General features: G+C 68.5%; 58 protein-coding genes (1 of these 58 cut by a window edge). 31 read left to right on the forward strand and 27 right to left on the reverse strand.

The genetic code is table 11. From position 1 onward, the window contains the following. Positions 1-667, reverse strand: the 5' portion of a protein-coding gene (locus tag VGB75_16110; protein HEY0168569.1) for a beta-ketoacyl-[acyl-carrier-protein] synthase family protein. It extends 506 nt beyond the left edge of the window; the window shows 667 of its 1,173 coding nt (coding positions 1-667); it begins with the start codon at positions 665-667; its stop codon lies beyond the left edge, outside the window. Positions 668-811: 144 nt separating this feature from the next. Here VGB75_16110 and VGB75_16115 point away from each other — a divergent pair, with 144 nt between their 5' ends. Further along, positions 812-2,020 carry a cytochrome P450 gene (locus VGB75_16115; protein ID HEY0168570.1) on the forward strand — a complete coding sequence of 403 codons (1,209 nt, stop codon included), beginning with the start codon at positions 812-814 and terminating at the stop codon, positions 2,018-2,020. Positions 2,021-2,081: 61 nt separating this feature from the next. Here the strand turns inward: VGB75_16115 and VGB75_16120 are convergent, their stop codons facing one another. The 5 genes from VGB75_16120 to VGB75_16140 form a co-directional block, all read right to left on the reverse strand. After that, positions 2,082-2,345 (reverse strand): acyl carrier protein, encoded by a 264-nt coding sequence (locus VGB75_16120; GenBank protein ID HEY0168571.1) that lies wholly within the window; start codon positions 2,343-2,345, stop codon positions 2,082-2,084. Between the two features lie 100 nt (positions 2,346-2,445). Further along, positions 2,446-2,823, reverse strand: coding sequence for a hypothetical protein (locus tag VGB75_16125; protein ID HEY0168572.1), 378 nt, complete (start codon positions 2,821-2,823; stop codon positions 2,446-2,448). Between the two features lies 1 nt (position 2,824). Next, a complete protein-coding gene (locus tag VGB75_16130; protein HEY0168573.1) occupies positions 2,825-3,220 on the reverse strand; it encodes a hypothetical protein in 396 nt (131 codons plus the stop codon). Beyond that, positions 3,220-3,534: a DsrE family protein gene (locus VGB75_16135; protein HEY0168574.1), complete on the reverse strand. Its 315-nt coding sequence runs from the start codon at positions 3,532-3,534 to the stop codon at positions 3,220-3,222. Before VGB75_16135 ends, VGB75_16130 begins: the two co-directional genes overlap by 1 nt. Continuing rightward, on the reverse strand, positions 3,531-4,484 hold the full coding sequence (locus VGB75_16140; GenBank protein ID HEY0168575.1) for an alpha/beta fold hydrolase: 954 nt from the start codon (positions 4,482-4,484) through the stop codon (positions 3,531-3,533). Before VGB75_16140 ends, VGB75_16135 begins: the two co-directional genes overlap by 4 nt. 113 nt (positions 4,485-4,597) lie before the next feature. On the opposite strand from VGB75_16140, the gene VGB75_16145 reads away from it, so the two are divergent. From VGB75_16145 to VGB75_16160, 4 genes are all read left to right on the forward strand, one after another. Further along, positions 4,598-5,548 carry a hypothetical protein gene (locus VGB75_16145; protein ID HEY0168576.1) on the forward strand — a complete coding sequence of 317 codons (951 nt, stop codon included), beginning with the start codon at positions 4,598-4,600 and terminating at the stop codon, positions 5,546-5,548. Between the two features lie 20 nt (positions 5,549-5,568). Beyond that, a complete protein-coding gene (fabG, locus tag VGB75_16150; GenBank protein HEY0168577.1) occupies positions 5,569-6,318 on the forward strand; it encodes a 3-oxoacyl-ACP reductase FabG in 750 nt (249 codons plus the stop codon). After that, complete coding sequence (locus VGB75_16155; GenBank protein ID HEY0168578.1) at positions 6,315-7,067, forward strand: DsbA family protein; 753 nt, start codon at positions 6,315-6,317, stop codon at positions 7,065-7,067. Before fabG ends, VGB75_16155 begins: the two co-directional genes overlap by 4 nt. A gap of 147 nt (positions 7,068-7,214) precedes the next feature. Beyond that, positions 7,215-8,261, forward strand: coding sequence for a DUF4192 domain-containing protein (locus tag VGB75_16160; protein HEY0168579.1), 1,047 nt, complete (start codon positions 7,215-7,217; stop codon positions 8,259-8,261). Positions 8,262-8,278: 17 nt separating this feature from the next. Here VGB75_16160 and VGB75_16165 read toward each other — a convergent pair whose 3' ends face one another. Then, positions 8,279-8,977 carry a metal-dependent transcriptional regulator gene (locus VGB75_16165; GenBank protein HEY0168580.1) on the reverse strand — a complete coding sequence of 233 codons (699 nt, stop codon included), beginning with the start codon at positions 8,975-8,977 and terminating at the stop codon, positions 8,279-8,281. Positions 8,978-9,067: 90 nt separating this feature from the next. Here VGB75_16165 and VGB75_16170 point away from each other — a divergent pair, with 90 nt between their 5' ends. Further along, positions 9,068-9,910, forward strand: a complete 843-nt coding sequence (locus VGB75_16170; protein ID HEY0168581.1) for a sulfurtransferase — start codon at positions 9,068-9,070, stop codon at positions 9,908-9,910. Positions 9,911-9,947: 37 nt separating this feature from the next. On the opposite strand, the gene VGB75_16175 is transcribed toward VGB75_16170, so the two are convergent. The 5 genes from VGB75_16175 to VGB75_16195 all read right to left on the reverse strand — a co-directional run bounded on the left by VGB75_16175 (position 9,948) and on the right by VGB75_16195 (position 14,685). Further along, on the reverse strand, positions 9,948-10,964 hold the full coding sequence (locus VGB75_16175) for a PHP domain-containing protein (GenBank protein HEY0168582.1): 1,017 nt from the start codon (positions 10,962-10,964) through the stop codon (positions 9,948-9,950). A gap of 240 nt (positions 10,965-11,204) precedes the next feature. Next, positions 11,205-12,353: an RNA polymerase sigma factor SigB gene (sigB, locus tag VGB75_16180; GenBank protein ID HEY0168583.1), complete on the reverse strand. Its 1,149-nt coding sequence runs from the start codon at positions 12,351-12,353 to the stop codon at positions 11,205-11,207. Between the two features lie 192 nt (positions 12,354-12,545). Then, positions 12,546-12,992 (reverse strand): D-aminoacyl-tRNA deacylase, encoded by a 447-nt coding sequence (dtd, locus tag VGB75_16185; protein HEY0168584.1) that lies wholly within the window; start codon positions 12,990-12,992, stop codon positions 12,546-12,548. Next, a complete protein-coding gene (locus VGB75_16190; protein HEY0168585.1) occupies positions 12,989-14,530 on the reverse strand; it encodes a class I SAM-dependent methyltransferase in 1,542 nt (513 codons plus the stop codon). The genes dtd and VGB75_16190 overlap by 4 nt, the downstream gene beginning before the upstream one ends. Continuing rightward, positions 14,527-14,685, reverse strand: a complete 159-nt coding sequence (locus VGB75_16195; protein ID HEY0168586.1) for a hypothetical protein — start codon at positions 14,683-14,685, stop codon at positions 14,527-14,529. Before VGB75_16195 ends, VGB75_16190 begins: the two co-directional genes overlap by 4 nt. Between VGB75_16195 and VGB75_16200 the strand changes: the two genes are divergently transcribed. Both VGB75_16200 and VGB75_16205 read left to right on the forward strand, forming a co-directional pair. Beyond that, positions 14,678-15,127, forward strand: a complete 450-nt coding sequence (locus tag VGB75_16200) for a DUF3099 domain-containing protein (GenBank protein HEY0168587.1) — start codon at positions 14,678-14,680, stop codon at positions 15,125-15,127. The genes VGB75_16195 and VGB75_16200 overlap by 8 nt on opposite strands. A 35-nt stretch (positions 15,128-15,162) precedes the next feature. Continuing rightward, the gene (locus VGB75_16205; protein ID HEY0168588.1) at positions 15,163-15,393 is read left to right on the forward strand and encodes a DUF3039 domain-containing protein; all 231 of its coding nucleotides are present in this window, start codon (positions 15,163-15,165) and stop codon (positions 15,391-15,393) included. Here VGB75_16205 and VGB75_16210 read toward each other — a convergent pair. Continuing rightward, on the reverse strand, positions 15,360-16,520 hold the full coding sequence (locus VGB75_16210) for a YihY/virulence factor BrkB family protein (protein ID HEY0168589.1): 1,161 nt from the start codon (positions 16,518-16,520) through the stop codon (positions 15,360-15,362). The two genes, VGB75_16205 and VGB75_16210, sit on opposite strands and share 34 nt — an antisense overlap. A 266-nt stretch (positions 16,521-16,786) precedes the next feature. Here VGB75_16210 and VGB75_16215 point away from each other — a divergent pair, with 266 nt between their 5' ends. The 3 genes from VGB75_16215 to VGB75_16225 all read left to right on the forward strand — a co-directional run bounded on the left by VGB75_16215 (position 16,787) and on the right by VGB75_16225 (position 19,603). Continuing rightward, entirely contained in the window at positions 16,787-18,523 is a 1,737-nt protein-coding gene (locus VGB75_16215) for a DEAD/DEAH box helicase family protein (GenBank protein ID HEY0168590.1), read from the forward strand. 214 nt (positions 18,524-18,737) lie between these two features. Further along, positions 18,738-18,974 carry a hypothetical protein gene (locus VGB75_16220; protein ID HEY0168591.1) on the forward strand — a complete coding sequence of 79 codons (237 nt, stop codon included), beginning with the start codon at positions 18,738-18,740 and terminating at the stop codon, positions 18,972-18,974. Between the two features lie 110 nt (positions 18,975-19,084). Further along, entirely contained in the window at positions 19,085-19,603 is a 519-nt protein-coding gene (locus VGB75_16225) for a 2'-5' RNA ligase family protein (protein ID HEY0168592.1), read from the forward strand. On the opposite strand, the gene VGB75_16230 is transcribed toward VGB75_16225, so the two are convergent. Next, positions 19,574-19,927: a hypothetical protein gene (locus tag VGB75_16230; protein ID HEY0168593.1), complete on the reverse strand. Its 354-nt coding sequence runs from the start codon at positions 19,925-19,927 to the stop codon at positions 19,574-19,576. The genes VGB75_16225 and VGB75_16230 overlap by 30 nt on opposite strands. 630 nt (positions 19,928-20,557) lie before the next feature. Here VGB75_16230 and VGB75_16235 point away from each other — a divergent pair. Then, positions 20,558-21,625 (forward strand): S16 family serine protease, encoded by a 1,068-nt coding sequence (locus VGB75_16235; GenBank protein ID HEY0168594.1) that lies wholly within the window; start codon positions 20,558-20,560, stop codon positions 21,623-21,625. Positions 21,626-21,668: 43 nt separating this feature from the next. Here the strand turns inward: VGB75_16235 and VGB75_16240 are convergent, their stop codons facing one another. The 3 genes from VGB75_16240 to VGB75_16250 all read right to left on the reverse strand — a co-directional run bounded on the left by VGB75_16240 (position 21,669) and on the right by VGB75_16250 (position 22,357). Further along, entirely contained in the window at positions 21,669-21,797 is a 129-nt protein-coding gene (locus VGB75_16240; GenBank protein HEY0168595.1) for a hypothetical protein, read from the reverse strand. A gap of 134 nt (positions 21,798-21,931) precedes the next feature. After that, entirely contained in the window at positions 21,932-22,240 is a 309-nt protein-coding gene (locus VGB75_16245; protein HEY0168596.1) for a DUF1810 family protein, read from the reverse strand. 9 nt (positions 22,241-22,249) lie between these two features. Then, positions 22,250-22,357, reverse strand: coding sequence for a DUF1810 family protein (locus VGB75_16250; protein HEY0168597.1), 108 nt, complete (start codon positions 22,355-22,357; stop codon positions 22,250-22,252). 342 nt (positions 22,358-22,699) lie between these two features. Between VGB75_16250 and VGB75_16255 the strand changes: the two genes are divergently transcribed. The 4 genes from VGB75_16255 (at position 22,700) to VGB75_16270 (ending at position 27,544) form a co-directional block, all read left to right on the forward strand. Next, the gene (locus VGB75_16255) at positions 22,700-24,886 is read left to right on the forward strand and encodes a DNRLRE domain-containing protein (GenBank protein ID HEY0168598.1); all 2,187 of its coding nucleotides are present in this window, start codon (positions 22,700-22,702) and stop codon (positions 24,884-24,886) included. Between the two features lie 244 nt (positions 24,887-25,130). Continuing rightward, positions 25,131-25,562, forward strand: coding sequence for a hypothetical protein (locus tag VGB75_16260; protein HEY0168599.1), 432 nt, complete (start codon positions 25,131-25,133; stop codon positions 25,560-25,562). Between the two features lie 28 nt (positions 25,563-25,590). Beyond that, positions 25,591-26,148, forward strand: coding sequence for a DUF998 domain-containing protein (locus VGB75_16265; protein ID HEY0168600.1), 558 nt, complete (start codon positions 25,591-25,593; stop codon positions 26,146-26,148). Positions 26,149-26,317: 169 nt separating this feature from the next. Continuing rightward, positions 26,318-27,544 (forward strand): MFS transporter, encoded by a 1,227-nt coding sequence (locus VGB75_16270; protein ID HEY0168601.1) that lies wholly within the window; start codon positions 26,318-26,320, stop codon positions 27,542-27,544. Between the two features lie 215 nt (positions 27,545-27,759). Here VGB75_16270 and VGB75_16275 read toward each other — a convergent pair whose 3' ends face one another. The 6 genes from VGB75_16275 to VGB75_16300 all read right to left on the reverse strand — a co-directional run bounded on the left by VGB75_16275 (position 27,760) and on the right by VGB75_16300 (position 35,991). Further along, entirely contained in the window at positions 27,760-29,373 is a 1,614-nt protein-coding gene (locus tag VGB75_16275) for a M28 family peptidase (protein HEY0168602.1), read from the reverse strand. A gap of 204 nt (positions 29,374-29,577) precedes the next feature. Then, on the reverse strand, positions 29,578-31,107 hold the full coding sequence (locus VGB75_16280) for a M28 family peptidase (GenBank protein HEY0168603.1): 1,530 nt from the start codon (positions 31,105-31,107) through the stop codon (positions 29,578-29,580). Between the two features lie 418 nt (positions 31,108-31,525). Continuing rightward, positions 31,526-33,052, reverse strand: a complete 1,527-nt coding sequence (locus tag VGB75_16285) for a M20/M25/M40 family metallo-hydrolase (protein HEY0168604.1) — start codon at positions 33,050-33,052, stop codon at positions 31,526-31,528. Positions 33,053-33,300: 248 nt separating this feature from the next. Next, complete coding sequence (locus tag VGB75_16290) at positions 33,301-34,791, reverse strand: MFS transporter (GenBank protein HEY0168605.1); 1,491 nt, start codon at positions 34,789-34,791, stop codon at positions 33,301-33,303. A gap of 49 nt (positions 34,792-34,840) precedes the next feature. Continuing rightward, entirely contained in the window at positions 34,841-35,569 is a 729-nt protein-coding gene (locus tag VGB75_16295) for a glucose 1-dehydrogenase (protein HEY0168606.1), read from the reverse strand. Next, positions 35,566-35,991, reverse strand: coding sequence for a nuclear transport factor 2 family protein (locus tag VGB75_16300; GenBank protein HEY0168607.1), 426 nt, complete (start codon positions 35,989-35,991; stop codon positions 35,566-35,568). The genes VGB75_16295 and VGB75_16300 overlap by 4 nt, the downstream gene beginning before the upstream one ends. A 179-nt stretch (positions 35,992-36,170) precedes the next feature. Between VGB75_16300 and VGB75_16305 the strand changes: the two genes are divergently transcribed. The 8 genes from VGB75_16305 (at position 36,171) to VGB75_16340 (ending at position 43,090) form a co-directional block, all read left to right on the forward strand. Beyond that, positions 36,171-36,908, forward strand: a complete 738-nt coding sequence (locus VGB75_16305; GenBank protein ID HEY0168608.1) for an SDR family NAD(P)-dependent oxidoreductase — start codon at positions 36,171-36,173, stop codon at positions 36,906-36,908. After that, positions 36,889-37,332 carry a nuclear transport factor 2 family protein gene (locus VGB75_16310; GenBank protein HEY0168609.1) on the forward strand — a complete coding sequence of 148 codons (444 nt, stop codon included), beginning with the start codon at positions 36,889-36,891 and terminating at the stop codon, positions 37,330-37,332. Before VGB75_16305 ends, VGB75_16310 begins: the two co-directional genes overlap by 20 nt. Positions 37,333-37,444: 112 nt before the next feature. Then, entirely contained in the window at positions 37,445-38,503 is a 1,059-nt protein-coding gene (locus VGB75_16315; protein HEY0168610.1) for an LLM class flavin-dependent oxidoreductase, read from the forward strand. 50 nt (positions 38,504-38,553) lie between these two features. Beyond that, positions 38,554-39,075: a hypothetical protein gene (locus VGB75_16320; protein HEY0168611.1), complete on the forward strand. Its 522-nt coding sequence runs from the start codon at positions 38,554-38,556 to the stop codon at positions 39,073-39,075. Between the two features lie 40 nt (positions 39,076-39,115). Next, complete coding sequence (locus VGB75_16325) at positions 39,116-40,759, forward strand: multicopper oxidase domain-containing protein (protein HEY0168612.1); 1,644 nt, start codon at positions 39,116-39,118, stop codon at positions 40,757-40,759. 34 nt (positions 40,760-40,793) lie between these two features. After that, positions 40,794-41,576 carry an SDR family NAD(P)-dependent oxidoreductase gene (locus tag VGB75_16330; protein ID HEY0168613.1) on the forward strand — a complete coding sequence of 261 codons (783 nt, stop codon included), beginning with the start codon at positions 40,794-40,796 and terminating at the stop codon, positions 41,574-41,576. Positions 41,577-41,615: 39 nt separating this feature from the next. Further along, entirely contained in the window at positions 41,616-42,602 is a 987-nt protein-coding gene (locus tag VGB75_16335; protein ID HEY0168614.1) for an aromatase/cyclase, read from the forward strand. Further along, entirely contained in the window at positions 42,599-43,090 is a 492-nt protein-coding gene (locus VGB75_16340) for a nuclear transport factor 2 family protein (GenBank protein ID HEY0168615.1), read from the forward strand. Before VGB75_16335 ends, VGB75_16340 begins: the two co-directional genes overlap by 4 nt. Here VGB75_16340 and VGB75_16345 read toward each other — a convergent pair. Further along, a complete protein-coding gene (locus VGB75_16345; GenBank protein HEY0168616.1) occupies positions 43,070-43,984 on the reverse strand; it encodes an MBL fold metallo-hydrolase in 915 nt (304 codons plus the stop codon). The genes VGB75_16340 and VGB75_16345 overlap by 21 nt on opposite strands. A gap of 329 nt (positions 43,985-44,313) precedes the next feature. Between VGB75_16345 and VGB75_16350 the strand changes: the two genes are divergently transcribed. The 4 genes from VGB75_16350 (at position 44,314) to VGB75_16365 (ending at position 49,935) form a co-directional block, all read left to right on the forward strand. Beyond that, a complete protein-coding gene (locus tag VGB75_16350; protein ID HEY0168617.1) occupies positions 44,314-45,480 on the forward strand; it encodes an acyl-CoA dehydrogenase family protein in 1,167 nt (388 codons plus the stop codon). 208 nt (positions 45,481-45,688) lie between these two features. Continuing rightward, on the forward strand, positions 45,689-46,975 hold the full coding sequence (locus VGB75_16355) for a beta-ketoacyl-[acyl-carrier-protein] synthase family protein (protein ID HEY0168618.1): 1,287 nt from the start codon (positions 45,689-45,691) through the stop codon (positions 46,973-46,975). Continuing rightward, positions 46,972-48,252 (forward strand): ketosynthase chain-length factor, encoded by a 1,281-nt coding sequence (locus tag VGB75_16360; protein HEY0168619.1) that lies wholly within the window; start codon positions 46,972-46,974, stop codon positions 48,250-48,252. The genes VGB75_16355 and VGB75_16360 overlap by 4 nt, the downstream gene beginning before the upstream one ends. Positions 48,253-48,291: 39 nt before the next feature. Then, positions 48,292-49,935 (forward strand): acyl-CoA carboxylase subunit beta, encoded by a 1,644-nt coding sequence (locus VGB75_16365; protein ID HEY0168620.1) that lies wholly within the window; start codon positions 48,292-48,294, stop codon positions 49,933-49,935. A gap of 264 nt (positions 49,936-50,199) precedes the next feature. Here VGB75_16365 and VGB75_16370 read toward each other — a convergent pair whose 3' ends face one another. Continuing rightward, on the reverse strand, positions 50,200-50,466 hold the full coding sequence (locus VGB75_16370; GenBank protein HEY0168621.1) for an acyl carrier protein: 267 nt from the start codon (positions 50,464-50,466) through the stop codon (positions 50,200-50,202). Positions 50,467-50,987: 521 nt separating this feature from the next. Here VGB75_16370 and VGB75_16375 point away from each other — a divergent pair. After that, positions 50,988-51,791, forward strand: a complete 804-nt coding sequence (locus VGB75_16375; protein ID HEY0168622.1) for an AfsR/SARP family transcriptional regulator — start codon at positions 50,988-50,990, stop codon at positions 51,789-51,791. On the opposite strand, the gene VGB75_16380 is transcribed toward VGB75_16375, so the two are convergent. Beyond that, entirely contained in the window at positions 51,788-52,540 is a 753-nt protein-coding gene (locus tag VGB75_16380) for a TetR family transcriptional regulator (GenBank protein HEY0168623.1), read from the reverse strand. The two genes, VGB75_16375 and VGB75_16380, sit on opposite strands and share 4 nt — an antisense overlap. Before the next feature lie 109 nt (positions 52,541-52,649). Here VGB75_16380 and VGB75_16385 point away from each other — a divergent pair, with 109 nt between their 5' ends. Beyond that, positions 52,650-53,624 (forward strand): zinc-binding dehydrogenase, encoded by a 975-nt coding sequence (locus tag VGB75_16385; GenBank protein HEY0168624.1) that lies wholly within the window; start codon positions 52,650-52,652, stop codon positions 53,622-53,624. A gap of 34 nt (positions 53,625-53,658) precedes the next feature. Further along, the gene (locus tag VGB75_16390; GenBank protein HEY0168625.1) at positions 53,659-55,125 is read left to right on the forward strand and encodes an MFS transporter; all 1,467 of its coding nucleotides are present in this window, start codon (positions 53,659-53,661) and stop codon (positions 55,123-55,125) included. 487 nt (positions 55,126-55,612) lie between these two features. On the opposite strand, the gene VGB75_16395 is transcribed toward VGB75_16390, so the two are convergent. Continuing rightward, the coding region (locus tag VGB75_16395; GenBank protein HEY0168626.1) for a sigma-70 domain-containing protein at positions 55,613-56,137 on the reverse strand (525 nt) is incomplete at its 5' end.

A 56,137-nucleotide genomic window follows, 5' to 3' on the forward strand; every position in this document is an offset into this window, starting at 1 on the left:
ACTCCGACTCCAGCACCAGGAACGCCGCGCCCTCGCCGAAGATCGTGCCGACCCGGTCGGCGTCGAAGGGCCGGCAGCGCTCAGGGTCCAGCGCGCCCAGCCGGTTGAAGCAGGCCACCCCGACCCGGGTGTAGCCGTCGGCGCCACCGGCCAGCACCACGTCCGCGGCGCCGGTCGCGATCGCCTCCACCGCCAGGCTCACCCCGTAGGCCGAGGCGGAGCATGCCGTGCTCACGCTGATCATCGGGCCGGCGAGCCCGTACCGGGCAGCCAGCATCGAGCCGACCTTGAACGTGTACGCGTCCAGGCCCTGCGGCGTGCTGTCGGCCAGCCGGGCCTGCTCAGGCAGGCTGCAGTCGCCTACCCCGGTGCCCACCGCGACCCCGACCCGGGACGGGTCCGGCAGGTCGGCAAGGCCGGCGTCGGCCAGCGCCGCGCCGCCCGCGTGCACCGCGAAGGCAGACGTCCGGCCGGGCGAGCCGGCGCCGTCCGTGGGCGGCTCGGGAACCGGGCCGATCCCGTAGAGCAACCGGTTGCGCATCCGCGCGCCAGGGTCATCGACTGGTCGCGGGGTGCTGGTCGCGCTCAGCAGCCCGGACCAGTAGCTGTCCAGATCCATACCCAGGCAGGAGGCGACTCCTAGGCCGGTGACCAGCACCCGTTCCACACGCGGCTCCTTGCCGGAGGATCGGTTGAGATCCTCCAGATCCTGACGCTATAAGGCCAAAGTCTATCGGTAAAACCTCTATCGTCTGGTGCATACGGTTACAACCGCAAGCTCCCGGACACCGGCACATGAGCAGGAGTGGGCATGACTTCCACAGCCCCCGTCTATGACCCCCGAACCCCCGGCTTCGTCGCCGACCCCTATCCGCACTACGCCCAGTTGCGGGCGGAGAACCCGGTGCATCGCACCCGGTTCGGCTTCGTCCTGCTCACCCGGCACAGCGACCTGCGGGCGGCCTACGACAGTCCGACGCTGTCGCGCAACACCCGGCTGTGGGACGGTTTCTCCGGTTGGCGGCGGGGCAGCGAGGACGGCCCGCTGGAGCGGATGATGCAGAGCTGGCTGGTCATGATCGACCCGCCCCGGCACACCCCGCTGCGGGCGATCCATGAGGCGGCCTTCAGCCGGGACCGGATCGCCGCCATGCAGGCCGACGTGGAGAAGATCGTCGGTGACCTGCTCGACGACGCCACGGCCGCCGGCGGGATGGACGCCGTGGCCGACTTCGCCGACCGGATCCCGGTCTATGTCATCAACCATATGCTGGGCATTCCACGGCAGGATTGGGATCGGTTCGTCGGATGGTCGCGGGCGATCGCGCAGACCTCGGAGGCGTTCCTCACCCGAGCCGTGCTGGCCGAAGGCAAGCAGGCGCTGCAGGCCATGCACGACTACTTCCAGCCGCTGGTCCAGGACCGACGGCGGTACCCGGGCCAAGACGTGCTCACCGCGCTGGCCACCGAGGAGTCCGACGGCGTGCGGCTGACCGAGGACCTGTTGCTGGACAGCCTGATTTTCCTTTACCAGGCTGGCCATCCGACCGGCGGCCAGCTGCTCGCGCTCGCCCTGCACTCGTTGCTGCGACACCCGGACCAGCTGCAGCTACTGCGGGCCGACCGATCCTTGCTGCCCGGCGCTGTCGAGGAGCTGCAGCGCTTTGACGGGCCGGTGCAGATGAACGACCGGGTGGCGGTCACCGACCAGGAGTTCGCCGGACTGGAGCTGCGCGCCGGTGAGCTGGTCCGGCTGTGCATCGCGGCGGCCAACCGTGACCCGCAGCGGTATCCCGATCCGGACACACTGGATCTGGGCCGCGACGCCGATGGCCAGCTCGGCTACGGCCGCGGGCTGCACTACTGCATCGGCGAGCAGCTCGGCCGGCTTCAGACCCGGGTGGCGATCGACGCGCTGCTGGAGCGGGCACCCGGCCTGCGGCTGGCCGACGGCGAAGAGGTGACCTTCCTGCCCTCGGTCAGCAACCGCGGTCTGGCGCGGATGGCGGTCCGCTTCTGAAGCCGAGGCCCCCGGCTGGGCAGCGGGCCTGTCGACCCAGGCTCGCTGCCCCGCCTCGGTGTCAGCTGGCGGCGACCTTGGAGGAGACGAGTTCTCGGACCTGGGCGAAGGAGGAGATGTTCTTCAGCTCCTCCTCGTCGAGTTCGATCTTGTACTTCTTCTCGAGGGCCACCATTACTTCCAGCGCCATGAGGGAATCGACATTCAAGTCCTTAACGAAATCGGCGTCGTCGGTGACTGCGCTCGAATCGACGTCTAGGACTCCCGCGACCAGATCGCGAAGCTCCTCCGTGTTGACAGTCTCGGTCGGGCTTACGGACATCATTCGCCCCCTGAATGGGTTGTGTGTGGGAACAGGACTTTCAAGAGCAAGGCGGAGTCTAACCTGCGAACGCCCTTGTAGACAGGGTTTGCCAGGGTCTGCGCTAGAGGTACCACAAACGGTCATAGCCGGCGCAAATATGGCCTAATTCGGCGTCATTAACTAATTCGACCGAGGGCAGCAGCTTTCGCCCTGCCAGGCCGAGGGCGGCCAGCGAGGAGCCAGACACCAGCACCCGCGCGCCCGCGGCGGCCAGCCGGCCGATCGCCGCTGAGTAGTCAGGCGTGTGCTCGAGGACCGCGCCGCCGAGCCGCAGGGGCGGCGCCGCTGGCGCGTCCACCGCGTACCCCGCGGCGGCGCCGCGCATCAGCACGTCCGTCGGGTGCTGCTGGGTGAGCCCCTCGACCAGCCAGAGCGCGTGCGCGTACTGCTGCTCCACCCGGCCCCGGTGGGCCCGCTCCAGGATCACCAGCACCGACACCTCACTTCACCCCGAAGACCAGGCTCGTGTCGGCGGCGACCGCCCGCCGCATGAACTCATAGGGCGGGCGGACCCGGACCCCCGGCATCTGGTCGAGGGTGCCGCGCTCCTCGGCGCAGTAGCGGCAGACCAGCCAGTCCAGCGAGTCGCCGGCCCAGTCCAGCAGCCCGCTCGCCAGCGCGGCGGTCGAGGGGTACCGCACATCCCAGTCGTTGGCGTTTCGCGGCCGGGTGGGGCCCAGGGCGGCGGTGGTCAGCGCGGTGGCGTAGCCGCAGGTCCACACCGTGACCCGGTGCTGCTGCCGGACCGCCTCGTCGGCGATGCGCAGCGCGGTGGTCAGCTGGTCGGACTCGTACGGAGCGCCGATCAGCCCCAGGAACAGTGAGCGAGCGGCCATCAGTGCCAGACCGGGACCACGTCCGGCGCCATCAGCAGCCTGACCATGTCCGGCGCCCCGCCCAGGCGCACCTCGCCGGCCGGCTCGGGCAGGCCGCGGACGGCCAGCGAGTGGTCATCGGCCCAGACCTGCACCCCGGCCTCGTGCAGCGCGTCCAGAGCCGCGGTCCGGCCCACCATGGTCACCGCGTTCTGCACCAGGAAGACCGCCACCGGGTGGCCCTCGCCGCGCAGCTGGCCGGCCAGCGCCAGGGCAGCCGGCACGTCCGGGCTGTCCAGGTCCGAACGGCTCTCCAGGAACAGGTAGGACCTCACGCGCCGACCGCTTCGACCGGTGGCGGCCCGAATGCCTTCTCCAGCAGCCCCAGCACGCGCCGCCCGTACTCCTCCGAGGCCACCACCAGCGCGGTGACGTGGTTGGCCCGCGGCACCATCCAGAGCTCCGCTTTGGGATACCAGCGCAGTTGGTCGCGCACGTCGTCGGGCCGGACCACGGGGTCCTCGGCGCCGGCGATGAACAGCAGCTCGATCGAGTGGTCGGCGAACTCCTGCGGCCATGCCTCCGGCCGCAGGAACGCCAGCGAGGCCAGGGTGAAGGCCTGTCTGCCGATCCGGAACAGGATCGGGCCGCGGTGCTCGACCGGCAGCCGAGACCGGCCGGCCGCGTACATCCGCCGGATGGTGGCCTTGATGTCGAGAGTCGGGCCGCTGTCGCAGACCACCGCGCGCACGGTCTCCGGCTCCAGGTTGGCGACCGCCAGGGCCGTCCAGGCGCCCATCGAGAACCCGACGCAGGCGATCTTGGCCCCGGCCAGCTCGGGCCGCTGCATCAGATGCCGCACCACGTGGTGGAAGTCGATCGCGTAGCGCGGCGACTGCCCGCGCCACCAGTCGCCGTCCCCGCTCTCTCCGTGGTTGCGCATGTCGAAGGTGGCCACGTGATAGCCGGCCTCGTGCAGCACCTTGACCAGCGGCATCACCATCCCGCTGTCGCGGGCCATGCCGTGACCGAGGACCACCACGTTCCGGGCGCCGGCCCGCGGCACGAACCAGCAGGCCAGCCGGACGCCGTCGGCGCCGTGGACCCAGACCCGCTCTGCCGAGAGCCCCAAGGAGGCGGGCGTGTGCCGCGGTGGCCGCCGTTTCGGGTGGTAGATCCGCCAGGCGCCGACCACCGCTTGGCTGATGACCTGGGCCACCGGCACGATCCGGACGACCTCGCGGAGATCGCCGAACCGACCTGGGCCGGACCGCTGCGTAGTCACTTGCCCACCACCTGTCCTTCCGACGGTGGGTAAGTTACCAGGCGGTCTGAAAGTGCCGCAGATTTTCAGTTTGGGTCCTAGGATGGCCGGAATCCGGAGTGGAAGGAGCGCACGTGAGCTCACCGGTCTGGCCCCGGGCGACCCCGCTCGCCGCGCCGGTCGTGGTCGAGTGCCAGGCTGCCGGCCGCGCGGACTCCGTCTTTCTGCTGGACCCCGCTGAGCCGCTGCTGGCCGGGCACTATCCCGGCTTTCCGATCCTGCCGGGTGTCTGCCTGGTGGAGTGCGCGCACCGGACCGCGCTGGCCGCGGTCGGGGACCCCACCGCCGAGCTGCGTGAGATCGAGTCGACCCGCTTCATCGGCCCGGTGCTGCCCGGTGACACCGTGCGCACCGAGGTCCTCGCGGAGGCCGTCGAGGGCGGCTGGCGGTGCCGGGCGCAGGTGTTCGCCGAGCGCCCCGGCGTCTCCGGCCGGCAGAAGGCCGCCGTGGTCCGGCTGCGGTACGGCAGCGCCGCCGACGCCGACGCCGGCGGCTCCGACGCCGGCCTTGGCGGGCCCGCGCTTCCCGCGCCCGGCCGTGGAGCGTTGGACACCGCCGGAGTCAAGCGCCTGCTGCCGCACCGGTTCCCGATGCTGCTGGTCGACTCGGTGCTGACGGCGGTCCTCGGTGAGTCGGTGGTCGCGCTCAAGACGGTCACCGTCAACGAGCCGTGCTACGCCGGCCTGGGAGAGGACAGCGCCGACCACGGTTACCCGCCGACTCTGCTGGTTGAGTCCTGGTGCCAGGCCGCTGCCCTGCTCGTCTGCCTGGACGCGCCCAACCCCGACGTGTTGACCGGGCAGGTGGCGTTGTTCGGCGGCATCAGCGGCTTGCGGTTCGGCGCGCCCGTGCGCCCCGGCTCGCAGCTGGTGCACCGGGCCTGGCCGGTGAAGCTGTTGGACAACGCGGCCGTGCTGAGCGGCGCCGCCGAGGTCGCCGGCCGGACGGTGCTCGAGGTCGACGCCGTCACCATCGCCTTCCGCGAGGCAGGCGCGCTGCGCGCCGCCGCCGCGACCGGGTCCTGAGGTCAGGGAGAGGAGTACGAGTGGAGGACAACGGCAGCCGCCCCGTCGCGCTGGTCACCGGGGGTTCCAGAGGCATCGGCCGGGCCGTGGTCCTCCGACTGGCCCAGGACGGCTACGACGTCGCGTTCACCTACCACCAGCGGCCCGACGCCGCCGAGGAGGTCGCCAAGGAGGCGGCCCTGGCCGGCGCGCGCACGCTGTCCCTGCAGGTCGACGTGCGCGAGGCCGACGCGGTCGGGCGCGCGGTGAAGCAGACCGAGCGGGAGCTGGGACCGATCGCGACGGCGGTCGCCTGCGCCGGCATCATCCGCGACACCCCGCTGGTGCTGGCCTCGGCCGAGGACTGGACCGAGGTGCGCTCCACCAACCTCGACGGCACGTACCACCTCTGCCGGGCGGTGATCTTTCCGATGATGAAGCGGCGCGCAGGCTCGATCGTCACGCTGTCCTCGGTCATCGGCCTGTCCGGCAACGCGACTCAGGTCAACTACGCCGCCGCCAAGGCCGGCATCATCGGGATGACCCGCTCGATCGCCCGAGAAGTCGGCCGGCACGGGATCCGCGCCAACGTGGTGGCCCCCGGCTTCATCGAGACGGACATGACCGCGGGGCTGCCGGAGAAGGTCCGGGCCCGCAACCTCGAGCAGATCCCGCTGGGCCGGATGGGCACCGCCGCGGAGGTCGCCGAGTTGGTCGGTTTCCTGGTCTCGCCGAAGGCCGGCTACGTGACCGGGCAGGTGTTCTGCGTCGACGGCGGGATCATCATATGAGCCGAGCCCCCCGTGAGCCGGTCTTCTACTTCTCGCTGCGCAGCCCGTACTCCTGGCTGGCCTACCGCGACCTGCTGGCCCGCTATCCCGACGTCGCCGAGCGGGCCCGCTGGGAGCCGTTCTGGGAGCCCGACGAAAGCTGGCGGCGGACTCTGACCGAGGCCGGCGGTCGTTTCCACTACGTGGACATGTCCCGCGCCAAGGCGATGTACATCCTGCAGGACGTCCGGCGGCTGGCCCAGGAGCGGGGGCTGGCGATCAGCTGGCCGATCGACCGGGCGCCCCGGTGGGAGGTCGCGCACCTGGCCTTCCTGCGGGCCCGCCGGTGCGGCGCCGGCCGGCCGTTCGTCGACGCGGCGTACCGGGCGCGTTGGGAGCAGGGCCGCGACATCAGCGATCCGGCCACGATGGGGGAGATCGCCGCCGAGCTGGGCCTTGACCCCCAGGCGCACGCCTGCGCGGCCGATGACCCCGAACTGCGCCAGGAGGCGCTGGAGGCGCTGCTCGCGCTGGACCGCGACGGGGTGTTCGGAGTCCCGTTCTTCACCCTCGGCCGGGACCGGTTCTGGGGCTTGGACCGGCTGGCGAACTTCGCGGCGGCGGTGCGCGCCACCCCCGCGGCCGTCGAGTCGCCGGCCAGCGTCGAAGCGGCGCCGGTCGAGCAGGAGGACCGCGTGGAGGCCGCGAGGGAGCCCGACGAGCTGGTCAGGCCGGGCGGGGACGCCGGGCACGCGGGCGGCTGCGGCTGACCTGCCGGCGCGCAGAGCCCCGCCCAGAAGGCGCCGCTCAAGCCGGCCGGCTTTCCGCCAGGGGGCTGTGGACGGCCCTGGCCGGGGTTGTCCACAACCTCGCGTTCCGAGCTGGTCAGGCCGGAGATGAGCGGCAGGCTCGCGGGTATGACCTCCTGCGCCCTTCCCCGTATCCGAGTCGGTGACCCCGGCGAGTTGATCGAGACGATTCCTTACCTCCTGGGTTTCCATCCGCGCGAGAGCCTGGTGTTGATCGGTCTGGCCGACGCCGCTGACGGCTCCGAGCCGCAGCAGGTCCAGGTGACTGTCCGGCTCGACCTGCCCGAGCCGCCGACTGCCGGCCTGGACGTCGGGGCCCTGCGGCCGTTGAGCGATGTGCTGCGACGCGCGGACTCCCAGGCGATGGCCGCCGTGCTGGTGACCGACTCGGTGCGGGGCGACCCACGGGAGTCCGGCGAGCTGCTGGCCTGTCGCGACCTGTTGTCGCTGGCGATGGCAGAGGCAGGCATCGACGTCCTCGACGTGCTGGTGGCCACCGAGCGTCGCTGGTGGTCGCTGTGTTGCCAGCAGCTCGACTGCTGCCCCGGCGCCGGGCGAGAGCGGAGGCTCGGCAGCTCGGCAGCCGCTGCCCAGGCGACCTTCGCCGGGCTGGTGGCGCTGCCCGACCGGCAGGCTATGGCCGCCACCCTGGCCGGTCGCGACGCCGAGCAGCGATCGAGGTTGCGGCCGCTGCTGGCCGAAGCCGAACGCAGCCAGGCCCGGCGGAGCCAAGCCGACGCCACGCCCGAGCCGGCAGCCGACCGGCGTTGGGCTCAGGTGAGCGCGCTGCTGGCGGCCATGGCCCAACCGCTGGCTGAGCTGACCAGCGAGCAACTGGTCGCCCACGCGGTGGCGTTGACCGATCCGGCCGTGCGGGACGCGCTCTGGCTGGCCATCGACGAGGGCTCTGCCTCAGCCGGCCGGTTGATGACCGAGCTGCACACCAGGTTGCCCCCGCCCTACGACGCCGCGCCGCTGTTTCTCTTCGGCTGGTCGCAATGGCGGGCGGGCAACGCGACGCTGGCGATGATGGCCGCCGAACGGGTGCTGGAGTCCCAGCCCGGTTACTCAGCCGCCCTGCTGCTGGCGACCGCGGCGCAACGGGGCCTTGACCCTCGCACCGTGCCGGCCTTGCGCCAGGGCCGCTCCAGTTGAGCGGCGCAGCTCAGCCCTCAGGCCGGCACCGTCACGAAGATGTGCCGCGCCACCTCGTCCAGCACCAGCTCGCTGTCCGGAGCGCCGGCCACGTGCAGGCCGTCGGGCACTCTGGTCACCGCGACCGACAGCCCGGGAGTCACCCCGGACTCCGACAGCTGACGCATCAGCTCGACGTTCGGCTGCAGCAGCTCGCTGATCCGCTCGATCCGGACCGTCACCTCATCAGTTGTCACCGAGGCGGCCAGCGTCGCCAGCGTCGCCCACACCGCGTCATCGGTGGGCAGGCCGAGGTCCTCGAGCCCGGGAATCGGGTTGCCGTGCGGGCAGATCAACGGACCCTCGAGCATCGCCACGATCCGACGCTCCACGGCGTCGCTCATCACGTGCTCCCAGCGGCACGCCTCGACGTGCAGCTGATCCCATTCCAGTCCGATGACGTCGTGCAGCAGCCGTTCGGCCAACCGATGCTTGCGCATCACCGACACCGCCAGATGCCGACCGCGGTCGGTGAGCAACAGGTGGCGGTCGCTCTCGACCTGCAGCAGGCCGTCGCGCTCCATCCTGGCGACCGTCTGGCTGACCGTCGGCCCCGATTGGCTCAACCGCTCGGCGATCCGGGCCCGAAGCGGCGTGACGCCCTCTTCTTCCAACTCATAGATAGTGCGCAGGTACATCTCGGTGGTGTCGATCAAGTCGCTGTGGTGGTGATTCACTTGCCGACCCCTTCCCCAGAGCTCCCGTGCCGGACCGTCGTGCGTGCGCCGCCGCATCCGGTAGTCGATGTCCATGTTAGAACCGTCGGCATGACCCCTCATTCCCAACGCGCCCTCATCAGCGTCGATGAGCTGGCGGCCGACATCGGACGACGAGCCGGTCTGGTCCTGCTCGATGTCCGCTGGCAGGTGGCCGGCCCCTCCCAGTATCCGCTCTATCTGACCAGTCATCTGCCGGGGGCCCACTGGTGCGACCTCGACGCCGACCTGGCCGACCCGCCGGGAGCCGCAGGCCGGCACCCCTTGCCCGACCCGCAGCGGCTGGAGGCCAGGCTACGAGCCTGGGGTGTCGAGCCGCAGTCTGAGATCGTGGTCTATGACCAGGGCAACTCGGTGGCCGCGGCCAGGGCCTGGTGGGTGTTGCGCTGGGCCGGGTTGGGACAGGTCCGAGTGCTTGACGGCGGATTCGACGCCTGGCTCGGCGGCGGTCATCCGGTCGAGGCCGGACCGATGCCACCGGCCGCGGGCACGGTCAGCGTCGAGCCGGGCAGCCTGCCGACGCTCGATGCCGACACGGCCGCGTCCTGGGCCGGCGCCGGCCGGTTGTTCGACGTCCGGGCGGCCGAGCGGTTCCGCGGCGAGGTGGAGCCGATCGACCCGGTCGCCGGTCACATCCCGGGCGCGGTCAACCTGCCCACCACCGCCAACGTGGGGCCCTCAGGGCATTTCCTGCCTGAGCCTGAGTTGCGCCAGCGCTTCCAGGCGGCGGGCGCGGCCAACCAGGACGCGCCGGTCGGGGTGTACTGCGGCTCCGGCGTCACGGCGGCTCACACCGTGCTGGCGATGCGGCTGGCCGGCATCGAGGCGGTGCTGTACCCCGGCTCGTGGAGCGAGTGGATCACCGATCCGGATCGGCCGGTCGAAACCGGCTGACCAGTCACCCGGCCGTCCTGGCGTGGCAACCGGCGCGCTACCGGTCCCGGTTGGCCCACTCCAGCAGCTTGTCCACCGGCCAGGTGTTGATCACCCGGTCGGGCGGCACCTCGCATTCGGCGGCCCGGGCGCATCCGTAGGGCTGCCAGTCCAGCTGGCCGGGCGCGTGCCCGTCGGTGTCGATGCTGAACAGGCAGCCGGCTTCGACAGCCTGCCGAAGCAGTTCCCGGGGCGGGTCCAACCGCTCGGGCCGGCTGTTGATCTCCACCGCCACGCCGTGCTCGGCGCACGCCGCGAACACCACGGCGGCGTCGAAGGTGCTCTGCGGCCGGGGCTTGGCCCCCAGCAACCGGCCGGTGCAGTGCCCGAGGATGTCGGTGTGCCGATTCTGGATGGCCGTCACCATCCGGCGGGTCATCGCCGCCGAGTCCATCCGCAGCTTCGAGTGGACCGAGGCCACCACCACGTCCAGCCGCTCCAGCAGGTCAGCGCTCTGGTCCAGGCTGCCGTCGTCGAGGATGTCGACCTCGATACCGCTCAGCAGCCGGAAGGGGGCGAGCCGGGGCGCCAGCGACCGCAGGATCTCCAGCTGGCTGACGAGCCGCTCGGCAGTCAGGCCGTTGGCGACCGTCAGCCTGGGGGAGTGGTCGGTCAGCGCCAGGTACTGGTGCCCCAGCTCGATGGCCGTGATGGCCATCTCCTCGATCGGGCTGCCTCCATCGCTCCAGTCTGAGTGGCTGTGCAGGTCACCGCGCAGCGCCTCCAGCAGCCGCTGCCCGGCAGGGTCCAGGTCGACCAGCGGCCCTTCCCGCTCCTCCAGCTTGGCCAGATACTCCGGCACTCGGCCCGCGGCTGCCTCGGTGATCACCCCGGCCGTCACCTGCCCGATGCCGGCCAGCTCGGCCAGGCTGCCTGCCCGCAACCGGTCCTCCAACTGCTCGGCGTTGGTCAACGCGACCTCGGCGGCCCGCCGGAACGCCCGCACCCGATAGGTCGGGGCGTGACTGCGCTCCAGCAGGAACGCTATCCGGCGCAACGCTGTGACAGGGTCCACTCGCTCACCGTAGAGAGGGGGCAAGCTCCGCTTTCACCGACCCCGCCGGGCCGCCGCGGGTGGGGCCGCTCGTGCGGCGCAGGAGCTGAAGACAGGCGCCCAGCCGAAACGTCACCGCCCGGCGCCTCGAGATGAACGAGACGCCGGGCGGGCTGGCGCTGTCTGAGCGTGATCCAAGCCGGCCCAAGGGTGACTCGGATCAGATCAGGTGGAAATGAAGGATCAGGGTGAACTAGAGGATCAGGCCTCGAGGTAGTCCCGAAGCGACTGGGCGCGTGAGGGGTGGCGCAGCTTGGCCATCGTCTCGCGCTCGATCTGCCGGATCCGCTCGCGGGACAGGCTGAACTTCTTCGCGATGTCATCCAGGGTGTGCGGGTTTCCGTCGGCCAGGCCGTAGCGCAGCCGGACGACAGCAGCCTCCCGCGGCTCCAGGGAGTCCAGGATCGAGGCGAGCTGGCGGCGCATCAGGTCGAATTCGACGGCCTCAGTCGGCTTGGTGGCCTCGCTGTCGGCGATGAAGTCCCCGAGCGCTGAGTCCTCGTCGGTGCCGACCGTCTGATCCAGGCTGACCAGGTCCCGAGCGTGATCGATGAGCTCGTGCAGCCGCTCGACGCTGATGTCCAGCTCGCTGGCAAGCTCGGCGTCGGTGGCGTCACGGCCCAGGTTCTGTCCCAGCTCACGGCGCATCCGCTGCATCTTGTTGATCTGCTCAACGAGGTGCACAGGCAGACGGATCGTCCGCGACTGATCGGCCATCGCCCTGCTGATGGCCTGCCGGATCCACCACGTGGCATAAGTGGAGAACTTGAATCCCTTGGTGTAATCGAACTTCTCAACAGCGCGGATCAGTCCCAGGTTGCCCTCCTGGATCAGGTCCAGGAACGGCATTCCCCGGCCGGTGTAGCGCTTGGCCAACGACACCACCAGTCGCAGGTTCGCGCGCAACAGCAGGTCTTTGGCGGTCTCGCCGTCGGCGGCCAGTGCCTGCAGTTCGCGGCGGCGCGGCACGGCCAGGCGCTTGGTGGTGCTCACCAGGTGCGCCGCGTACAGGCCGGCCTCGATCCGCTTGGACAGCTCCACCTCTTCGACGGCCGTCAGCAGCGAGACCTTGCCGATCTCGTTCAGGTAGGAGCGGACCAGGTCGGCGGCCTGAACCACCTCGTCCAGGTCAGCGGTCGCCTCGACCGGATTGACCTCGTCCAGAACGATCTCGTCTACAAGCGCCTCGGGCGCCGCAGACTCATCCAGCTCGGCCGGGGCGTCAGGTGTAGGTGTGGCAGTGCGGGGCGCGCGATGGCCCGGAAGGGTGTGCGAAGCCGCGTTGCGGCGCTTGGATGGGGTTGTCTTGGTAGTCGACTGCGAAGTGATCTTGGTGGCTGGCTGCGTCACGTTGGGGTCCCGTCCACTGATGGGGGTTTTCTCTCCCGATCTCTACAACGGTTCGTAGCCGTGATTGTTCCCGGATTGGGCTCCTGAGCCCGTTCCCCTCGCCGATCGGGGCAAGCCAGAAGTACCGGGCGCCAGCGGCCGGCGATAGGGGTCACTCGACGCGCTGCGGAGGGTGGTGATGGCGCGCCGGCGTCAGCGCCGGTCAGGCGTCTGGAGCAGGATGGTCAGCGGCCCGTCGTTGACGCTGCGCACGGCCATCGTCGCGCCGAACTCCCCGGTCGCCACTGGCAGCCCGAGCGCCCGCAGCTCGGCGCAGAAAGCGGTGACAAGCGGCTCGGCCTGATCGGCCGGCGCGGCGGCCTGCCAGCTGGGCCGGCGCCCGGAGCTGGTGTCGGCATACAGCGTGAACTGGCTGATCACCAGCGCCGGCGCGCCGATCGAGGCAGCCGAGCTCTCGTCCCGGTCGCCGTCGCGCAGCACCCGTAGACCCGCGACCTTGCCGGCCAGCCAGCGCGCGTCCTGCTCGGTGTCGGTGTGTGTGACTCCGACCAGCACCAGCAGGCCCGCCCCGATCTCACCGCGGACCTCGCCAGCGACCGACACCGAGGCGTGTGAGACCCGTTGCAGGACGGCTTTCACCGAACACCGCCTGCGCCACTCTCGGACGCGAGATCAACGGGTACGAGCAAACCGCGTTCGATCAAATCGCGTACGACAGGAGTCAGGGCGGTGGTCACCTCGTCCACGCCGGCCGACACGGCGGCCGCCAACACGCTGAGCACCACCCCCAACTTGGGCTCACCGGTGCAGGCGGCCACCAACGCCGCGACTGCGTCGTCGACCTCCAGCTCCCAGCGCAGGCCGCCGGGCTGGCGTAGCTGCGTCAGCGCAGGCTGCCAGCCCTCGGCGCTGATCAGCGAGTGGGTCGAGCGCACCAGGCCGGGGGCGGTGATCAGCCGGGAGTCCAGCAGGCACTGGGTGGATCTGGCACGCAGCCAGGCGCCACGTCTGAACCAGTCCTCGACAGCGAAGCCGATCGGGTGCTCGTGGGCCTGTGGAACGTCTTGGCACACCACCTGCGAACTCTGCTCGGCGGTGCGTCGCATGCTGATCAGGCCCATGCCGATGCCGGCCACCCCGTTCGCGGCGAACCAGTCCAGCCACTGGTCATAGCGTCGCTGCCAGCCGGGGGAGCCGGGCTGCTCACCGGCGTCGCGCAACCACAGCGCCACGTACTCACCGGGTTCGGCCACCTCCCGCTGCCAGACCCAGGCCTGACACCCGGTGGCCGGCAACCAGCCGGTGACCCGCTCCTGCCAGCTCTGAGACCCGTCGATGATCCAGTTCGCCAGCAGTTGCCCGGTGCCGCCTTCGGTCAGCCGGCCCGGCAGCCCGCGCACCAGCTCAGCGCACACCGAGTCGCCGGGCAGGCCGCTGTCGCGATAGCGAAAACCGCCTGCCCCCGGTTGGAAGCCGGGCCCGACGATGAACGGCGGGTTCGACACGATCAGGTCGAACTGCTCTTGTCCGACCGGCTCCAGCAACGAACCCTGCCGCAGGTCCCACCGCTTGGCGTTCAACGCCGCCGTGGTGGCAGCCATCCGCAACGCTCGGGCGCTGAGATCGGTCGCGGTCACCGTGGCGCTGTGCTCGGACAGGTGCAGCGCCTGCATGCCGCAGCCAGTGCCGACGTCCAGCGCGCGACGCACCGGGCCGCGCACGGTGGCCTCGGCCAGCGTCAAGCCCGCCGAGCCGATGCCGAGCACGTGCTCGGGGTGCAACGGGCCTGGCCGGACCTCGGCCCCAAGGTCTGAGACCACCCACCAGTCCGGCCCACCGGTCTCGGAGTAGACCCGTAGGTCCAACGTCGCCCGGATCTGACCCGCCACCTCCTCGACCAGCCCGGCTGCCTCGGCTTCGGCCAGCGGCAGCGGACGCAGCGCGGCCTCGGCGGCGGCGCGGGAGGCGGGCAACCCGAGCAGGAACAACCGGATCAACGTCTCGGTCTCCGATCCCCGCCTGGTCAACCGGTCAGCGCCACTGAGATCACCACGCGACAGCGCCGCCTCGCCCGGCAAGCCCAGCACCTCGCTCACCGCGACCGAGCCGAACCGCTCCCGAACGACCTCGCCGAGCTGGTCCAGGACGGCCGCTGGGAAGAGGGGTCGCACGCTCATGCCGCTCGCACCCCACGGCCGGCCTGGGCCAAGCCGGCGCCGGGCTGTGCGGTCACCAAGCCGGCCGGCTGCGGTGGCGCGAGCTCGCGGCGCGGCCACCAGTTCGCGGCGGAGCCCGACTGGCCGTTCGGCAGGACGATCATCGTTGTGAGCACGAGCATCATCGTGCCGCAGAGCGATCTGTATCTCACCCCGATCATCGGGGTGCGGTGGCACCATGGTTATGTGCGCCCGTCCAGAGACCCCGCCGACCGGCCGATCCTCATCACCGAGGCGCCGATCAACGCCGATGACGAGTTCGATCACCGTCGCAAGCGATACCTGCTGATGATGACGCTGCGCGCGGTGTGCATCATCGGCGCCGCCAGCACCTTCTCCATCTCCGGCTGGCTCGGCGCCGGCTTCGTGGCCGCGGCGCTGGTGCTGCCCTGGTCGGCGGTGCTGATCGCCAACGACCGCCCCCCCAAGCAGGAGCTCCGATTCCGCCGGTTCGTCGGGGTGGGGGAGCAGGCCCAGCGTCAGCTCACTTCCGGCGACTCGACGCCGTCCACGGACGATGGCCGGCAACCGGCCGAGCCGCGAGTCATCGACATCTGAGCTCACCGCCGGGGCGGCGGTGGCACAATCGAGGCGTGACTACCCAGACTCTGGACGCCCCGAAGACCTCCGACGCCGACCAGCGTGACCAGGTCTTCCACTACGTCCGCAAGAACAAGGTCGCCGAGAGCGCGGTCCTCGGCACCATGGTCGAGGCGTTGTGCGGCGAGGTCTTTCCAGTCACCAGGGCCGCGAAGCCTGGCTCGCCGGTCTGCTCGCGCTGCAAGGAGATCTACGAGTCGCTACCCGGCGGCGGGTCGGCCTGAGCAGGCTGGGTCGCGGCCGGCCCTGAAGCAGGCCGGGACGCCGACGCAGGCCCGGGTGCCGCCGTCGGCCCGGACGCTGACGCAGGCCCAGGTGTCGCCGCCGGCCCTGACGCAGCAGCCGACCCGGACGCTGACGCGGGAGCCGGCCCGGGCGTCGCCGCGGAAGGGTCCGCTGCCGGAGCCGACGTGGCCTCTGCCACGTCCCCGGCCCGGGCGGTGTCCGAACTCGGGGTGTAGCGCTTCCAACCCCGACCGGTGAGGCGCGCCTTGGCCGTGGTGGTCGGCGATCGCTGCTCGATCTCGGCGTTGAGCTCGGCGCCCAGCAGCACGCCCAGCGCCAGCAGGAAGAAGAACAGCAGCGCGGCGATCGGGGCGGCCAGCGTTCCGTAAGCGTGATTCTGGGCCACGATGAAGCTGATGTAGAAGCGCAGGCCCCATGACCCGGCCAGGAAGATCACCATGGCCACCAGAGCGCCGGGCAGGCCCCGTCGCCACGGCAGCCGCCGCGGTGGCGCGAGGTGGTAGAGGCTGGTGAGGCCGATCAGCAGCAGCAACAGTACGACCGGCCAGTAGGCGTCGCCGATCACCCGGTCCGCTGTCTCACGGGCTCCTTCAGGAAACAGCTCCGGCAACAGCGCCGGTCCCAGCACCAGGGCGGGCAGCACGATCACGCCCACCACGATCGAGCCGAGGTAGATGCCCAGCGCCAGCAATCTGCTGCGCACCGCGCCGCGTAGGTCCCGCATCCCGTAGGCGATGGTGATGGTGTTGACGAAGGTGGCGGTCGCCGAAGAACCAGCCCACAGGGCTAACACGAAGCCGACCGAGATGACGTCGGCCCGGCCCTCGCGCAGGACCTGTTGCACCACCGGCGCGATCAGCTCCGCGACCACCTCGTCGCTGAATGCCCGGGAGAAAGTGATCAGCAGGTTCTGCTGCACTCGGTCGACGGTGCCCTCCCCGGCCCATTCGGAGAAGTACCCCAGCGCGGCCAGCAATCCCAGGAACAGCGACGGCAACGACAGCAGCTGCCAGAAGGCGGCTTCGGCTGACAGCCCGAGCACCCGGTCGTTCCAGGCTCGGGACACGGTTCGGAGCGCCAGCCTTCTCATACTGCGCTGGCTCATCACGAGTTCCTAGTCTGCACAGCCACGCCGCCCGGGCAAGACTGTGACACGCCGCCAGGGCAGACAACGTGATGACATCGCTATCTCGCAGCCCCCGATCAACCCCCTGATCAGCCCCGATGAGCCCCGTCAGTCCGTCAATCTCACATCGGCGCGGGTTGGTCGCCGTCGGCCGGTGGACCTGCGGTTAGCCTGGGCCGAGCAGGCGCGGACCCTCATAGGATCGGCGCCGGACCAACGCGAGCGGCAGAAGGGGGCGGCGTCGAGTGCCAGAACGCCGCCCGACCGGCACCCGCCTGCGCGTGTGGCAACGCGAGGCGCTGGCCAAGTACGAGACCGAGCCGCGCAAGGACTTCCTGCTCACCGCCACCCCCGGGGCGGGCAAGACGACGTTCGCCCTCAGCCTGGCGGTGGGGCTGTTTAGCCGCCGGGTGATCGACCGGCTGATCGTGGTCGCTCCCACCGACCACCTGCGCTCGCAGTGGGCTGAGGCCGCCGAACGGTTCGGGATCGCCCTGGCGCCCAATCTCGGCAACTCGGTGGGCCCGGTTCCCAGCGACCTGCACGGTTATGTCACGACCTACGCCCAGGTGGCCGGCAAACCGACCCTGCACGCGGCCCGGGCCACGACCCGGCGCAGCCTGGTCATCCTGGACGAGATCCACCACGCCGGCGACGGGCTGTCCTGGGGCGAGGCGGTAGAGCACGCCTTCGCCGACGCCGGCCGCCGGGTGTGCCTGACCGGAACTCCGTTCCGGACCCGGATCGGCGAGCGGATCCCGTTCGTGCGCTATGAGCCCGACGGGCAGGGCGGCCTGGTCTCGACCGCGGACTTCAGCTACGGCTACGCCGACGCGCTGCGTGACCACGTGGTGCGGCCGGTGGTCTTCGCCGCCTATACGGGGGTGTCGCGCTGGCGCAACTCGGCTGGTGAGGTGATCGCGGCCTCACTGACCGACGCCGGCACCAAGTCCACTGAGCAGGCCGCCTGGCGCACCGCGTTGGACCCCAAGGGGGACTGGGTGCCGCACGTGATAGCGGCGATGGACGAGCGGCTCACCCAGCTGCGCCGGTCTGGCATGCCCGACGCCGCCGGGTTGGTGCTGGCCTCAGATCAGGAGGACGCCCGCGCGTACGCCTCGATCGTGCAGCGGGTGACCGGTGAGAAGCCGTACCTGATCCTCTCCGACGACCCGAAAGCCAGCTCCAAGATCGCCGAGTTCGGCGCCGGCGGGCCGCGGATCGCGGTGTGCGTCCGGATGGTCTCCGAGGGCGTCGACGTGCCCCGCGCGGCCTGCCTGGCCTGGCTGACCAGCTACCGCACGCCGCTGTTCTTCGCTCAGGCGGTGGGCCGGGTGGTCCGCTCCCGGGGCCGGCATGAGTCCGCGACGGTGTTCCTGCCGGCGGTGCGGCCGCTGCTGGCGCTGGCCGCGGAGCTTGAGGACGAGCGCAATCACGTGCTGCCGCCGCCGGCCGGGCCCTCCGACTCGCTCGAACTGGCGGACGAGCTGACCGAGGAGCAGCCCGAGCAGGCCGAGTCAGCCTTGCTGCAGGAGTGGCAGGCACTGGAGGCCGAGGCGCAGTTCGCCCACGTGCTGCACGGCGGCCGGGCCGTCACCCCTGATGCGGGCCCGCCCGCGGTGGACGGCGAGGAGGACTTTCTGGGCCTGCCCGGTTTGCTGTCCCCTGAGCAGACCGCGGCGCTGTTGGCTCAGCGTGACGGCGAGTTGCGCAAGCGGGCCACCCAGTCCCGACGCGTCGAGGCCGACCAGCAGCCGGAGCAGCCCGCCGAGCCGGCCGGCGCGGCCGTCGGCAGCTGGCGGGCAGCCGCTGATCTGCGCCGGGAGGTCAACCGGCTGGTGTCGGTGCTGGCGGCTCGGACCGGTGTCCCGCATGCGGCCCTGCACGCCCAGATCAGAGCCGCGGTGCCCGGACCGGCCTCCGCCTCGGCCTCACTGGAGGTGCTGGAATCCCGGCGGGAGTACTTGATGGGCCGCCTGTGAGCGCTCACCGGGGGGCTGCGGCCCTGGCGCCGCGGGCCGGATAGGTGAGGTTCGCCAGTTCGCTACGCGCGTAATAAGCCTCGATTGGGTTACTCCCGGGATTACGGCGCGCCTGAGCTGGTTGTATGTACTGAGCAGACACGATAAGTCTCAGAGCATCAGAGGCCCCAGTCTGAGACCGACCGCGAGAACCGTCGCAGAAAACGAGGGACCAGTGACAAGCACCTTGACCGTCGAGCCGTTGACCGCAGTCGATCGTTGCGACCGGTGTGGCGCGCAGGCCTACGTGCGCGTCACCCTGCCGGCCGGCAATGAGCTGTTGTTCTGCGCTCATCACGGCCGCGAGTACGCGCCCAAGCTGCGTGAACTGGACGCCGAGATCTTGGACGAGTCGGAACGGCTGGGCGATCTCCAGTCGGCGACCGCCGCGTCCGCGGGTTCCTCCGACTAGGAACCCGCTCGGGCCAGTCCAGGCCATTTGACAGATCGAAGACCGGTCCCCGAGGGGGCCGGTCTTCGTCGTTCTGCAGGGCGCTTGCCAGTCCCGAGCAGAATGGGCCCATGACGAGGCGGACGCTGGCTGTGTGGCTGCAGCCGGAGCGGCAGGCCGCCACTGAGCTCGACGCGGTGATAGCGCGGCTGGCGGCGGCGCACGGCACGGCCGCCTTTCCTGCGCATGTGACGCTGCTGGGGCCGCTGGAGCAGGAGGTCGGCGCCGCGGTGAACGGTCTCGGGCGGGTGGCCGACACGCTGCCGGCGCTGGGAGTCGAGTTCGACGAGGTCCGCTGCGAGCCGGCCTGGCATCGCTCGCTCTACCTCGCCGCCGTCGCGACCGCGGCCCTGCGGCAGGCAGCCCAGGCCGCGGCGAGAGCGTTGAGGCTGCCGGGCCAGTCCGATCACATGCCGCACCTGAGCCTGCAGTACTCCCAGCTGCCGCTGGCCGACAAGCGACGGCTGGTCCCGAGCGTGGCGTTGGAGCTTCCGCTCTCGGTTCGTTTCGACCGGCTGTCGCTGTGGCACATCGACGGTTCGGACGCTCGCCGCTGGCGGCTACTCGCGACTCGGTCGCTGGGCGGCTGACCGGTCCGTCCGGGGGCGCGGCGAGTCCGGCGTTCCCAGCAGGGCGCTGGAAGCCGCCGGCGCGGAGAGCACCCCTCGGTGGGACAGGTGCGATAGCAGTGACCAGCGCGACAGCGAGGACAGCGCCGAGCCCGCTGACATCCAGGAGCCGACGGAGAAGATCGACAGCGCCGAGCCGGCACAGCCGATGGAGGCGAAGGACCCGACGCTGCCGATAGACAGCACCGAGCCTCGTGAGCCGATGGACAGCACCGAGTCTCGTGAGCCGATGGACAGCAGGCTGTTGTGTGACTTTGACGACCATCGCGAGCCGGCGGCGTTCATCTCACCAGCATGTCAGGCGCCCGCGAGCCTCGCCCACATCGGAGATCACCCGGGCGCTCGACGCCGGGAGGTAGCTGAGGGTCAACTGCTAGCCGGGTCGCTCACCGGGGCCGTCACACGCCTGTAGGCCCCGCTGGAGGTTGGTTCGCGTTATCGAACAGACGGTTCGCCTACGGTTTGGCCGATGTGGCGTGCGCGCGCCGCAGCCCTTCGGCCGCGCCTTTCGCTACCCTCCGTAGTGCCTGCCCAACCGCGCGTTACACCTTTTTAACGCGGCGATGTTTTGTAGTCGTTAAGTTACTGATGGTGACCTAAAATTCGGAATACCCCTATGTTAAAAGGGCTTTCGCGAGGTGTGGTTTCAGTGTAAGTTTTGTTCGTCGGGTCTGGCATGATGCCGGAGAAGACGGCCAGGGCAGGCCGACCCCTCAACCCAGCAGGACGCACGTGGCCGTTCTTGGCCACCGCCTTCGGCTACCAAGCGAATTCGAACACCTCAGTCAGCGCGATGTCAGAAAGCGAGGCGGCCAACGTGGTCACAAGCAGTGCCCTCATCCACAGCCGTCGCCCGCAGGCGCGGCTGGCTGGTGTCGATTCCATGGCAAACGGCTCACAGACAGGTGGCGTTCAGTGAGGTTCGACGCGGGGCAGGCTGCCTGGAACTTGCCCACCCCCATGCGCGCGCCGGCTCCCGCGCGTCGCCGCGGCTGGCTGCCGGTGGCGGCGGTGCGACCCGACTACGAGCTCATCCCGATGAACGGAGCTCGCCTGCAGACGCCCGGGCATGAGCGGCCCACGCCTGCCGGCGCGGTGTGCGCGGTGTCCTACCGGGCCGAGTTGCGGCCCTCGACCTGGGAATTGCTGAGCCACCTTGTCGACCCACAGGCCGCGGTCGTGGCTCGTTCCCGGCTCACCGGCGGACGTTCGGTCGATGACTTCGAGGCGGCCGGGCTCGAAGACTCGACGTGGTCACTGGAGTCAGCGACCGCGGCCGCGGCCGCGATGCTCGGCGAGCCGGTCCGCGAACTAGGCCGCGGCGCGATCATCGAGGCGATCCGGGACGACACGGTCGGCCTGCGCTGCGAGGACGTCATTATCGCAGTGAACGGCAAGACTGTGGAGACGGCGGTGCACCTGAGAGCTGCGCTGGCCGGTCTGGACTCGGCCATGCTGACCGTGTTGCTTGGACCTGAAGCCGACCAGCCGGGCGCCCTGTCGAAGGTGTCACTCACCCGGCATTCGGACGGCGCGTGGGGGATGCGGGTGGTCACGGCTGATCGGGTGCTGCGCCACAGCCTCGATGCCCGGTTCAGCCTGCCCGATGATCTGCGTGGCCCCTCTCTGGGGCTCGCCTGCGCGCTGAGCGTCGTGGACGCCTTCACCGGTGGCCGGCTGGCGGTCGGTGGCACCGTGGTCGCGACCGGAACGGTCGACATGACTGGCCGGGTCGGCGGCGTCGGGGCGATTGAGTTCAAGGCGCGTGCTGTCCGAGCACATCCGGACGTGCGTCGCTTTGTAGTGCCGGCGGAGTCGGGAGCCGACGTTGACGATGCGCGTCGGGTGCTCGGCGGCCGGGTAGAAGTCGTGGCGGTGGCAACGTTGGCTGAAGCAGTAGAGGTGCTCTGCGGCTTCAGCTGGCGGGGCAAGAAAATCACCCGTCGATCACCTGATCGGCAATGGGCTAGCACCGTCCGGTAGGCGTCTCTCTGACGCCTGACAATTTCCTTGGAGGGAAAATGCGTTACTCGTCCGCTCGTTGGTCCTCGGCTCGCTGGTCATCGGCTCGCTGGTCCTCAGCTCGCTGGTCATCGGCTCGCTGGTCATCGGCTCGTTGGTCCTCGGCTCGCTGGTCGGCTGGCGCCGGAACCACGGTCGACAGCGTCGAGCTGTAGCCAGACCGCTCATCATTGACAACCGGGCGGCGGGGTTGCCCGCCGCCCGGTCTTCACTCATCGGATGCCCGGCTGTTTCGGTAGCGCCACCGCGTCGCCGTTCAGAGTCGTGCTAGAGACGCTGGTCGGTGGCGGGGTCAGGCACGCCCTCGAAATAGCGCTCCAGCACCTGTGCGAAGGCGGCCTCATCCGGCGCCGCCCTGATAAACAGCGTCATCGACGAGTGCAGTTTGCGCGCGTCAACCTCACCGAAGACCTCGCGCGCGCTGCGGTCCTGCAGTCCCGCGAGGATGCTGGCGCACTCTAGGAGCCGGGGCCCGAGCACCGGATGCCGAAGGTAGGCCCTCGCCTCTGACAGCGAGCTGATCGCGTACTTCTCCGACGTCGGGCTCCGTCCCAGTCCGGCGATCTGCGGAAACACGAACCACATTCAATGGCTGGTCTTACGGCCCTCGCGCAGCTCCGTGACCGCGCGGTGATACGTCCCGCCGGCGTCTTGCGCCGCGACGAAGCGTTCCAGGCCATCCAGCTCCCGCATGGCGGGCTCCCTTCCCAGTCGCCAGGCGTTGACGCTGACCATTTGCTGACAGTTAAACCTCATCTGTCCCATCGGCACCACTGGACGACATCGGGGATTTTGCGACAACGGCGCGGTTTAGCTTGCAATGGGCTAGCGTTTTGGTCACTCTAGGTAACCAGGCGGCCCAAGCCATGGGAGCAACCGTCAGACCAAGACCCCCGATTGACGGAGTTCGTGATGCTGAACAGTCAGCCAAACACAGCTAAAACGTCGAAAGCAGCCTGGCACCGACGCAATCGTAGGACATTCACCCGACTTCGCCGACTCCCAGTGGTGTCGGCACTGTTGTCAACACTGCTGGTGACTGGCCTGGTGATGTTCGTCGGTCAGAACCAGACCGTTCCGGCCGGCGCCGCCGAGGCGCCCATCCGGGCGGCTTTTTACTACGGGTGGTTCCCCGAGACCGAGCACTGGCAGTCTCAGTACACCCCGACCGCCGGCAAGTACGACAGCAGTGACCCGGCGGTGGTGAGCACTCAGGTGCGTCAGGCCAAGGCCGCCGGGTTGAACGCCTTCATCTCCTCCTGGTGGGGGCAGGCGACCAGCACCGACAAGCGGCTGCCGCTGCTGCTGGACACCGCCGCGGCTCAGGGCTTCAAGGTGATGCCGTACTACGAGAAGGAAGGCTTCGGCGACCCCAGCGCCGCCCAGCTCGGCTCCGATCTGGGTTACCTGGCCGCCAAGGCCGCCGCCAGCCCCTCGTGGCAGCGGATGGGTGGACGGCCGGTGCTGTTCGTCTACAACGCCGATGACACCACCTGCGACGTGACCCAGCGCTGGGCGTCGGCCAACCAGGGCCGTTTCTACCTGAACATGAAGGTCATGCACGGCTACCGCGACTGCGCCGTGCAGCCTGATGCCTGGCACCAGTACGGACCGGCCTCGACCATCCAGCATGTGTTGCCTTGGTCCTCCAACGTCTCGCCCGGCTTCTGGAAGTTCGACGAGGCCGCGCCGCGGCTGGCCCGGAACCTGGCCACCTTCAAGTCCGCGCTTGCCGAGCAGGTCAGCTCCGGCGCCCAGTGGCAGCTGATGACCAGCTGGAACGAGTGGGGCGAGGGAACCGGCGTGGAGTCGACCACCCAGTTCGGCCAGGCGTACACCGACGCGATGGCCAGCGCCTACAACGCCTCGCCGGTGATCCCGGTGACCGGCGAGACGGTGTCCTCGGCTGCCGACACCTACGTCAAGTCCAACGCCGCCAGCACCAACTACGGCCTGGCCACCACGCTGCAGCAGAACGCGACCAGCACGGCGGTCGCGGTGTCCTACCTCCGCTTCCCGGCCCCGACGGCCACCGTCACCAAGGCCACCCTGCGGCTGTTCTCCCGGTCCAGCGGAGTCACTGCGTCCAAGGTGTTCAGCACTTCGGGCACCTGGGACGAGCGAACCCTGACCTGGGCCAACCGGCCCGCGCTGGGCGCCCAGGTCGGCGTCACCGGCACGCTGACCGCCGGTCAGTGGACGGCGGCGGATGTGACCAGCGCCGTTCGCGGCGGGGTCAGGTCCTTCGGGGTGAGCACCGGCGCGACCGCCACCCGCTACTTCGACAGCAGGGAAGCGGCCAACCCGCCGCAGCTGGTGCTCGAATACGGCACAGCGTCGACCAGCGCCGCTCCGACCAGCCCCGCGCCGACCACCACTGCTCCGACCAGCCCCGCGCCGACCAGCACCGCCCCGACCACCTCACCGGTGATCGCGGCCGTGGGTGACATCGCCTGCGCGCCCGGCTACACCGTCGGGTCGAGCTGCCAGCACAAAGCGGTGGCTGACAAGATCATCGGCGACACAGCTGTGTCCAAGGTGCTGGCCCTGGGCGACCTTCAGTACCAGGTCGGCGCGCTGTCGGACTTCCAGAACTCCTACGACAAGTCCTGGGGTCCGCTGAAGTCCAAGACCAAGCCCATCCCCGGCAACCACGAGTACGAGACCGCCGGCGCCGCCGGCTACTACGACTACTTCGGGGCCCTCGCCGGTGACCGGACCAAGGGTTACTACTCCTTCGACGTGGGGGCGTGGCACTTCCTCGCCCTGAACTCCGAGCGAGACATCACCGCGGGAGGGGCGCAGATGGCATGGTTGAAGGCCGACCTGGCCGCCCACCCGAACAAGTGTGTCGGGGCGATGTTCCACAAGCCCCGGTGGTCCAGCGGCACCCACGGCGACCACTCGTCGATGGGACCGTTCGTCCAGGCCCTGTACAACGCCGGAGCCGAGCTGATCCTGTCCGGTCACGATCACGACTACGAGCGGTTCTACCCGCTCAACCCCTCCGGCGTCCGCGACGATGCCCGGGGGATCGTCCAGATCGTCTCCGGCCAGGGAGGCAAGAACCACTACGGCGTCACCGGCCGCTCGACCACCGCCGCCAAGGACAACACGTCCTACGGCTATGCCCGGCTGACCCTGCACGCCGAAAGCGCCGATGTCGCGTTCGTTCCCGCCACGGGTTCCTACCGCGACGCGGCCAGGATCGCCTGCCGATGACGCTCGCTCAGCACTGGCAGCAGGCCGTGAGCAGATCGGCCGCGCTGTAGGCAGGCTCAGATAGCCGCGCACAGCCGGGCATCGCACCAGCGATGCCCGGCTGTCGCCTGTGGCACGGGTGGTGGTTTGTGTCCGACGGCCGAGGCTGGTAGTCGTGGAGTACCAAGCCCGCACGGCGTTGAGCGCGCAGCGTCTGGGCCACGCGCCGCGAGGCGACGTGCACACCGGATTAAGGGGTCAGGCCGTGGGCGATGAAGCCATGGACGTGGAAGCTGTCAACAAGCAACTGTCGGCGGCGGTGTCTCAGCAGCTCGGCTCGCTGGTGAGCCTGACCCTGCTCGCCGGCAACCTGCAGGGCCCGCTGTCGCTGAACCTGAAGGACCGCCTTCAGGCTTACGCGGTGGCCGAGGTCGCAGACACTCAGTTGCTGGTCGAGAAGCTGGCGGCTGTCGGCGGCCAGCTGAGCCCCATGGAGGCGCCGCCGGTCCCCAGCACCGACGCCGGCACGGCACTGCGGGAGTTTCTCGAGCGCGAAGAGCAGGTGATGGCCACCCTGCATGCCGTGATCCCCAGCACCGGCCAGGAACCGCGCAGCGAGGCATTGGAGCACCTGATCGAGCATGTGTTGATGCGCAAGCAGCAGCAGGTGGACTACCTGTCATTGGCTCTGGGCTGAGCGAGTCGGGGCTGGCAGACTCGGCCCGGTGCGCCGATGGGCAGTGCTGTCAGCGGGGGTCGCTCCGGTCGCGTTGATCGGCGGCTGGAGTTGGGCTGAGGCCGTTGAGTCCGAGGGCTATGACCCGCTGCGGGACACGATCAGCGCGCTGGCGGCGCAAGACGGCGTCGCCGGCGCGATCATGACGACGGCGCTGGCGCTGCTGGGCATCTGCCACCTGGTGACTGCGGCGGGTGTGCCTGAGGCAGGCAGACCCGCCCGCGTCCTGCTGGCGCTGGGCGGCGTGGCCACAGTTCTGGTCGCCGCGCTGCCGCAACCGTCGGCGGGTCATCTACCTGCGGCGGCGCTGGCCTTCGCGGCCCTGACCGGGTGGCCTGCCGCCTCGGGCCTGCCGGCTCGCCGGACCGCCCGGCTCGCCACGTTGTCGCTGGCCGCGCTGCTGGGGTGGCTCCTGCTCGAGCTTCAGGGAGGCGCCTTGCTGGGTCTCAGTGAGCGGGCGCTTGCCGGGGCCCAGGCGCTGTGGCCGCTAGCCGTGGTGCTCGGTGTTCAGCTGAGGCGCCGCGACACGGCCCGGCCTGTCGCGTGACACTTCTGCCAGGCTGTTTGAGCAGGTTGGGTTTGGGCAATCCTCGCACCTCGATCTGCGCCGTCATAGAAGCGAGTGCCGCAGTGCGCGCGAGCAGGTGCGGCCATGCCATGGCCGCTACCGTGAGGCTGGTCGGCAGGCAGACCACGCTGGACCGAGGCGGTGATCTGTGAGGCCTGCCTTCGCGAGCTCCCGCACGCCCCACCGCCGGCTGGTGCTGAGCATCTTCTTCCTGCACCTCGGCTTCTCGATGACATCGGTCGGCCTGACGCTGCTGCTGTTGCACCGGTTCGGCCTGGGCATGGCCACCGGTGTGGCGCTGGCTCTCGCCGTGGTTCCCAACATCCTGCTCGGGCCGCTGGCCGGTGAGATCGTCTCGCGGCACAACGTGCTGCCAGTCGCGATCGGCAGTTCGCTCCTCGGCGGGATGCTGGTCCTGCTGTATCCGCTGGCCTTTCACGCCTGGATCGCCCAACTGGTCGCCGTAGCGGTGGGGCTGGCAGCGCTGCCCGGAATCCCGGCCCGGATGGCACTGCGGAACACCTTGACACCGCCGCGGAAGCAGGCGCAAACCAGCGGCGAGATCGTCAGCGCCGAACGGATCGCTGTGGTGATCGGGCCGGTCATCTGCGCGGTGATCGCCTCCGTCGCCAGGTATGAGTACATCTTCTTCGCCGAGTGCGTGTTCTCCCTCACCTCATCGGCGTTATTGCTGGGCCTGTCCTCGGTCCACAAGTCCGCGGTCGCCGGCCGCGAGCAGGCCGCCGGCCCGACATCGGCGCCGGCGTCGTGGGGGCTGCGAAGCATTCTCAGGCAGTCCTACGAGGCGGTCACCGGCTCTACCGTCGTGGGCCTGTACACCTTCACCGCGCTGGCCTACTCGGTGGCGATAGGCGCCCGGCGGGTGCTGCTGCCAGGCCTCGTGCTGGAGCGGTTTGAGACCAGGTCGGTCAGCTACGGCGCGATGATCGCCGCCATAGCCGTCGGCGGAGTCGTCGGGGGGCTGCTGGTGAGGCGCCTCGTGGCGGCCGGCGCGGGCAGGTCCTATCTCGCGCTCAGCGCCATCGAAGCGGTGTTGTGGGCGGGCCTGTTCGTGGTGCACGACTTCTGGACCACCCTCGCCATCCTGGTGGCGATCGGCTTCTGCGAGGGCGCAGCCACCGCGATCTTCCTCACCAAGATGCAGGCACTGGTGCCCTCACATCACATCGGCAGGTATTTCGCCTTTCTCAGCCCGGCCACCGATCTCTGCGTTGTGGTCGGCCTGATCGCGGCGACCAGCGTGCAGCTCGGCTCCACTGTGACGACCGGCCTGGTGTTGAGCGTGGCCTTCATCGGCCTGGCGTTGCTGGCGTGCTCCCGGCTGGCCCGTGACCACACCCAGGTGAGCAGGTGAGCACCTCTTAACCACTGCGCCCGAGGGGCCTGGCAGAACGCGGGGGAGCAGTGATGAGTTCGACCGCCCGCCCAGACGGTGCTGCTGGACGGGCGCATCTCGGACCGGGCGTGCGCCGACGAGGCGCGCCGGCCCTGGAGACTGAACGGCGCGCACACCATCAGCGCCCCCCGCCACCGACGTGGCGAGGGGCGCTGATTCGGGTGAGTTCGGACCTAGGAAGCCTGGGCCTCGTGGTCGTGCACGCTGTCGCCGCCGAGCGGGCCGGCGAAGGTGTGCTCGGGTCCGGCGGGCGCCGGGATGGTGAAGTTGCCCGGGACCTTCGTGCCGGGGACGCCGTTGACGGCCTCGGTGGAGTAGGCGAAGGTCAGGACCGCGAAGGCGACCGCGTCGGAGTTGACCTCAAGAGCGTGGTCGTTGTTGTTGGCGTAGGTGTCGCAGGCCTGGTGGTAGCAGGGGTCGAACTGCTCGCCTGCGGTGCCGCCCCAGATGGCTTCCTGCTCTTCGGTCTTGCGCACCTCGGCCCCGGTGAAGAGCCCGCTGGACGGGATCCCGCTCTTGATGAAGGCCTGGTAGTCGCTGCGGCCGCTGAACTGCGAGTCGTCATAGGGCTCGCCACGCAGGGTGTAGAAGGACTCGAAGACCTTCTCGATGGCCGCTGAGCCCTCTGGGATCGTCACGCCGGCCGGCGCCTCGAAGCTGGACTCGTTGGCGTCATAGACCATGAAGATGTGGTTCGGCGAGCCGATCATGTCGAAGTTGAGGTACAGCGCGATCCGGTCCAGCTCGGCCTGCGACTGGTCGTGGGCCCACTGCGTGGAGCCCACCACGCCCAGCTCTTCAGCGCCCCACCACGCGAAGCGGAGGGTGTTCTCAGGGCGAAGCTTGGAGGTCACCTGGGCGATCTCGAGCAGCGCCGCCGAGCCGCTGCCGTTGTCGTTGATGCCCGGGCCTTCCGGAACCGAGTCCAGGTGGGCGCCTGCCATCACGACGTTGTCGTCGTTGCGCCCGGCAAGCTCGCCGAAGACGTTGTAGGAGGTCTTGGTCAGGAAGTCGATCTTCACCTGAGCGGTCGAACCGGCGGCGGCCAAAGCCTGGCCATTCGCGAAGCTGGCGCCGAGGACCGGGATGCCGACGATGTTGTCACCACCACCACCGAGGGTGCCGATGAACAGGCCTGTGCGGTCGCCCGCGCCGATCGTGTCACCCTGGTTGAAGATGATCACAGCTTCCGCGCCGGCCGCTTCGGCGTTGATGGCCTTGAAGGTGAAGTTGCAGGCGCCGCGCTGGATCAGGGCGATGTCGTTCGGGCCGGAGAAGTCCAGGCCGGCGAAGTCGCTGGCCTCGCAACCGCTGCTGTTGACCCGGTCCCCGCTCAGCTTGACGTCCACCGGGATGACCGCGCCGGTGACGTCACCCTCGCCGGTGCCGGTGAAGCCGGCCGTCGGGTAGGTCGCCTGCGCCGGGGTGAGTTGCCGCAGCAGGGTGTCGGTGGCCTGGTATTCGAAGGGGACCTTCTCGGCGTCCCAGCCGGCGGCGGCGAGCACGCCCAGGACGTAGTCGACGCTGGCGGTGTAACCGGCAGTGCCTTCGGCCCGATTTCCGCCGTTGGCGTCGGCGATGGCCTGCAGCGCCGCCTGGTGCTCGCGCACACCTTCGAGCCGGACGCACTCCAGAAGCTTGCTGTAGGTGTTGTTGGTGCGAGTCTCGCAACCCGACTGCGCGGGAGCGGCGTTAGCGGGCATGGTGGCAAGGCCGCCAAGCAGAAGCGCGCCGCCCGACAGCAGCGCGATGGCCCCCTTGCGCGCGGACAAACTAGTACGTGTCACATGGTCCCCTTGTGTCAGCATATTTGCATTGTGTCCGTAATTCGGAGCTTCAGCGAAGATACTCCGGGTGACCTCCGGCGTCTACCGACGATGAAGACCTTCCCAGGCGCCCAGGCCGTCCCCACCACCTTGCCGCGCGCCGCGACATCATCAGCGCCCCTCGCCACCGAGGTGGCGAGGGGCGCTGAGGGGGATAAGCCGGACTCAGGAAGCCTGGGCCTCGTGGTCGTGGTCGTGCACGCTGTCGCCGCCGAGCGGGCCGGCGAAGGTGTGCTCGGGTCCGGCGGGCGCCGGAATGGTGAAGCTGCCCGGGACCTTCTTGCCGGGGACGCCGTTGACGGCCTCGGTGGAGTGCGCGAAGGTCATGACCGCGAAGGCGACCGCGTCGGAGTTGACCTCGAGAGCGTGGTCGTTGTTGTTGGCGTAGGTGTCGCAGGTCGTGTGGTAGCAGGGGTCGAACTCCTGGTCTGCCACGCCGCCCCAGATGGCCTGCTGCGCTGCGGTCTTGCGCACCTCGGCCCCGGTGAAGAGCCCGCCGAACGGGATCCCGTTGTCGCTGAAGGCCTGGTAGTCGCTGCGCCGGCTGAGCTGCGCGTCGTCATAGGGCTCGCCACGCAGGGTGTAGAAGGACTCGAAGACCCTCTCGATGGCCGCTGAGCCCTCCGGGATCGGCACGCTGGCCGGCGCCTGTCCGCTGGACTCGTCGGTGTCGTAGACCATGAACATGTAGTTCGGCGAGCCGATCATGTCGAAGTTGAGGTACAGCGCGATCCGGTCCAGCTCTGCCTGGGACTGCTGGGCGACCCACTGCGTCGAACCGACCAGGCCCAACTCTTCAGCGCCCCACCACGCGAAACGGATGGTGTTCTCAGGGCGAAGCTTGGAGGTCACCTGGGCGATCTCGAGCAGCGCCGCCGAGCCGCTGCCGTTGTCGTTGATGCCCGGGCCGGTCGGAACCGAGTCCAGGTGGGCGCCTGCCATCACGACGTTGTCGTCGTTGCGGCCGGGGAGCTCAGCGATGACGTTGTAGGAGCTCTTGGTGACGAACTCGAGCTTCACATGAGCGGTCGCACCCGGGGCGGCCAGGGCCTCGCCCTGCGCGAAGCTGGCGCCGAGGACCGGGATGTCGACGACATTGGGGCCGCCGAGGGTGCCGATGAACAGACCCGTGCGGTCGCCCGTGCCGATCGTGTCACCCTGGTTGAAGATGATGACAGCCTCCGCGCCGGCTGCTTCGGCATTGATGGCCTTGAAGGAGAAGTTGCAGGCGCCGCGCTGGATCAGGGCGATGTCGTTCGGGCCGGAGAAGTCCAGGCCGGCGAAGTCGCTGGCCTCACAGCCGCTGCTGTTGACCCGGTCCCCGGTCAGCTTGACGTCCACCGGGATGACGCCGCCGGTGACGTCACCCTCGCCGATGCCGCTGAAGTAGCCGGTCGGGTAGGTCGCATCCACGGGGGTGAGCTGCCGGAGCAAGGTGTCGGTGGCCTCGTACTGGAACGGGACCTTCTCGGCGTCCCAGCCTGCGGCGGCGAGCACGCCCAGGACGTAGTCGACGCTGGCGGCGTAACCGGCAGTGCCTTCGGCCCGGTTTCCCCCGTTGGCGTCGGCGATGGCCTGCAGCGCCGCCTGGTGCTCGCGCACGCCTTCGAGCCGGACGCACTCCAAAAGCTTGTCGTAGGTGTTGTTGGTGCGAGTCTCGCAACCCGACTGCGCGGGAGCGGCGTTCGCGGGCATGGTGGCAAGGCCGCCAAGCAGAAGCGCGCCGCCCGACAGGAGCGCGATGGCCCCCTTGCGCGCGGATAAACTGGTACGTGTCACATGGTCCCCCTGTGTCAGGCGAATTCGTATTGTGTCGGGAAAATTTGGAAACTGCAGGGAAAGTACCGTGGGCGACCTCCGGCGTCTACCGCCTCGATCAAGCCCGTCCCCGGCGCCCACCGCGACGCGCCTTCATGGCCCCGACCTGGTGTCCGCTGCCTCGGGTCTGCCGGCCCCAGACCGCCCGACCCTCAGACCGCCGACCCCCAGACCGCCCGACCCCCAGACCGCCCGACCCCCAGACCGCCCGACCCTGAGAAACGCCCAACCCTCAGAAACGCCAGCGCCCCTCGCCACCGAGGTGGCGAGGGGCGCTGGTTCGGATAAGTCGGACTCAGGAAGCCTGGGTCCCGTGATCGTGGTCGTGCACGCTGTCGCCGCCGAGCGGGCCGGCGAAGGTGTGCTCGGGTCCGGCGGGCGCCGGAATGGTGAAGTTGCCCGGGACCTTCGTGCCGGGGACGCCGTTGACGGCCTCGGTGGAGTAGGCGAAGGTCAGGACCGCGAAGGCCACCGCGTCGGAGTTGACCTCAAGAGCGTGGTCGTTGTTGTTGGCGTAGGTGTCGCAGGCCTGGTGGTAGCAGGGGTCGAACTGCTCGCCTGCGGTGCCGCCCCAGATGGCTTCCTGCTCTTCGGTCTTGATCTGCTCGGCCCCGGTGAAGAGCCCGCTGGACGGGATCCCGCTGTTGATGAAGGCCTGGTAGTCGCTGCGACCGCTGAACTGCGAGTCGTCATAGGGCTCGCCACGCAGGGTGTAGAAGGACTCGAAGACCCTCTCGATGGCCGCTGAGCCCTCCGGGATCGTCACGCCGGCCGGCGCCTCGAAGCTGGACTCGTTGGCGTCATAGACCATGAAGATGTAGTTCGGCGAGCCGATCATGTCGAAGTTGAGGTACAGCGCGATCCGGTCCAGCTCTGCCTGCGACTGCTGGGCGACCCACTGCGTCGAACCGACCAGGCCCTCTTCCTCGGCGCCCCACCACGCGAAGCGCACGGTGTTCTCGGGACGGAGCTTGGACAGCGACTGGGCGATCTCGAGCAGCGCCGCCGAGCCACTGCCGTTGTCGTTGATGCCCGGGCCTTCCGGAACCGAGTCCAGGTGGGCGCCTGCCATCACGACGTTGTCGTCGTTGCGGCCGGGAAGCTCAGCGATGACGTTGTAGGACGAGCGGACCAGGAAGTCGACGACGACCTGAGCCGTCGAGCCTGCGACTGCCAGTGCCTGGCCCTGCGCGAAGGAAGCGCCGACCACCGGGATGTCGACGACATCCGCGCCGCCGAGCGTGCCGACGATGAGGCCGGTGCGGTCCCCGGGGCTGGCGTCGCCCTGGTTGAAGATGATGACAGCCTCGGCGCCGGCAGCTTCGGCGTTGAGGGCCTTGAAGGTGAAGTTGCAGCCACCGCGCTGGATCAGGGCGATGTCATTCGGGCCGGAGAAGTCCAGGCCGGCGAAGTCGCTGGCCTCGCAGCCGCTGGTGCTGGCGCGTGCCCCGGTCAGGGCGAGGTCGACTCCGATGACGTTGCCGGTGACGTCGCCCTCGCCGGTCCCGGTGAAGGCGCCGGTCGGGTAGGTGGCTGCCGTGGGTGTGATCTGGCGCAGCAACGCGTCGGTGGCGTTGTACTGGAACGGGACCTTCTCGGCGTCCCAGCCGGCGGCGGCGAGCACGCCCAGGACGTAGTCGACGCTCGCGAAGTAGCCGGGGGTGGCATCGGCCCGGTTTCCCCCGTTGGCGTCGGCGATGGCCTGCAACGCGGCCTGGTGCTCGCGCACGCCCTCGAGCCGGACGCACTCCAGAAGCTTGCTGTAGGTGTTGTTGGTGCGGGCGTCACAGCCCGACTGCACGGGAGCGGCGTTAGCGGGCATGGTGGCAAGGCCGCCGAGCAGAAGCGCGCCGCCCGACAGGAGCGCGATGGCCCCCTTGCGTGCGGACAAACTAGTACGTATCACATGAATCCCCTTGTGTCAGTGATGTGGGAGCTTCAGCGAAAGTACCGTGGGCGACCTCCGGGCGTCTACCGGCCCGATCAAGATCTTCCACGGCCCGGGTCGGCGGGCCAGCCGCTGGAACGGGGGGCCTGTGATCTGACGAGGCCAGTCCGGCCGGCAGGGGGTCAGCCAGACTTCGCGAGGGTGTGCTCAGCGGCTTCGGGGGGCCTGCGCGCGGCTGTGAGCACCAGAGGCAGCACGCCGAGGACGATCAGCACGGCCGAGGCCAGGAACACCCACGAGTAGCCGGCGCTCAGCGCGTGCTCGACTGACCGCCCCACCCCGTCATCGCGCACCGACCGGCTTCGGAAAGCCGCCACCGTCACCATCGTCGCCAGGCCGATGGAACCACCCACCTGCCGCGAGGTGTTGATCAGCCCGGACACCACCCCGGCGTCGGCACGCGCCGCGCCGGCGGTGGCCACGGTGGCAAGGGGGGTGAAGAGCAGGCCCATGCCTGCGGTGACGAAGATTCCCGGCACCGCGACCGTCATCAGGTAGCTGCCGTGCAGGCCCATTCTCGATTGCGCGAGGAAGCCGATGGCCGAGAGGGTGGCGCCCAGGATCACGACGGTCCGGGGCGAGGTTCGGTGGAGCAGCCTGGGGGTGAGCACCCTGGCGAAGAGAACGACTGTGATGGTCTGCGGCAGGAACGCCAGACCGGTCTCCAGCGGGGTGTAATGCCGGACGTCCTGGAGGTAGAGCGAGACGAAGTACCACATGCTGAAGAAGGCCGCGCCGGTGGCGAACATGGCGAAGTTCGCGGTGATGACCGGTATCGACTTGAGCACTCGGGTCGGGATGAGGGGGTCTTCGGGCGCCTTCACCTGCAGGAGCAGGAACCCGACGAGGCTGAGGACGCCGGCGATGAGCGGCACTATCGTGCGAGCGGCGCCCCAGGAGTGATCAGCTGCCTGGATGACCCCGAAATCGATCAGCGACAACCCGAGCGTGATGGTGATGACGCCCGACAGGTTCAGCCTGCGGCGCGCGCCTTCCCTTCCCCACTCCAGATAGCTCAGGGCCAGGAGCACGACGAACACTCCCACCGGCAGGTTGATCAAGAAGACCCATCGCCACGACAGGGTGTCGGTGAGCACGCCGCCGACCAGGTTGCCCACGGCTCCGCCGGCTGCCCCGACAGCGCTCCAGGTGCCCAGGGCCTTGGCGCGCCGCTGCCCCTCGGGAAAGCTCGTCATCAAGATGGCCAGTGAAGCCGGCCCGATCGCCGCGGCGCCTGCGCCCTGGACGAACCGGAAGGCGACCAGCATCTCCGAGGACTGCGCCACGCCGCAGAGCAGGCTTCCCAGCGTGAACACCACCACGCCGGAGATGAACACCGGCTTGCGCCCGAAGATGTCGACCGAGCGGCCGCCGGCCATCAACAGCCCGGCGATGGTCACCGCGTAGGCGTTGGTCACCCACGACAGGCCGGTGACCGAGAAGTGCAAGTCATCGCTGATCGAGGGCAGCGCCACGTTCACCACGGATGCGTCGAGGACGACCAGGAACTGGCCGAGGCAGGCCAGCATGACGACGGCCGCTTCGGCGGTGAGCCGCTTTCGAGGCGGCGTCGCCGCAGGCCGATCCGCCGCCCCCTCGATGATGCGCGACACGTCGGCGTCCTCTCTGGTGTTGTTCGTGGACCTCGGCAGCCCAAGTGCCTCAGCGCAGGTGCGTTCCGCCGTCCACCAGAATGATCTCACCGGTCGTGAACTCAGCTTGCGCCAGCGCCAGCACCATCGTGGCGACGTCATCGGTGGTGCCCACTCGCTTGAGCGGCGCCGTGGTGGCCATCCACTCGCGTGCCTCGGTGAAGGAGGCGGTCCACTCCGTGTCGATGAGGCCGGGAGCCACCGCGTTGACCCGCACCTCAGGGCCTAGCGTGGCAGCCAGCAACCGGGTCATGTGGTTGATCGCCGCTTTGCTTACCGCGTACGGGATGCTGCTGCCGGCAGGCCTGCTACCAGCGATCGAGGAGATGTTGACGATGGAGCCGCCGCCGCTGCGGCGAAGCTCGGGCACCGCCGCCGTGATCATCTCCCAGGTGCCCACCACGTTGACGTCGAGAATGGACCGCCAGACCTCCGCGGTCGCCGACTCCAGGTCCGAGTGGGGGATTGCCTTGGTGATGCCTGCGTTGTTGACGAGCAGATCCAACCGTCCCAGCTGGTCGACGGTCGTGGCCACCAGCTCACGGGCTTGCGCTGCCTGGGAGACATCGGCTCGCACGTAGATCGCTCCGTCGAGCTTGGCCGCGACCGCCTCGCCCGCCTCTTGCGAGCGAGCCGAGTTGACTGCCACTCGATAACCGGCATCGGTCAGACGAGCGGCGATGGTCGCGCCGATGCCTGATGAGGACCCGGTGACGATGGCAACCGGGCTGTCGCTCACTTCGGCCCTTCCACGTCGTCACGGCGCACAGTGCGGCGGTGGTTGAGGTATCCGCCGTCGCCGGTGGCCACCAGCACGTCCTCGACCATGCAGGTCGGCTCCAGGCGGACCTCGCCGTCGGCGTTGACCGCTGACGTGATCGCCGAGTACCTCGTGCAGATCGTGGAGTCAGGGCCTGCTGTGACCTCCAGCATGCCGAACCAGTGCCGCCGCACGACTCCTAGGGCGCGGGTTCGCGCCACACCCTCGCGGGTGGCCGTCAAGATCGCGTCGCGGCCCTGAACCTCGTCGTGCGGGTAGTGCACGAAGACGCCGTCGGCGGTGAAGCTGGCCGCGAACGCGTCGGCATCGCCGCCGTCGAGGTTCTGCATCTGCTTGGCATAGAACTGCTGGAGCTGGAAGTAGGTGTCGCTGTCGGTCAATTGAGTCGCCCTTGCTCGGTCGGTACTGCCGATTTCTGGCGTTCGGATTGTCGGTCGCGCCGCTGGAGCTGACATTGAGCGCCGCTGGACGCGTGGTCGGGCAGGGGCGAATCCAGCGGCGTCCGAGTGGGCATCCAGCGCTTTGACTCAGGCTGTCCTGGTCGAGCGAAGGGAAGTACATGCGTCTCAAGGGTAAGACCGCCGTCATCACCGGCGGCACAAGAGGTCTCGGGCGAGTGATCGCCGAGACATACGTCACTGAGGGCTGCCGGGTCCTCCTAGGTGGGCGCGACATCGCTGCCATCGCCGATCTGGTCGAGAAGTATCCGGACCAGGTCGCGAGCCAGCACCTTGATGTGCGCGACCCCGACTCGGTGGATCGCCTGATGCTGGCGGCGGTGGATCGGTTCGGCGGACTGGACATCGTCGTCGCCAACGCCGGCATGAGCGCCCCTGGGCGGGTCGCCGCGCTGAGCGTCGAGGATTGGACGGCCACGTTCGAGACCAATGTGACCGGCACCTTCCTCACGGTCAGGGCCGCGCTCAAGCACCTGCCCGCCCACAGCGGCGGCAGCGTCATCACCATGTCGTCGGCGATGGCGACCAGGGTGGCGCCGGGGGCCTCGGCCTACTGCGCCTCCAAGGCTGCGATCGAGATGTTGACCAAGGTCGCCGCGGTGGAGAGCGCGGCGCAGGGCATCACGATCAACTGCCTCGCGCCCGGGATCATCGACGAAGGCATGGGCCGGGCTCTGGCCTCCAACGAGGTGGTGTGGGCCAAGTACAGCCAGAAACTGGCCAGTGGGCGCCCAGGCACCGCCGAGGAGGTCGCGGCAGCCGCGGTCTTCCTGGCCGGAGACCACAGCAGGTACATCAACGGACACGTCATGGAGGTGAATGGTGGCCTCGACTGGTGAAGTCGGGTCGGACCTGCTGTTCGAGGTCGACCGGTTCTACGCGACACAGCAAATGCAGCTCGACTCAGGCGACGTCGAGGGTTTCGGCAAGTCCTTCACCGAAGACGCGACTTTCGCGCTCGGCGCAGGGGACTCGGTGCCCGGTGGCCGGGCCGGAATCGTCGCCGTCATGCGCGGGCTGGTCGAGCGTTTCCAGGCTGCCGCGGTGCACCGCCATCACTGGTTCGGCATGCGCCAGGTCGATCACTCAGACGACGGCGCGATCCGTGCGGTGTATTACGCCATCGTGAGCCACACCTCCTCCGAAGGCGCCGTCAAGCTCGACCCGAGCAGCGTCGTCACCGACCATCTGGTCCGCGCGGCGGACGGCGCCCTGGCAGTCCGGTCCCGGCGCATCGTGCTGGACCTGCCGGGCCGCGCCTGACTCAGCGTTCCAGCTGCCTTCCAGCTGGCTTCAAGCCATGGAGGGCACCATTCACGGCCAGCTCGGTTCCTGTCAGCGTTGGCCGGCTAATCCATCGAGAACGAGGTCGAAGATGAAGTTCGGGATAACGTTCTTCCCCAATGTTGGGCCTGCCGAGAAGAACCCGGCGGAGTACTACGACGAATGCGTCCAGCTTGCCAAGCAGGCGGACATCCTCGAGTTCCACCATGTCCGCACGGTGGAGCACTACTTCTTCGCCTACGGTGGCTACAGCCCCGACCCGGTGACGTTGCTGACCGCGCTGGCCGCGCACACCCGCACCATCAGGTTGGGCACCAGCGCCGTCATCCCGGCTTTCACCCACCCGGTTCAGCTGGCCGGCAAGCTGGCCATGCTGGACAACCTGTCCCATGGCCGGCTGGACGTGGGCTTCGGCCGGGCGTTCCTGCCCGACGAGTTCAAGGCCTTTGACATCTCGATGGATGAGAGCCAGACCCGGTTCGACGAAGGCATCGCGGCGTGCAAACTGCTGTGGTCGCAGGAGGATGTGGTCTGGGAAGGCACCCACCACAGCTTCGGGCCGGTCACCTCGCTGCCGCGTCCGTTCCAGCAGCCGCACCCGCCGGTGTACATCACCACCGCCCGGAGCGTCGACTCCTGCATCGCGGCGGGCAAGGCCGGCCACAACATCCAGATGGTCGGCGCGATCCTGAGCCGGGAGCAGATCCAGGACCGGCTCGCCGCCTACCGCTCAGCCTGGAAAGAGGCCGGACACGAGCCGGGAACCGAACTGGTCCAGCTCAGTTACCCGGCATACGTCGATGAGGACGGCGTCAACGCCCGCAAGATCGGCGCTTACGACGACATGCGCAACGGCGAGGCGATCGGCAAGGCTGTCCGGTCGTGGTCGGGAACCACCAGCAAGGCCTACCCGGGATATGAGAAGCTCGCCGAGCAGCTCGCCCGGCCCGAGCTGGACGACAAGATCGCCGCCAACCAGGTTCTCGCCGGCACACCTGACGAGGTCAGCTCGCAGGTCGCCCAGATCGCCGACTGGTTCGGCGACGACGTCATCCTCAGCCTCGCCGTCCACTCCGGTCAGTTACCGGTGGAGGCGGGCGAGACCACCCTTCGTCTGGTCGCCGAGCACTTGATACCCAAGTTCGGATAACGAATGTCAACGACCAGCCAACCTGCGTCAACGAAAGGCAGTAAATAACCATGTACAAAAAGCGAATCGCACTGGTGTCCCTCTGCGCCCTCACCGCGTCCTCGGCGCTGACCGCCTGCAGCTCTGACTCCGACACCGAGCCCGCCGCCAAGGCCTCCACCTCGAGCAGCGCCAGCGCCAGCACCAGCGCCAGCACGGGCGTCAGCAAGTCCGACAGCTCCGAGATCATCGGCAGCTGGGTCGTGAAGGTCAGCTCGTCCCTGCCCTCCAGCGGTGGCGCCACGCTGATCTTCAAGGAGGACGGCACGCTGGACCAGATCGGCACCGACACCCTGCCGGGCACCGGCTACTGGCAGCAGTCCCTCGAGCCGAAGAAGTACACCCTGCAGGTCGTGATCCCGCTGAAGAACCGTAAGACCAACACCATCATCGGAACGATCCGGGCCATGCAGAACGTCACTCTCGACGACAAGGGCGGTCTGGTGGCTGCCGGAGCGGCGTCGATGTACACCCCCGAGGGCAAGAAGTTCAAGAGCTTCACCATCAACAGCACGAGCGCCGGCAAGAAGTGACGTCATCGCTGCGGGCTCAGTCGGTGAGGGGGTAACGCGCATGGCTCGGCAGGTAAGCCGGCGCGCCTTCGTCAGCGGGCTGGCAGTGGTGGGCGGCACTGCTGCGCTCGGTGGGTACGCCTACTCCGAGCTCCAGTCCGGTGGAAAGTCGGTGCGGGGGATCGCTGGCCCCGCACTGACTTTCGGCAAGACCGGCAACACCAGTCCGATGGATGGGCTCACCGACAACTTGAACCAGTTGTCGAGTGACCTGCCGCTTCCGCGGCCGTTCACCGTTCGGTTGCCGATTCCCCAGGTCCTGACTCCTCGTCGCGTCGGTGACACCGATCACTACCACCTCCGCCAGACCAGGGCGAGGCAGGAGATCATCCCCGGGCACAAGACCGAGATCTGGGGGTACAACGGTGTCTTCCCCGGACCGACCATCATCTCCCGGCGGGACCGGCGCACGGTGGTCACCCACACCAACGAGTTGCCGGTGCCCACCGTGGTCCACCTGCACGGCGGGCACACGCCGCCGCACAGTGACGGTTATCCCACCGACTACCTGACCTCTGACGAGTCGGTTCGAGCGATGCCCCATGGCTCTTCGGCCACCGGGCATATGCCGCCCGACCCCAAGGCCGATGTGCGTCACCACAGCCGGGCTTACACCTATCCCATGGACCAGCCGGCGGCGACGCTCTGGTACCACGACCACCGCATGGACTTCACCGGAGCCAGCGTCTATCGCGGCCTGGCCGGCTTCCACCTCATCCGCGACGAGCAGGAGATGGCGCTCCCGCTGCCCTCGGGCGCCCGTGACGTGCCTCTGATGATCTGCGACCGGGCCTTCGCCGCGGACGGAGCGTTGAAGTACCCGTCCGCTGACGCCCACATGATGAAGCCGGGTGTCGAAGACGCGTCCCTGCCAGGTGTGATGGGCGATGTGATCCTGGTCAACGGCGCTCCCTGGCCGTTGATGGACGTCGAGACGGCCCGTTACCGGTTCCGGGTGCTCAACGCCTGCAACGCACGGGTCCTGCGGTTGGCTCTGGATTCGCCGCGGACCACACCGGCGATGGTGCAGATCGGCTCGGACGCCGGCCTGCTGGCCAAGCCGGTGTCGCACGAGGATCTGGTGATCGCGCCGGGACAACGGTTTGAGATCGTGCTGGACTTCTCGGCGTTCCATCCTGGCGACGAGATCACCCTGCTCAACAAGGCGGGCGCGGGGTCGACCGGCGTGGTGATGCGGTTCCGCGTCGCCGGCAAGGTCGCCGACACCTCCTCGATCCCTGACAAGCTCGCCGACGTCGAGCCGATCCCCGCCTCGAAGGTCCAGCGTCACCGCACCCTGGACTTCCACCGCGCCGAGGAACGCGGATGGTGGATCAACAACAAGTTCTTCACGCCGACCGAGTCCATCGCCGACGTTCCCCGGGGCGCGATCGAGAAGTGGACGTTCGTCTCCGACTACCACCATCCGGTCCACGTCCATCTGGTGAGCTTTCAGGTTGTCTCGCGCAATGGCGGACCGCCTGGGCCCTATGACGCGGGCTGGAAGGACACGGTCTTCGTCAACGGCTCCGAACGCGTGGACGTCATCGCCAGATTCCACGGCGAAGCCGGCCGCTACATCCTGCATTGCCACAACCTCGAGCATGAAGACATGTCGATGATGGCAACTTTCAACCTGATCTGAAGAAGCGTCAAGTCAACTACCTGGAGGCTGTCATATGACTGCACAAAGCAAGGTCGTTCTCGTCACTGGCGGCACAAGCGGTATCGGTCTGGCGGTGACGCGCTTGCTGGCGGCGGCCGGACACCGAGTGTTCTTCTGCGCTCGCACCGCGGATTCGATCGAGTCGACGCTCAAGGAGCTTCGGGCCGAAGGCTGCGAGGTCGACGGCATGGTCGCCGATGTCCGCGACGGTGACGCGGTGCGCGAGCTCGTGGCCGCGACGGTGGCCGCGTTCGGGCCGATCGACGTGCTGGTGAACAACGCCGGCCGCAGCGGCGGCGGCGTCACCGCCGAGATCGCCGACGACCTGTGGTTCGACGTCATCAACACCAACCTCAACGCGGTGTTCCGGATGACCCGCGAGGTGTTGGCTCAGGGCGGGATGCTGACCAAGTCCTCGGGCCGGATCATCAACATCGCCTCGACCGGTGGCAAGCAGGGCGTGGTCCTCGGCGCGCCGTACTCGGCCTCCAAGCATGGCGTCATCGGCCTCACCAAGGCCTTGGGCCTGGAGCTGGCCAAGAGCGGTATCACAGTCAACGCCGTCTGCCCGGGTTACGTGGAGACGCCGATGGCCAGCCGGGTGCGTCAGGGTTACGCCGCGGCGTGGGACACCTCCGAGGACGACATCCTGACCCGCTTCAACGCCAAGATCCCGCTGGGCCGCTATTCGACTCCCGAAGAGGTCGCCGGCCTGGTGGGCTACCTCGTCTCGGACGTGGCGGCCTCCATCACCGCCCAGGCCCTCAACGTCTGCGGCGGCCTCGGTAACTACTGACGGCAATTGTTGTCCAACCACTGCACTGGAGGAACCCCGATGACCGACGACGCTCGTCGCCGCACGTCCCACGAAATGCTTGTCAACGCGCCGGCCAAACCGGTGTACGACCTGATCGCCGACGTGACGGGGTGGCCGGAGATATTCCATCCGACTGTCTACGCCCAGCAGCTGGAGCTGACCGGTGATCGTGAGCGGATTCGCCTGTGGGCCACGGCCAACGGAGAGGTCAAGACCTGGGTGTCCGGGCGGACCCTCACGCCGCAGGAGCTGCGGGTCGACTTCCGCCAGGAGGTGTCACAGCATCCGGTCGAGTCCATGGGCGGCAGCTGGATCATCGAAGACCTGGGCGAGCAGGGCTGCCGCGTGGTCCTGCTTCACGACTTCACCGCTGTCGGCGATGAACCTGAGAACGTCGCCTGGATCGAGGCCGCCATCGAGCGCAACAGCACTTCGGAGCTGCTGGGCCTGAAGACGGCGGCAGAGGCGATGGCAGACGCCGAGCAGCGCACGATCCGCTTCGAGGACTCGATCCTGATCGACGGAAGCGCCCAGGACGTCTACGACTTCCTCAACGAGGCCAAGTTGTGGTCGGAGCGGTTGCCGCATGTGGCGACGGTCGACCTGCGTGAGGACACCCCCGGTCTGCAGGTTCTGCGGATGGAGACCAGGACCAAGGACGGCTCGACCCACACGACGGAGTCAGTCCGGGTGTGCCTGCCGCACGAGAAGATCGTGTACAAGCAACTGGAGCTTCCGGCGCTGATGTCGCTGCACACCGGGCACTGGCTGCTGCAGCCTGAAGGTGAGCAGGTGCGCGCGACTTCGCGGCACACGGTCACCGTCAAGGAATCGAAGATCACCGCGATCCTCGGCCCGGACGCCGGTCTCGAGGAGGCCCGCAACTACCTGCGGACCGCCCTGAGCGGCAACAGCCTGGCCACGCTGGGACACGCCAAGAACTACGCCGAGGAGCGCGCCGGGCGGGCTTCGCGCAGCCCAGCCGGGACTGAGGCAGGCAGATGACCTCACCGGCGGCCAACCTCTCCTCAGAGGCGCAGATCTACTACGAGGTGCAGCAGTTCTACTCCCGGCAGATGCGGTTGCTGGACTCCGGTTCGGCCGAGGCGTGGGCTGACACGTTCACCGACGACGGCGTGTTCCATCAGAACGTGTCAGCGCCCCTGCACGGCCGCGCGGCGATCGCGGTGGCGGCACGCGCACGGGTCGAGCAGATCCAGGCCGATTCCAAGGTCCGACGGCACTGGCTGGGCATGCTCGAGGTCAATCCCCAGGCCGACGGGTCGGTGCACACCAGCTACTACGCCCTGGCCATGGCCACCCCCCGGGGGAAGTCGCTGCAGGTTTATGTCAGCACTGACAACCGGGATGTGCTGGCCAAGGAAGACGGTCACTGGCTGGTCAAGCACCGTTACGTCGAGCACGACGGGCGTGTGCCCGAGAACTCCCCGGTGAAGGCGGTGCCGGCGGCCTCAAGCCTGGCAGGCCGGTAACTTGCCGTGAAAGGCGATGATGTCGGCGAAGATCGCGTTGACATCCAGCGGCGCGCCGGGGGGCGCGCCGGCGGCCTCGGCGTACGCGCGGTGCAGGTTGCCGACTAGCCGTTCGCAGTCCAGGAGACCCGCGTAGGCGCCCAGATCCGCGTCGCGGGCCACCTCCAGTGGCGAGAGGCCCGCTGCGATCCCCGCTTCTGCCAGCTCCTTGGCCCAGCGCAGGTATCCCTCGGTGACGTCGAGCACCGAGGCGTCGGTGACGGGGCCGTGGCCGGTGACGAAGACTGCCGCGTCGAGTTCTCGCAGCCGACGCACCGCCTCCAGCGAGCCAGACAGCGATCCCATCGTCAGGAAAGGCGTGACACCCGACATCACCAGGTCGCCGGTGAACAGCACTCGGGTGTCGGGCAGCCACACCACGATGTCGGAACGGGTGTGGGCGGGACCGAAGGTCAGCAGTTCGGCCCGGATGCCACCGACGTAGATGGTGCTCGGCTCACGGATCGTCAAGGTCGGCAGCGCGACCTCGACCGCGCCCCAGCCGACATCGGGCCAGAGGCCTTGCATGTGCAGGCCGGCCGCGGCCATGTCCACCCTGGTGTCTTCGTGGGCCACGATGGTCGCATCCTGTGCGAAGACGAAGTTTCCGTAGGTGTGATCGCCGTGGAAGTGGGTGTTGACCACGACGTCGGGGCGGCGCGAGCTCAGCTTCATCACCGCCGACTCCAACCGCCGGGCCCGCTGTTCAGTGGCCGCGGTGTCGATGAGAGCCGTCGAGGAGCTGCCGACGATGATGCCGGCGTTGTTCAGGCACCATCCGCCGTCTGGTTGCAGGTAGGCGTGGACGCCGTCGGCGATCTCTTCGACGCGCGGTGCGAGGGCGCTGGAGGTCATGGTGTTCCTTTGCGGAGAGAGTGGGACACGAGCGCCTGCTGCCGTGGCGCACAGCTAGCTCCGACACTTCTCCTGCGCGCTGTAGCCGTGCTGGAAGCCGGGTCGACGCGTCTGCGGCTCGGTGGGGACGGGCGCCTCGATCCAGGCTGCCTCCAGACCTGCTTGAGCCGAATCCGCCAGACTGCCCGGGTGCTTGTGACGATGGCATCGACTGATTCCGATGCCGCTGAGGCGCCTAGCACAGCGATCGTCGCGCAGCCTTCGCCCGGACGGATCCCTCCCATGCCGCGGTCAGGCCTCATCCATCGACGCACTGAGAGGTGATCAGCGTGACCGAGCAAATTCTTGCCGATGACCACCTGGACTTGACTCCGCTTGCCTTGAGCCTCGCGGCCGCGGAAGCCACTCGATACGCAGAGCTCGCCGAAACGGAGCGCAAGCTGTCGCCGCAGGTCGTTGAGGCCATCGTCGAGGCCGGCGTGGTCCGTCATTTCGTCCCGAGCCGGTGGGGTGGCGCCGCCGGCTCCTTCAGTGACTTCTCCCATGCCATCGCGACGTTGGGCGAGGCCTGCGGTTCGGCGGCTTGGTGCGCTTCGGTCTTCGGCAGCGCGGCCCGGATGGGCGCCTTCCTTCCGATCGACGGCCAGCGCGAGCTGTGGGAGCGGGGACCGGATTCGCTGGTCGTGGGCGCGCTCGTGCCCGGCGGATCGGTCGAAGCGGTGGCCGGTGGTTGGCGGGTCTCGGGCAGGTGGCCCTTCACCAGTGGGGTGGATCACTCCGACTGGGCGCTGGTCTGCGGCTCCTCCAGCGGCGGTGACGACGACTTGGGCCCGAGGTTCTTCGCGGTGCCGCGTTCGGACTTCGGAATCGAGGACACCTGGTTCAACGTCGGCCTGCGCGGCACCGGGAGCAGCACGCTCATCCTGGACTCCGCGTTCGTGCCGGCTCATCGCAGCTTCCTTCGCTCGGACATGCAGGCTGGCAACAGCCCCGAGTCCACGGCGCGCTGTCACACGGTCTCGATCCGGGTCTTCGCCGGCCTGACTTTCGCCGCGCCGGCTCTGGGTTCGGCCCGAGGAGCGCTGGCGGCGTGGACGCAGGGGATGAGCACCCGGCGTGACGCCACCGGAAAGCCGATGGCCGATCGCAGCACCGTCCAACTGACCCTGGCGCGTTCAGCGGGTGAGATCGACGCCGCGGCGCTGCTGCTCGACCGTGTCGCGTGGGTCGCCGATCACGGCCCCGTCAACGCCGCGGTGATGGCTCGGTGCGGACGTGACTACACCCTGGCCACCGAGCTGCTGGTCGGCGCGGTGGAGCGGCTGTTCCGTTCAGAGGGCGCCAGAGGGCAGGCCGAGACCGGGCAGGTGCAGCGCGCATGGCGTGACGTGCACTGCGCCGCCGGTCACGTCGGGTTGCAGTTCGACACCGCAGGCGCCGCCTATGGGGCGGCTGAACTGGCCAGGGTGGCCGCCCTGGAGACGGCCGCGGGCTGACAGCTGCGCGAGCTAGGCCGGGCCGGGTCGGGGGTGGCGTGTGCGTGCGCCGCTCCGGTGTAGCCGACGTCACTTCACTGCGTGACCCCCGTGCTGCCGCGGCTGCGCCGCTGTCTCGATCGGTCGTTCCAGAGCAGTTCCAGCAGGGATATAGGAGTTAAGGCTTTGATGCGGATTCAGTGCTAATGCGTGACTCGGCGCCCGCGTTATGACGGAAGGAACGGTCGTGCATAGAAGAGTTGTCATCACTGGGATCGGCGTGACTGCGCCCGGGGGTACCGGGGTGAAGTCATTCTGGTCGTTGCTGACCGAGGGACGGACCGCCACCAGGCGGGTGACCCATTTCGACCCAAGCCCGTTCCGGTCGCAGATCGCTGCTGAAGCCGATTTCGACCCCATTCTGGAGGGCCTGGACATCCAGGAGTGCCGCCGGATGGATCGCGCGGCCCAGTTCGCCGTGGTGAGCGCGCGGGAAGCGGCAGCCGATTGCGGCATGGACCTGTCCGCGCTGGACCCGCATCGAATCGGTGTGACCATCGGAAGCGCGGTCGGCGCCACCACCAGCCTGGACCGTGAGTACAACATCGTCAGCAACAGCGGTTCCAAGTGGGTGGTGGACCACGAGTACGCGATCCCCAACCTCTACGACCACATGGTGCCCAGCTCCTTCGCGGCCGAGGTCGCCTGGTCGATCGGCGCTCAGGGCCCGGCGACCGTGGTCTCCACCGGATGCACCTCCGGGCTGGACTCGATCGGCCACGCGGTGGAGTTGATTCGCGAAGGCTCGGCCGACGTGATGGTGGCCGGGGCCACCGAGGCGCCGATCTCGCCGATCACCCTTGCCTGCTTCGACGCGATCAAGGCCACCTCGCCGCGCAACGACGACCCCGAGCATGCCTCCCGGCCGTTTGACCGCACCCGTAACGGTTTCGTCCTGGGTGAGGGCTGCGCGGTCTTCATACTCGAGGAGTATGAGAGTGCCCGAGCCAGGGGCGCCCGGGTCTACGCCGAGATCACTGGTTTCGCCTCGCGGTGCAACGCGTTCCACATGACCGGGCTCCGTCCGGATGGCCGTGAGTTGGCCGAGGCGATCCGGGTCGCCCTCGACGAGGCTCAGGTCAACCCTGACGCGGTCGACTACATCAACGCCCACGGTTCAGGGACCAAGCAGAACGACCGCCATGAGACCGCGGCGTTCAAGCGGTCACTCGGTGAGCACGCGCGCAAGGTGCCGATCAGCTCGATCAAGTCCATGATCGGTCATTCGCTGGGCGCTGTCGGCGCGCTGGAGATCGCCGCGTGCGCGCTCACGATCGCCACCGGCGTGGTGCCGCCCACCGCCAACCTGACCGAACCTGATCCTGAATGCGACCTGGACTACGTCCCCTTGACCGCTCGAGAGGTCGATGTCGACACCGTGCTCACTGTGGGAAGCGGCTTCGGCGGCTTCCAGAGCGCGATGGTCCTCACTAAGCCGGATGGGAATCGCGCATGACCGCCACCACGTCAACCCAAGCGTCGAGCAGCAGCCGGACGGCCTCCACCGCGTCGGCCGTCATCACCGGCATCGGGGTGGTGGCGCCGAACGGCTTCGGCGTGCAGGACTACTGGAAATCGGTGCTCGCCGGTCGCGGCGCCATCGGCCCGATCACCTCCTTCGACACCGCTTCCTATCCGGTCGTCCTGGGCGGAGAGATCCTCGACTTCGACCCCAAGGCCCATATTCCAAGCCGGTTGCTGCCCCAGACCGACCGGGTCACGCGGCTGTCACTGGTGGCGGCGGTCGAGGCGCTGGCCGACGCCGGCATGGCTGAGCCTGAGCTGCCCGAATTCTCAGCCGGTGTGGTGACGGCGAGCTCTGCCGGAGGCTTCGAGTTCGGCCAGCGCGAACTGCAAGCACTCTGGGGCAGCGGCAGCAAGTACGTCAGCGCCTACCAGTCCTTCGCCTGGTTCTACGCGGTGAACAGCGGCCAAATCTCCATCAAGCACGACCTTCGCGGGCCTAGCGGCGTACTCGTCAGTGACGACGCCGGCGGCCTGGACGCCATCGCGCAGGCGCGGCGTCAGGTGCGTAAGGGCTCGGGCCTGCTCATCACAGGCTCGGTGGACGGGTCGCTGTGCCCGTGGGGTTGGGTCGCGCAGATGGCGAGCGACCGGTTGTCAGCCAGTGACAAGCCCGAGGCTGCTTACCTTCCCTTCGACCAGCGGGTCAACGGCCAGGTGCTGGGGGAGGGCGGCGCGCTTCTGGTGATGGAGAACGCCGAGGTCGCGGCGGCTCGTGGGGCTCGGGCCTATGGCGAGATCGCCGGTTATGCGGCCACGTTCGACCCCCGTCCCGGTTCCGGTGGTGAGCCTGGCCTTCTGCGAGCCGCTCAGATGGCGCTGCATGACGCCGGGCTGGAGCCGAGTCAGATCGGCGCCGTGTTCGCCGACGCTTCAGGGGTGGCAGACCGCGACCAGGACGAGGTGCGTGCGCTGGTCTCGCTCTTCGGCGCTCGTGGTGTGCCGGTCACGGCGCCCAAGACGATGACGGGTCGGTTGGCCTCAGGCGGTGGGCCGCTGGACGTGGCCACCGCGCTGCTGTCCATGCGCCACGAATGCATTCCGCCGACCGTCAACATCAGCAGTCCCAGGTGGCCCGACGAACTCGACCTGGTGCGTGACACGCCCAGGCCGGCGCCGGGTCTGGCTGCTGTCCTGGTGCTGGCCCGCGGCTATGGCGGGTTCAACTCCGCGATTGTGGTGCGACGTTGTGATGATCAGGAAGGCTGACCCGGTGAGCGCTGCCGACCCAGGGCGCAGGGCGCAGCGATGACCTCGGTCGACAAGCGGATGCGCGCACCCGTCCAGCGGCACGGCGTTCCCGCCGGAGGCCAGCGGCCCGAGGATCCGGTGACCCGGATCAGTCAGATGCGGGAGAAGGTGGAGCACCTCCTGCTGCTTCGCCAAGAGGTTCACTCCGGTCCTCATGAGACGGCCACCCAAGCACAGCACGGCAAGGGCAAGCTGACCGCCCGTGAGCGTCTTGCCCTGCTTTTCGATGAGGGAACGTTCACCGAGATCGAAGCCATGCGCCGGCACCGCAGCACCAGTTTCGGCATGGACGCGCGTAAACCGCACACCGACGGCGTGGTGGTCGGGTGGGGTTTGGTCTACGGGCGAACCGTGTTCGCCTATGCGCACGACTTCAGGATCTTCGGTGGCGCGCTGGGCGAGGCGCACGCGGAGAAGATCCACAAGGTGATGGATCTGGCCTACTCCACCGGAGCGCCGATCGTAGGTCTGTGTGATGGAGCAGGCGCTCGGATTCAGGAGGGGGTCACAGCGCTGGCGGGCTATGGCGGCATCTTCCAGCGCAATGTCCGCAACTCAGGAGTGATTCCGCAGATCAGCGTCATCCTCGGCCCGTGCGCCGGAGGCGCGGCGTACTCGCCTGCTCTCACCGACTTCGTCTTCATGGTGCGCGAGATCTCGCAGATGTTCATCACCGGCCCCGACGTGGTCGCCGCGGTGACCGGTGAGGTGATGACTCACAACGAGCTCGGTGGCGCCGACGTGCACGCCGAGCAGTCCGGTGTGGCGGCGTTCGTCCATGACAACGAGGCCGACTGCCTCAGCGAAGTGCGTTACCTGCTGTCGCTGCTGCCGGCCAGCAGTCATGAGACGCCGGCTGTCCACCCGACTGCCGATCCGTCAGACCGCCGCACCGAGCGCCTTCTGGACATCGTTCCGGTCGAGGCGAATCGAATTTATGACATGCGCGCGGTTCTAGAGGAGATAGTGGACGACGGGGAGTTTCTCGAGGTCCACGAGCGCTGGGCGGAGAACGTCATCTGCGCCCTCGCCCGGATGGGCGGGCAGGTGGTCGGCATCGTCGCCAGCCAGCCCGCGAAACTCGCCGGCGCGATGAACATCGCCTCCAGTGAGAAGGCCGCGCGGTTCGTGCAAATGTGCGACGCGTTCAATATCGCTCTTATCACGCTGGTCGACGTCCCAGGATTTCTGCCCGGCGTCGAGCAGGAGCACGGCGGAATCATCCGACACGGGGCAAAGCTGTTGTACGCCTATTGCAACGCGACGGTTCCCCGCCTGCAAGTCATCCTGCGCAAGGCCTATGGCGGGGCCTACATCGTCATGGACTCGCAATCGATCGGCACCGACGTCTCCTTCGCGTGGCCGACGAACGAGATCGCGGTCATGGGCGCAGAAGCGGCGGCGAACGTCATCTTCCGTCGCGAGATCGAGCGGTCCGAGGACCCCGACCAGACCCGGCAGGAACGGCTACGCGAATATGAGGATGAGCTGATGCATCCTTATTACGCCGCTGAGCGAGGTCTGGTCGATGAAGTGATCGACCCGGCAGAAACCCGGGCACGGCTGATCGCGACGCTGCGCATGCTGAGCACGAAGCAGTCGACGCTGGATCACCGCAAGCACGGAAATCAACCTCAATGACCTCCGCCGACGGTGGGATCGAGGTGGTGTCGGGAAACCCCGACGACAGCGAGCTGGCTGCGGTGCTATGCGTCCTGCTCGCCGCGAGGGGCGGGCAGTCCCAGTCCGGCGGGGCTCTGGGCGAGGCAGTCTCGGCAACGCCCGCGGGCGGTGCGGGACCGCTGCCTCAGCGCCTGCTCTGGCGGATAGTTCACGCGGCCTCGCACCCCAGTGCCTCGGCCGGTTCGGCTTCGGGCACTGCGGTGCGAAGGCGGCGGCGCAGGCTCAGGACTGTTGAGCTGGAACACTCGACTTCGCGTTGACCAGCTCGATGAGGGCGTTGGGGGTCTCTTCCTCGCTCACGCTGTCGTCCTCAAGGCTCACGTCGAACTCCCGCTCAAGGCGACTGGCAGTCTCGAGCAGCGCGAGCGAGTCATAACCGAGGTCCATGAAGGTGACTTCGCCGATGTCACCGTTCAGGTCGATGGCCTCGTTCTCGCCAGCGCAGTCGCGCATGATCATGCGCAGTCGATCGAGAGTCAGGCTTGTCATATGAGAATCCTCCGATTTTTGCGCTGCGGAAGCGCAACGCAGACGTTGGTAAGCCTGCGACACTGGAGTCGGGAACGACTTGAGTGACGGTCGAGTTGCCCTGCGGTCACAGCTCGCCCGGTGACCGCAGCGTGAGCAAAAGCTGACTGCGTCAAATGCGAGTGTTATCTGCAGCACTTTAAGCGTCTATTGTCCATTTGGTTGAAATCCCGTAGGATACGCGGCAACGGTTTGAGCCGGTCATGCGCCGTCAGCTGCGCGTGATGGCACGAATTTGGCGCGCTTTTCGAAGAGTTCTCTACTCGCGCCGTGGTCGGTATTCGCTCTTACCACGGCGTAGCAAGAACAGCTGCTTCCCGCGCCAGTGCGCTGTCTGTTCCTGCACGCGAGATTCAGGTAAGAGGCGTTCACGCTCGCTCTCTTCCTACCTAGCACACCTGGCAACAGCCAGTCATTCGCGAAGTGGTCAGGTGCCACAGGAGCATCGGAGAAGCAGAGTGAAAGTCTCATTGCTAGGGCCCATGATCACCGACGGACCGGGCGACTTCGCCGCGCCCAGTGCCGCCAAGCCCAGGCAGATGCTCGCACTGCTGGCCTTGAACGCGCCTTCCATCGTGTCGGTCGGCTCGATAGTCGAAGAGCTCTGGTCGGAGTGGCCGCCGCCGAGTGCCCGGACCACGTTGCAGACCTACGTGCTCCAGCTGCGCCGGTTGGTGCGCGAGGGCAGCGCCGACCCGACCACCTGCGATCCTAAGAAGGTTCTGGTGACCCGGCCAGGCGGGTACCAGTTGATCCTGGAATCAGGCGGCCTGGACGCCGATGAGTTCGAGAAGCTGCGCCAGCGAGGTGTCGTGGCGTTCAGCTTCGGTCGTTACAGTGAGGCAGCGGAGATAATGGGTAGCGCGCTGGCTCTTTGGCGCGGCCCTGCTCTGGTCGACATAGAGCCCGGTCCGCTGCTGCTGGTCGAGATCACCCGGTTGGAAGAGAATCGGATGGCGGCCCAGGTGATCCTGATGGAGTCGATGTTGCAGCTGGGCCAGCATGCCGAAGTCACCGGCGAGCTGCTCGCTCTCAACCTGCAGCACCCCATGCGGGAGGACATCTGCGCGCAGGTGATGGTGGCGTTGTACCGGGCCGGCCGCAGGAGTGAGGCGCTGGACGGGTACCGGCGCCTGCACAAGCTGCTCGCCGAAGAGATGGGCTTGGAGCCGCCTTACCGAATCCGCGCTCTGCATGACGCGATCCTGCGAGAGGACTCCTCGCTCGATCTCGACAGCATGCTTGAGGTCGCTCAGCTGAGCTCGCGTCCCCAGCGCGGAGGCTAGGACAGGTCAGGGCGCTCGTTGGCCGCGGTAGCCCACTGCGCTCGGTAATTGCGCCAGCTGGGCGCTCGCGGCAGTGAGTGCAGCTCCGCGGCCTCTGGTCGCAGGCCGGCGAGGACCATTGTCAGGATTCGTTCGTGCCTGATGGCCTGTAGGTCTGACACGGTGTCGCCGTGGGACTGCGGCTCGGTGACCCGCTCACTCCGGCTGAACAGCTCAAGCAGTTGGTAGATGTCGACCGCGGTCACGTCAGGGCGAAGGGCGCCGGCCCGCTGGGTGCGCTTGACCAGCTTCTGTACCTTGTGATTGACCTGCTCGGCCGCCTGGGACATCTCCTCGCTCGCGGGTAGATGACCGGCGATCGGCCCGAACGCCCCAGCTCGGTGGGACACGCATCTGCGTACGAAGGCCTCGAATTTGTGCCAGTCGCTGTCGGCCGGATCGTTGAGGGCGGCTTCGGCCTCGGTCTTCATCTGCTGCAGTGAGAGCAGGCACAAGTGCCGAAGCAAGTCCTCCTTGCTGCCATAGCGCCGGTAGAGCGAACCCATGCCGACTCCTGCTCGCTGCGCGACCAGCGACACCGGCGCCTCCCAGCCCGCGGTGGCGAAAATCTCTCGCGCGGCCTCCAGGACTCGGGCGTCATTGACAGCCGCTTCTGCCTGGCGTCCTCGGAAGCGGTCGAGTGGCGGCTGCTCCGGTTGCTGGTCGATCAGGCCGGGGCGTGCTGTCTCGCTGCTGCTACGACGGGTCACACACCGAGTGTAGCCAGCGATCGCGGCGCTCATTGGCGCCTTTCAAACGGAGCGCTACACTCAGTTTATGAATCGGAGCAGAATGCTCCGAAAACAAAGGAGCCATTACATGCGCAGGATTCGCCTGACCCAGTTCGGGCCGCCCGATGTGCTCCAGCTCGAAGAGGTCGCCGATCCGACGCCTGGCCCCGGCCAGGTCCTGATCAACGTCGAGTTCGCCGGCGTCACCTTCGTCGAGACCCAGGTGCGAGCTGGGCGGCCGCCATGGTCCGGGCCGCTTCCGCCAACGCCCTACTTCCCGGGCAACGGAGTCGAAGGCGTCATCTCTGCGGTCGGCTCCGACGTGGACCCTTCCCTCGTCGGCAACCGGGTGGTGTCACCGACAGGTGGATCCGGTGGGTACGCCGACCGGGTGGTGGTCAATCAGGCCATGGTCATCCCGGTGCCGGACGCAACGCCGGCCGGTGACGCGGTGGCCCTGCTAGCCGATGGCCGCACTGCGTTGGCGGTGCTGAGGGCCAGCCGCCTGGCCAAGGACGAGGTCGTCCTGGTCACCGCCGCCGCAGGCGGCGTCGGCGGCTTGCTCGTCCAACTGGCGGTGTCAGCCGGGGCAAGCAGCGTTATCGCCGTGGCCGGCGGCCAGCGCAAGTGCGAGCACGCGAGCTCCCTCGGCGCGGACGTCACCATCGACTACCGCGAGCAGGGCTGGACCGAGCAGTTGAAGAAGACCGTCGAGGGCCAGGGCCTGAACGTGGTCTTCGACGGCGTCGGCGGCGAAGCCGGACGGTCGATCTTCGACATCGCCCCGCCCCTGTCGCGCATCAGCGCCTTCGGCATGGCCAGTGGTTCCTACACCGACGCCTCTGTGCGCGACATCGTATTGCGCGGAGTCACCGTCGTGGGTGGCGCGCAGCTGCGTTCACCCAGCGAGAGCAACACCCTGAGCGCTGCTGCCTTGGCCCAAGCCGCTGAAGGCCGGCTGAAGCCGGTCATCGGGCAGATCTTTCCGTTGGAACGCGCAGCCGATGCGCATGCTGCTGTTGAAGGTCGTGATGTCATCGGTAAAACGCTGCTTTCCTGCTAATCCCCCCCCGTCACCCCTTTCAACGGAGAACCCCTTGACCACCTCTGCCATGGACGCTACGGGCGAGACACCGCCCGAAGCTCCACCCTTTGTATGGACCGCCAAATACACCGGGGCGCTTTTCGTCCTGTGCCTGGCCCAGCTGATCGAGTCGCTGGACATCACCGTAGTGAACGTCGCCCTGCCTGCGATCCAGTCTGACGTCGGCTTCAGCGATAACACCCTGCAGTGGGTAGTCAGCGCCTACACCGTGCTCTTCGGTGGATTCCTGCTGTTGGGTGGGCGCTCTGGCGACCTGTTCGGCAAGCGCCGGGTCTTCACGACGGGCATCGCCGTGTTCGCGGTGGCCTCTCTGGTGACCGGCGTGGCCACCAGCGCTGGGCTGCTCACCACTGGACGTGCGCTGCAGGGCCTGTCGGCGGCGTTCGTCTCCCCGATGACCCTGGCGATGATCGGAGTCATCTTCCCTGAGGGCAAGGCTCGTAACAAGGCGTTCGGTGTCTGGGGAACCACGACCGGCATCAGCACGTCCGCCGGTGTGATCCTGGGCGGGCTGTTCACCAGCGGGCCCGGCTGGCGTTGGATCTTCTTCATCAACCTCCCGATCGCGTTGCTGCTGCTGTGGGGCGCCAAGCGTTACCTGCCGGCTGACGGAGAGCGGACCAGCGCCAAGGGCTTCGACATCCTGGGCGCCATCCTGGTGACGGCGGGCACAAGCCTCGCGGTGTATGCCTGCGTGCAGACGCAAGACCACGCGTGGGGCTCCACTCGGACCTTGAGCCTGCTGTTCATCGCGCTCCTGCTGTTGATCGCCTTCGTGGCTTACGAGGCCAAGGTCGCCAAGCAACCGCTGGTCGTCTTCTCCATCTTCCGGAGCCGGGCGGTGAGCGGCGCCAACGTGGTGGCGGTCTTCGTCGGCGCCTCGCTGCTGGCGATGTTCTACTGCCTGTCGCTGTACGAGCAGCAGGTGCTGGGCTACTCGGCGCTCAAGACCGGCCTGAGCTACCTCCCGCTGACCGGAATGCTCACCGCGTGCGCCTTCCTCGCGCCTGCTCTGATCCCGAGGATCGGCATCCGGGCCGTCATCCTGCTCGGCTCGTTGATCGCCACGGCAGGCCTCATCATGTTCGCCCGGATCACGCCCTCCGGCGGTATCTGGAACGACGTCATCCTGCCGTCGCTGATTGTCAGCCCCGGCCTGGCTCTCACCTTCATTCCCATGAGCATGGCCGCGGTCACCGGGGTGGCGCCAGAGCACATGGGCTTCGCCTCGGGCATGGCCAACGTCACCCGCACCCTGGGCAGCGCGATCGGGCTGGCTGTGATCGCGACTCTTGCCGCCACGAAGACGGCCGACAAGGTCGCTTCCGGCCAGAACGTCATCGACGCCACGTCGTCGGGGTTCACGCTCGGCTTCGCGGTGTGTGCCTGCCTCATGGCTGGAGCGGCCGTGGCCAGCCTGCTGCTGCCGGGCAAGCCGAAGGAGCAGGTCGCAAGCTAGGCCCAAGTCAGGCTGCGTTCCTGTTCGCAGCTCACTCACCGTCGGACCGTCGTGCGCTCGCGCACGGCGGTCCGACGCTGTTTCCCGGTGTGGAGAGCACCCCTACGAGGCAGCCGAGCGGGCGCTGTGGACTCCTGGCCGGCGCCGGCAGGTCGTGGCAGCACATGCCCAGCTCGGGGTCGGGCCGAGCGCTCCTGCTGTCGCTGGCCTGCGCCCGCGCGGGGGCGCGCTCCAGGACGTGGTCCTGCTCGCCACGGTCAGTCCCCGGCGCATGGGCGCCGGCTTGCTGGCGGCCTGGGAGGCAGGGCTGAACGCCACCGGCAAAGCCACTGTGGGGAGGAGTGGCAGCTCGCCTGGCTGAGCAGGCCAAGTCGCTACGGCCCTCTTGCCCGAAACGCCGAAGACCTCTCCACAGCCGGACACGGCATGGAGAGGTCTTGGCGTGGAGAGGTCGTCTCGGCGCTGCCGGCCCAGCTCAGTCGCTTGCCTAGTCCAGGTAGTCGCGCAGCACCTGGGACCGGGACGGGTGACGCAGCTTAGACATGGTCTTGGACTCGATCTGGCGAATCCGCTCACGGGTCACGCCGTAGACCTGGCCGATCTCGTCCAGGGTGCGGGGCTGGCCGTCGGTGAGCCCGAACCGGAGCTTGACCACGCCCGCCTCCCGCTCGGACAAGGTGTGCAGCACCGACTGCAGCTGGTCCTGGAGCAACGTGAACGACACCGCGTCCACCGCGACCACGGCCTCGGAGTCCTCGATGAAGTCACCGAGCTGGCTGTCGCCCTCGTCGCCGATGGTCTGGTCCAGGCTGATCGGCTCGCGGGCGAAGCGCTGGATCTCCAGGATCTTCTCCGCCGTCACGTCCATCTCCACCGCGAGCTCCTCGGTGGTGGCCTCGCGGCCCATCTCCTGGAGCTTCTCCCGCTGGATGCGGCCGAGCTTGTTGATGACCTCGACCATGTGCACCGGGATGCGGATGGTGCGGGCCTGGTCGGCCATGGCGCGGGTGAT

The organism is Jatrophihabitans sp., from assembly GCA_036399055.1.
Classification (GTDB): domain Bacteria; phylum Actinomycetota; class Actinomycetes; order Mycobacteriales; family Jatrophihabitantaceae; genus Jatrophihabitans_A.

What these genes read in the sequence shown, in the direction of transcription:
- VGB75_16115 (HEY0168570.1), top strand. Translation starts at nt 812, where the DNA reads ATGACTTCCACAGCCCCCGTCTATGACCCCCGAACCCCCGGCTTCGTC.
- VGB75_16120 (HEY0168571.1), bottom strand. Translation starts at nt 2,345, where the DNA reads ATGATGTCCGTAAGCCCGACCGAGACTGTCAACACGGAGGAGCTTCGC.
- VGB75_16130 (HEY0168573.1), bottom strand. Translation starts at nt 3,220, where the DNA reads ATGGCCGCTCGCTCACTGTTCCTGGGGCTGATCGGCGCTCCGTACGAG.
- VGB75_16155 (HEY0168578.1), top strand. Translation starts at nt 6,315, where the DNA reads ATGAGCCGAGCCCCCCGTGAGCCGGTCTTCTACTTCTCGCTGCGCAGC.
- VGB75_16160 (HEY0168579.1), top strand. Translation starts at nt 7,215, where the DNA reads ATGACCTCCTGCGCCCTTCCCCGTATCCGAGTCGGTGACCCCGGCGAG.
- VGB75_16170 (HEY0168581.1), top strand. Translation starts at nt 9,068, where the DNA reads ATGACCCCTCATTCCCAACGCGCCCTCATCAGCGTCGATGAGCTGGCG.
- VGB75_16190 (HEY0168585.1), bottom strand. Translation starts at nt 14,530, where the DNA reads ATGAGCGTGCGACCCCTCTTCCCAGCGGCCGTCCTGGACCAGCTCGGC.
- VGB75_16210 (HEY0168589.1), bottom strand. Translation starts at nt 16,520, where the DNA reads ATGAGCCAGCGCAGTATGAGAAGGCTGGCGCTCCGAACCGTGTCCCGA.
- VGB75_16225 (HEY0168592.1), top strand. Translation starts at nt 19,085, where the DNA reads ATGACGAGGCGGACGCTGGCTGTGTGGCTGCAGCCGGAGCGGCAGGCC.
- VGB75_16230 (HEY0168593.1), bottom strand. Translation starts at nt 19,927, where the DNA reads ATGAACGCCGCCGGCTCGCGATGGTCGTCAAAGTCACACAACAGCCTG.
- VGB75_16250 (HEY0168597.1), bottom strand. Translation starts at nt 22,357, where the DNA reads ATGCGGGAGCTGGATGGCCTGGAACGCTTCGTCGCGGCGCAAGACGCC.
- VGB75_16280 (HEY0168603.1), bottom strand. Translation starts at nt 31,107, where the DNA reads ATGCCCGCGAACGCCGCTCCCGCGCAGTCGGGTTGCGAGACTCGCACC.
- VGB75_16285 (HEY0168604.1), bottom strand. Translation starts at nt 33,052, where the DNA reads ATGCCCGCTAACGCCGCTCCCGTGCAGTCGGGCTGTGACGCCCGCACC.
- VGB75_16305 (HEY0168608.1), top strand. Translation starts at nt 36,171, where the DNA reads ATGCGTCTCAAGGGTAAGACCGCCGTCATCACCGGCGGCACAAGAGGT.
- VGB75_16310 (HEY0168609.1), top strand. Translation starts at nt 36,889, where the DNA reads ATGGTGGCCTCGACTGGTGAAGTCGGGTCGGACCTGCTGTTCGAGGTC.
- VGB75_16315 (HEY0168610.1), top strand. Translation starts at nt 37,445, where the DNA reads ATGAAGTTCGGGATAACGTTCTTCCCCAATGTTGGGCCTGCCGAGAAG.
- VGB75_16320 (HEY0168611.1), top strand. Translation starts at nt 38,554, where the DNA reads ATGTACAAAAAGCGAATCGCACTGGTGTCCCTCTGCGCCCTCACCGCG.
- VGB75_16325 (HEY0168612.1), top strand. Translation starts at nt 39,116, where the DNA reads ATGGCTCGGCAGGTAAGCCGGCGCGCCTTCGTCAGCGGGCTGGCAGTG.
- VGB75_16330 (HEY0168613.1), top strand. Translation starts at nt 40,794, where the DNA reads ATGACTGCACAAAGCAAGGTCGTTCTCGTCACTGGCGGCACAAGCGGT.
- VGB75_16335 (HEY0168614.1), top strand. Translation starts at nt 41,616, where the DNA reads ATGACCGACGACGCTCGTCGCCGCACGTCCCACGAAATGCTTGTCAAC.
- VGB75_16340 (HEY0168615.1), top strand. Translation starts at nt 42,599, where the DNA reads ATGACCTCACCGGCGGCCAACCTCTCCTCAGAGGCGCAGATCTACTAC.
- VGB75_16345 (HEY0168616.1), bottom strand. Translation starts at nt 43,984, where the DNA reads ATGACCTCCAGCGCCCTCGCACCGCGCGTCGAAGAGATCGCCGACGGC.
- VGB75_16355 (HEY0168618.1), top strand. Translation starts at nt 45,689, where the DNA reads ATGACGGAAGGAACGGTCGTGCATAGAAGAGTTGTCATCACTGGGATC.
- VGB75_16360 (HEY0168619.1), top strand. Translation starts at nt 46,972, where the DNA reads ATGACCGCCACCACGTCAACCCAAGCGTCGAGCAGCAGCCGGACGGCC.
- VGB75_16365 (HEY0168620.1), top strand. Translation starts at nt 48,292, where the DNA reads ATGACCTCGGTCGACAAGCGGATGCGCGCACCCGTCCAGCGGCACGGC.
- VGB75_16370 (HEY0168621.1), bottom strand. Translation starts at nt 50,466, where the DNA reads ATGACAAGCCTGACTCTCGATCGACTGCGCATGATCATGCGCGACTGC.
- VGB75_16375 (HEY0168622.1), top strand. Translation starts at nt 50,988, where the DNA reads ATGATCACCGACGGACCGGGCGACTTCGCCGCGCCCAGTGCCGCCAAG.
- VGB75_16385 (HEY0168624.1), top strand. Translation starts at nt 52,650, where the DNA reads ATGCGCAGGATTCGCCTGACCCAGTTCGGGCCGCCCGATGTGCTCCAG.